Raw genomic sequence first — 56421 nt, 5'->3', positions numbered from 1 at the left:
GAGCTGCACGACGTCGTCGCGCACAACGTCTCGGTCATGGTGGTGCAGGCCGACGGCGCCGCCTACGTTCTGGACGCGGCCCCCGACCAGGCGAAGAAGGCCCTGGAGACCATCTCCTCCACCGGCCGGCAGGCCCTCGCCGAGATGCGCCGCCTGCTCGGCGTGCTGCGCACCGGCGAGCACCAGGAGGCCGGGGAGTACGTTCCGCAGCCCGACGTCCAGCAGATCGAGGAGCTGGTCGAGCAGTGCCGCACCTCCGGGCTGCCCGTCGACTTCAAGGTGGAGGGCAACCCGCGCCCGCTGCCCAGCGGCGTCGAGCTGACCGCGTACCGGATCGTGCAGGAAGCGCTCACCAACACCCGCAAGCACGGGGGGCCCAACGCGGGCGCGAGCGTGCGCCTCGTCTACTTCGACGACGGGCTCGGCCTGCTGGTCGAGGACGACGGCAAGGGCGCCCCCCACGAGCTGTACGAGGAGGGCGGCTTCGACGGCCAGGGCCACGGACTGATCGGCATGCGGGAACGCATCGGCATGGTCGGTGGCACCCTGGACGCGGGTCCGCGGCCCGGCGGGGGATTCCGCATCAGTGCGCTGCTGCCGCTGAAACCCGCACACTGACCTCCGCGCCCGTACGCAGGTACGGCGTTGACACCTGTCACACCCCCCAGCCGGATCGCCGGCCGGAGAACGGAAGAGGCCCCCATGACGATCCGCGTGATGCTCGTCGACGACCAGGTGCTGCTGCGCACCGGGTTCCGGATGGTGCTCGCGGCCCAGCCGGACATGGAGGTCGTCGCGGAGGCGGGCGACGGCGTCGAGGCCCTCCAGGTGCTGCGCTCGACCGCCGTGGACGTCGTCCTGATGGACGTCCGCATGCCCAAGCTCGACGGGGTGGAGGCCACCAGCCGGATCTGCGTGGACCCGAACGCGCCGAAGGTGCTGATCCTGACCACCTTCGACCTGGACGAGTACGCCTTCTCGGCGCTGAAGGCGGGCGCCTCCGGTTTCATGCTCAAGGACGTGCCGCCCGGTGAGCTGCTCGCGGCGATCCGCTCCGTGCACAGCGGTGACGCGGTGGTGGCCCCCTCGACCACGCGCCGGCTCCTCGACCGGTTCGCGCCGATGCTGCCGGCCACCGGCCAGGAGCCCCGGCACGCGGAGCTTCAGCGGCTCACCGAACGCGAGCGCGAGGTGATGGTGCTGGTCGCGCAGGGCCTGTCCAACGGGGAGATCGCGGCCCGGCTCGTGCTGTCCGAGGCGACCGTGAAGACGCACGTCGGCCGCATCCTGACCAAGCTCGGCCTGCGCGACCGGGTGCAGGTCGTGGTCCTGGCCTACGAGACCGGGCTGGTGCGGGCCGGCGGCGGACACGGCTGAGCACGCCCCGGCGCGGGTGCGGCGTCGGGAGGGTGCCGCGCATGCTCCTGTGGATCAATGGCCCTTACAGGGGCGGCGATCCGTCCAGTCGCTGCCCGCACACGAGCTACGCCGCCCGCTGCCCGGCACCGACCGTCCCGAGGACCGCCGACCGGATCGCCTGGCCGGGCTCACCCTGGAGCCCGACAACGAGGGCGCGCTGCGCACCCGCCTGCGGCAGGCGGGGGTGGGGCTGCGGCACGTCCGCCTCGGCCGAACGCCGCCCATTCCCGCCCGGGCGGCGCCGGGCTACCGGAGGAGGCCCTCCAGGAAGTCGCTGCCCAGCCGGGCCACCACCGTCACGTCCAGCTGGTGCAGGACGTACCGCCCGCGGCGGCGCGTGGTGATCAGGCCCGCCTTCTTCAGGACGCCCAGGTGCCGGGATATCTCCGGGGCCGTCATGCCGTGCGCCTGCGCCAGCTCGCTCGTGGTGTACGCGCTGCGGGCCAGGTGGCGGCAGATCCGCATCCGCACCGGGTGGGACAGCGCGGACATCCGCAGCGTGAGCTGCTCGACGGACGGCGGGGAGACCGGCTCGGCGGCGCCGACCGGGTAGTGCAGGACGGGCTGCCAGCCGTACCGGTGCAGGACCGACAGGTGCGGCCAGCCGAAGCTGGTGGGCAGGAGCAGCAGGCCGCCGTCCGCGGTGGCCGTACGGCCGTCGCCCAGTTTGTCGATCGTGATCACGCCGGCCGCCTCGTCCAGCGCCACCGCCGGGGACACCGCGGCCAGTGCCTCGGCCAGGCCCCGGCGCCGCAGCAGGTCCGTCTTGTGGCGGGCGTCGGCCGCGAGCTGGTGGCGCAGCCGGGACCAGGCGTCCGCGAAGAACGCCTCGTCGCAGTCGTGCAGGAACTGGCGCAGCCAGGCCCGGATCCGGGGCGGGTCGGCCAGCAGCCGCTCACTGAACCGCAGTTGCTGCGGCCCCCGCGCGGCCGCCAGGTCCAGGGCGCGCCGGCGCACCACGGCGTCCGAGAGCACGGAGGCGCCCTGGGCGCCGTAGGGCATGGCGCAGGTGAACTCCAGCGCCGCGTCCACGAACTGCTCGTCCGACAGCTTGTCCAGCAGGTCCAGGTCCTCGGCGAGGGTGGCGCCGGGCAGCGCGCTGCGGCCGGGGATGCCGGCGAACGGCAGGAACAGGTCCGAGAACGTCGTCCGCCACAGGAAGTCGGCCTCGCACATCCGGTCGGCCAGGTGCGAGTCGAGCCGGGCGGCGACACCGGTCACCCAGCCCTGGAGCCCCGGGTGGTGACCCGGCTCGGACAGCGCGTGCAGCGCCATGCACAGCTCGGCCAGGGGTGAGGGCACGACGGCGACCCTCTCCGGCCGCAGCCCCGCGATGTCGATGCGCACGCTCATGCCCCCATGGTGCACGCCGCCACCGACAACGCCGTCGCCGATTGACCGCCGCCGTCAATCGGCACGACGCCGCCGGGGTGGCCGGAGCAGTCTGGGACGACCGGGGCGGCCGCGGAGCCCGCTCACCGGCCCGTCAGCCTTCGTGCCCTGAAAGGCGATCCGCCATGAGCATCACGCAGCAGTACCTCCTCGACACCTACCGCGCCCAGCGGCTCGGCGAGCCCGCGCCGCCCGCGCCGGGCACCCACGACCGGCAGGCCGTGCGCGCGTGGCGCGACCGCCGGCGGTTCCGCCGGGTCCTGGCCGGCCGCCCGGCGCACGGCCGGGCACGGCGGGCCCTGCGCCGGTGGTGGGCCCCGCGGCCACGCCCCCTCGGCTGACCACCCGGCTCGGCCGCCGGGCGGCCGACCAGCGCGGCAGCCGGTCAGCCGGTCAGCCGGTCACCCGGTCAGCGGGGCAGCCGTGCGGCGAAGTCCGCGACCGCCGCCTTCACGTCGTCGGCCGTCCACTCCAGGCCCTCCGCCTCCACCCCGACCTCGGTGACGGCGATGCCCGGTCCGGTCTCGTCCCAGGGCCGGCCGAAGAGCAGGGTCCCCGTCTCCTCGCCCTGCCGGATCGCGATCTCCCCGACGACATCGGCGGCGTACGGCAGCCAGACCTGGAACTCGTGGGTGTGCGGCACCTCGGGGTGCACCCGCGCCCACGGCAGCCCGGCCGCCGCGAAGCCCTCGCGCAGCGCGGCGGCCACCACGCGCGCGTGCTTCACGTACTCCGGCAGCCGGGGCAGCTCCCGCTCCAGGCCGGCCAGTGCCGACAGGGCCGTGGGGAACTGCTGGAACACGTTGCCGCCGTACCGGTGCCGCCAGGCCCTGGCCTCCTCCACCAGCGTCCGGGGGCCGGCCAGCACGGCGCCGCCGTAGCCCTTGAGGGACTTGTAGAACGAGACGTACACGCTGTCCGCGACGCCCGCTATCTCGTCCAGCGGGCGGCCGAAGTGCACGGTGGACTCCCACAGGCGGGCCCCGTCGAAGTGCACCACCGCGTCGCGCTCCCGAGCCGCCCCGACCACCTCGGTGAGCTCCTCCCACGTGGGCAGCAGATATCCGGCGTCCCTGAGCGGCAGCTCCAGCATCAGCGCCCCGAACGGCTCCTCGAAGTCGCGCACCTCGTCGGCGGTCGGCTGCCGGGGCTCGCCGGTCAGCCGGACCGGGCGCAGACCGCCGACCCGGCTGAAGGCGTTCCGTTCGTGTACCTCGGGATGGCCGAGCCCGTGCAGGGCGACGACCGGGTTGCCGGTGCGGCCCGCCCAGCAGCGCAGCGCCACCTGCTGGGCCATGGTGCCGGTCGGGAAGAAGGCGGCGGCCTCGTGGCCCAGCAGGGCGGCCGTCCGCTCCTCCAGCGCCGTCACGATGCCGTTGCCGTACAGGTCCGACGGCTCGTCGAGGTCGTAGAGCTCCTCCGCTCCGTCCAGCAGGCCGATCCGTTCCCGGAGGGTGGCGCCGTAGCCGGGGCGGGCGAGCAGGCGCTTCGCGCTGCGATGGACGGCCACGCGCCGCTCACGCATGCGCCTGTGCTGCTCCTCCCGCCGTTCCGGTGGCTCCGTCTCCGCCTGTTCCGCGTTTTCCCCTGCGTCAGTCATGCCGGGATCATGCCGTGCCGGAACCCGCGGGGGCACCGGGGTTTCCGTCCGCACAGCGCACGTACCCGGAGAAGGCGGGCGCCGGGTGCCGGACGGGTGTGGAAACCCACAGCCTGTGGACAACCGGACGCCCGCGGAACCGATCGCGTTAACATGACGAGAAATCGTCCGGTACCCCGAGCGGACTGGAACGGGAAGGCCGCCGTCGCGTGAACACAACCCCACAGCCAGACCCCAAGGACCGCCCCGCGCGGCTCACCGTAGGCGTCGTCGGCGCCGGCCGGGTGGGCCCCGCGCTGGCCGCGGCCCTCCAGCTCGCCGGGCACCGCCCGGTGGCCGTCTCCGGGGTGTCCGAAGCCTCCAGACGGCGTGCCGCCGCCCTGCTCCCCGACGTGCCGCTCATGACGCCCGCCGAGGTCCTCCAGCACGCCGAACTGGTGCTGCTGACCGTCCCCGACGACGCGCTGCCCGGCCTGGTGACCGGGCTCGCCGAGACCGGCGCGGTACGCCCGGGCCAGCTGCTCGCGCACACCTCCGGGCGCTACGGCGCCAAGGTCCTGGACCCCGCCCTGCGCGCCGGCGCCCTGCCGCTCGCCCTGCACCCGGCGATGACCTTCACCGGCACCCCCGTCGACGTCCAGCGCCTGGCCGGCTGCTCCTTCGGCGTCACCGCGCCCGAGGAACTGCGGCTGGCCGCCGAGGCCCTGGTCATCGAGATGGGCGGCGAGCCGGAGTGGATCGCCGAGGACAAGCGCCCGCTGTACCACGCGGCGCTTGCGCTCGGCGCCAACCACCTGGTCACCCTGGTCGCCCAGTCCCTGGAGCTGCTGCGCACCGCCGGCGTCGAGGCCCCCGCCCGGATGCTCGGCCCGCTGCTGGGCGCCGCCCTCGACAACGCCCTGCGCTCCGGCGACGCGGCGCTGACCGGCCCCGTCGCGCGCGGCGACGCGGGCACGGTCGCCGCGCACATCGAGGAACTGCGCGCGCACGCCCCGCAGACCGTTGCCGGTTACGTGGCGATGGCCCGCGCGACGGCCGACCGCGCCCTGGACCACGGCCTGCTCAAGCCCGAACTCGCCGAGGACCTGCTCGGAGTACTCGCCGACGGAAGCGGCCGGGCCGCCGGGACCGACGGGACCAACGGCACCGAGGGAGACGCCCGATGACCACCACCCTGCTGCGCACCGCGGACGAGCTGCACGCGCGCGTACGGCACGGGCGCCGGGCCGTCGTGATGACCATGGGCGCCCTGCACGAGGGCCACGCCACCCTGATCCGCACGGCACGGCGCATCGCCGGCCCGGACGGCGAGGTGGTCGTCACCGTCTTCGTCAACCCGCTCCAGTTCGGCGCCGGGGAGGACCTGGACCGCTACCCGCGCACCCTGGACGCCGACCTGAAGATCGCCGAGCAGGCGGGGGCGGACGTCGTCTTCGCCCCGTCCGTCGAGGAGGTCTACCCGGGCGGGGAGCCCCAGGTCCGCGTCACGGCGGGCCCCATGGGCGCCCGCCTGGAGGGCGCCTCCCGCCCCGGCCACTTCGACGGCATGCTCACCGTCGTCGCCAAGCTGCTCCACCTCACCCGCCCCGACCTGGCCCTGTACGGCCAGAAGGACGCCCAGCAGCTCGCCCTGATCCGCCGCATGGTCCGCGACCTCAACTTCGGCGTGGAGATCGTCGGCGTGCCCACCGTGCGCGAGGACGACGGGCTGGCCCTCTCCAGCCGCAACCGCTATCTCTCGCCCCAGGAGCGCCGCACCGCCCTCGCGCTCTCCCAGGCCCTGTTCGCCGGCCTCGACCGGCACGCCGCCCAGGAGGCGCTGCGCGCGCGGGCCCGCGAAGTGCCCGCCACGCGCGCGCGTGCCGAGGCGCTCAGCGCCCTCGGCGAGTCCCGCGCGGCGGCCGACGCACACGCCGTCGCCACGTCCGCGCCGGGCGGCGCCACGGCCGTCCGCGCCGCCGCCCGCCTGGTCCTGGACGACGCAGCCCGCCTCGACCCGCCGCTGGAGCTGGACTACCTCGCCCTGGTCGACCCGTCCGACTTCACCGAGATCGGCGACGACCACACCGGCGAGGCCGTCCTCGCCGTCGCCGCCCGGGTCGGCGCGACCCGGCTGATCGACAACGTCCCCCTCACCTTCGGAGCCGCCTCGTGACCAGCACAGGCATACGACTGCACGCACCCGCGCCCGGCTGGGCCCTCACGGCGGACGTGGTGGTCGTCGGCTCCGGCGTCGCCGGTCTCACCGCCGCGCTGCGCTGCGAGGCCGCCGGCCTGAACACGGTCGTCGTCACCAAGGCCCGCCTCGACGACGGCTCCACCCGCTGGGCACAGGGCGGCGTCGCCGCCGCCCTCGGCGAGGGCGACACCCCCGAGCAGCACCTGGACGACACCCTGGTGGCCGGCGCGGGCCTGTGCGACCCGGAGGCCGTCCGCATCCTGGTCACCGAGGGCCCCGACGCCGTACGCCGGCTCATCGAGACCGGCGCGCACTTCGACGAGTCGTCCGAGGGCGGCCTCGCCCTCACCCGCGAGGGCGGCCACCACCGCCGCCGCATCGCCCACGCGGGCGGCGACGCCACGGGCGCGGAGATCTCCCGCGCCCTGGTCGAGGCGGTCCGCGCGCGCGGGATCCGGACGGTCGAGAACGCCCTCGTCCTCGACCTCCTCACGGACGCCGACGGCCGCACCGCCGGCGTCACCCTGCACGTCATGGGCGAGGGCCAGCACGACGGCGTCGGCGCGGTCCACGCGCCCGCCGTGGTCCTGGCGACCGGCGGCATGGGCCAGGTCTTCTCGGCGACGACGAACCCGTCCGTCTCCACGGGCGACGGCGTCGCCCTCGCCCTGCGCGCCGGCGCCGAGGTGAGCGACCTCGAATTCGTCCAGTTCCACCCCACGGTCCTGTTCCTCGGCCCGGACGCGGAGGGCCAGCAGCCCCTGGTCTCCGAGGCGGTACGCGGCGAGGGCGCCCACCTGGTGGACGCCGACGGCGTGCGCTTCATGCAGGGGCAGCACGAACTGGCCGAACTGGCGCCCCGGGACATCGTCGCCAAGGGCATCACGCGCCGCATGCAGGAGCGGGACGCCGAGCACATGTACCTCGACGCACGCCACTTCGGCGCGGAGATGTGGGAGCACCGCTTCCCGACGATCCTCGCCGCCTGCCGCGCGCACGGCATCGACCCGGTCACCGAGCCGATCCCGGTCGCCCCGGCCGCCCACTACGCCTCCGGCGGCGTCCGCACCGACGCCTCGGGCCGCACCACGGTCCCCGGGCTGTACGCGTGCGGCGAGGTCGCCTGCACGGGCGTGCACGGCGCCAACCGCCTGGCGTCCAACTCTCTCCTGGAGGGCCTCGTCTACGCCGAGCGCATCGCCGCCGACGTCGCGGCGAGCCACGCCGACGGCACGCTCCACGCGCGTGTGCCGGCGCCGCTGCCGCACGCGGCCCAGCCGACGCACCCCCTCCTCCCGCCGGAGGCCCGCTTCGCCGTCCAGCGGATCATGACCGAGGGCGCCGGCGTCCTGCGCTCCGCCGACTCCCTCACCCGAGCCGCCGACCAGCTCCACCACCTGCACACCGAGGCCCGCGACGCCCTGCGGGAGAACGGCAAGACGGCCGAGCCGGGCGTCGACACATGGGAGGCGACGAACCTCCTGTGCGTGGCCCGCGTCCTGGTGGCCGCGGCGGCACGGCGCGAGGAGACGCGGGGCTGCCACTGGCGCGAGGACCACGCGGACCGCGACGACGCGACGTGGGGCCGCCACATCGTCGTACGCCTGAACCCGGACCGAACGCTCGCCGTGCACACCACGGAGACGCCAGAATTCCCCCCGACCACCCCAAGCCCTCAGCCGGCGCAGCGCCCCCAGGAGCAGTGACCACAGTGAACACCCCCGACCTTCCCCTCGCCTCCGGCGGAGGCTGCGGCGACGGCTGCGCCTGCGGCGCGGACACCGACGCAGAGGCGTACCTGGAGTGCGGCCTCGACCCCGCGCTCGCCGCCCTGCTGCTCGACTCCGGCCTCGACCCCGTGGAGGTCGAGGACATCGCGAACGTCGCCCTCCAGGAGGACCTGGCCCACGGCGTGGACGTGACGACGGTCGCGACCATCCCCGAGGACGCGGTGGCCACCGCCGACTTCACCGCGCGCGAGGCGGGCGTCGTGGCGGGCCTCAGGGTCGCCGAGGCGGTCCTGTCGATCGTCGCGACGGACGAGTTCGAAGTGGAACGCCACGTGGCGGACGGCGACCGGGTGGAGCCCGGCCAGAAGCTCCTCACGGTCACCACCCGCACCCGCGACCTCCTCACCGCCGAACGCAGCGCGCTCAACCTCCTGTGCCGCCTGTCGGGCATCGCGACCGCCACGCGCGCGTGGGAGGACGCCCTCGAGGGCACCAAGACCCGGGTCCGGGACACCCGCAAGACGACCCCGGGCCTGCGCTCCCTGGAGAAGTTCGCGGTCCGCTGCGGCGGCGGCGTCAACCACCGCATGTCCCTGTCGGACGCGGCCCTGGTCAAGGACAACCACGTGGTCGCCGCGGGCGGCGTGGCGGCGGCCTTCCAGGCGGTCCGCGAGCGCTTCCCGGACGTCCCCATCGAGGTCGAGGTCGACACGCTGCACCAGCTCCGCGAGGTCCTGGACGCCGGCGCCGACCTGATCCTGCTGGACAACTTCACGCCGGGCGAGTGCGAGGAGGCGGTGGCCCTCGTCGACGGCCGCGCCGCCCTGGAGGCCTCCGGCCGCCTCACCCTCACCAACGCCAAGGCGTACGCCGACACGGGTGTCGACTACCTGGCCGTGGGCGCCCTCACCCACAGCTCTCCCATCCTGGACATCGGCCTCGACCTGCGGGAAGCGGAGTAGAGGCATGCTGCTGACGATCGACGTAGGCAACACGCACACCGTCCTGGGCCTCTTCGACGGCGAGGACATCGTCGAGCACTGGCGGATCTCCACGGACTCGCGCCGCACGGCCGACGAGCTGGCGGTCCTCCTCCAGGGCCTGATGGGCATGCACCCGCTCCTCGGCGACGAGCTGGGCGACGGCATCGACGGCATCGCCATCTGCGCGACCGTCCCCTCGGTCCTGCACGAACTGCGCGAGGTCACCCGCCGCTACTACGGCGACGTCCCCGCGGTCCTGGTCGAGCCCGGCGTCAAGACCGGCGTCCCGATCCTCACCGACCACCCCAAGGAGGTCGGCGCCGACCGCATCATCAACGCGGTCGCCGCGGTCGAGCTCTACGGCGGCCCGGCGATCGTCGTGGACTTCGGCACGGCGACGACGTTCGACGCGGTGAGCGCGCGCGGGGAGTACATCGGCGGGGTCATCGCCCCCGGCATCGAGATCTCCGTGGAGGCACTCGGCGTCAAGGGCGCCCAGCTCCGCAAGATCGAGGTGGCGCGTCCGCGCAGCGTGATCGGCAAGAACACGGTCGAGGCGATGCAGTCCGGGATCATCTACGGCTTCGCGGGCCAGGTCGACGGGGTCGTCAACCGCATGGCCCGCGAGCTGGCCACGGACCCGGACGACGTGACGGTCATCGCGACGGGTGGTCTGGCGCCGATGGTCCTGGGCGAGTCGTCGGTCATCGACGAACACGAGCCGTGGCTGACGCTGATGGGCCTCCGGCTGGTCTACGAACGCAACGTGTCCCGCATGTAGGGGGCGCGCCCGGTGCGGGTGCGGGTCGGTGGCCCGGCGCCGGTGCGGGGCGGGGGTGGGCCACGTGGCCCGGCGCCACCCGGGGGTGCCCGGCGTCGGCGCGAGGGGTGGGTCGGGTGGCCCGGCGCTGCCGGGGTGCCGCTGCGCCCACCCGTGCCGCCCCAGCGGCACGACTGCCCGCAGCTACGGCCGTATGGGCAGCGGCCCGCGGCTGCGGCGGCGTAGCGCGTCGGGGTGCGACGACGGCGGTCAGTCGCGTACGGCGGGAAGGGGTCGTGTCGGGGGGTGTCCGCCCGCAGCGGTTGGCGCGTCCGCGCCGGGTACTTCTGTGGCCGACCGATTCCGCGCCGTTCCGAGGACGGACACCCCCCGGCGCGGCCCCGACCCACCCACCACCGAAGGCGCTACGCGCACCCCCACCGAACCCCCACAGGCCGCCGCAGGCACCCCACACCACCGCCGGAGGCACCCGCACAGGCCGCCGCAGGCACCCCGCCCCACCGCCGGAGGCACCCGCAGGCACGACGCTCACCCGCCGGACGAGTGGCCCCCGGCGCCACACCCGCCCGCTATGCAAAATTTGTCTGATTAGCGCGTATCGTCGCCGCATGCCCACGCCATACGGATCCCGAGGCGGCATGGCGTTCGGCGCTCAGGAGCTGCGTGTGCTCCGGCGCGCCCTCGCCCTCGCCCTGAACCCCAGCCCCGCCTCGGCCGAGGACGTCCAGGACTGCCTCCGCCTCGCGGAGTCGCTCGACGAGGCGATGGAGGAGAGCGTCCGGCTGCGCGACTTCCTGCTGGCCGACCTCGCCCGGTACCGCGCCGCCCTCCCCGGCAGCATCGCCGGCTACCTCACCCTCCTCGACGAGGCCCTGAGCGCCGGCCACCGCCCGACCGCGGACGACCTCGCCGCCCTGCGGGCCCTGCGCGGCAACCCCACCGCCGCCGCCCTCCTGTCCCGCTGCGCACCCCCGGCGGCCACCGTCACCGCCACCGTCCCCGCCGCACGCACCCGCCTCCTCGCCCTCCCCGGCGGCCGCTGCGCGGGCGGCGGCCAGGACCCGGCCGCCCGTCCCGGCGCGAAGCCCCCGCAGAAGCCGGCCCCCAGCCCCGCCCCGGCCACCCCGGCCAACCCGAAACGCCCCGTTCCCACCCCCGGCGAGGTCTTCCCCCGCCGGAAGCCGGCCCCGCCCCCCGCCGGCTCCCGGCACCACCTCGCCGCCGGCTGACACGCCCTGGCTACCCTGGATCCATGGACTACGTCTCCGCGCTCCTCCCCCCGGCCGTCATGGCGGCCTTCTTCATCGGCGTCGTCAGGGTGATCGTGAAGACCCAGGGCGGGGCCAGCAAGACCAAGGAGGACGCGGCCGTCGACGCCGCCCTCGCACGGGCGGAGGGCGCCCACCAGCCGGCCGCGCACCCGAAGGCCTGACCCCGCCACCGGCACCGCCGCACCACCACCACCGCCGCCCCACCGCCCGCACCCCGCGTACGGCTCTCCGCGCACCCGCGCCGACGAGCCGTACGCCCTTTTTGCCCCCTCTCGCCCACGAAAGCGGGCGAAAGCGCACGTCCGTCACGCCATCGGCCTGATTCCCCACTATTGTCGTGAGGGTGCCTCGCCCATTGGGAGAACTCGAAGACGCGGTCATGACGCGGGTGTGGAAGTGGAACCGCCCGGTGACCGTTCGAGAAGTCCTGGAAGATCTCCAACAGGAACGGTCGATCGCGTACACCACCGTCATGACCGTCCTGGACAATCTCCATCAGAAGGGCTGGGTGCGCCGCGAGTCGGAAGGCCGGGCCTATCGATATGAGGCGGTCTCCACCCGCGCCGCCTACGCAGCCGCGCTGATGAACGAAGCGTGGTCGCAGAGCGACAACCCCGCGGCCGCTCTCATCGCCTTCTTCGGCATGATGAGCGAGGAACAGCGCCAGGCACTCAGGGACGCCATCCGCATCGTGCAGGGCCCGGAAACACCCGCGCCGGGCCCCGGCTCCGTGACGGACACCGGCGAGCGATAGCGTCCCCACATGTCAATTGCCATCACCGTCCGGCGGGCCCGCACCAGCGATGTCCCGGCCGTACGCCGGCTCCTCGACGAGTACGTCCACGACCGCATCCTGCTCGACAAAGCGATGGTGACGCTTTACGAGAGCATCCAGGAGTTCTGGGTCGCGGAACGGGACGACAACGCCGAGGTGGTCGGCTGTGGCGCCCTGCACGTGATGTGGGAAGACCTCGCGGAAGTCCGGACTCTCGCGGTGAAGCCGGGCCTGAAGGGCGCCGGTGTCGGTCATCAGTTGCTGGAGAAGTTGCTGGAGACCGCACGCCGGCTGGGTGTTCGCCGCGTTTTCTGTCTCACCTTCGAAGTGGACTTCTTCACCAAGCACGGCTTCGTGGAGATCGGAGAGACACCCGTGGACACGGATGTCTACGCCGAGCTGCTGCGTTCCTATGACGAGGGCGTAGCGGAGTTCCTGGGTCTCGAACGGGTGAAACCGAACACCCTGGGCAACAGCCGGATGCTTCTGCATCTGTGATCGACCGCCGAGAGCCGCCAAGAGACGACCCGTCGGGAACCGCAACCGCATCCGCAACCCGTCGCCAGGTTTATTCCACCGGTGGACCGCGCGCGGGTTCCCTATGTCCGAAACGCGCATCTTTCCGGGCCGGAGGCGGGTCGCGGGTTCGCACCGGGGGTTTGTGTTTTTCCGGCAAAAGCGGTTTGCTTTCCGGCGTACTGCAGTACTGCATATAACAAGGGGCGGCGATACGGCGGACGCCGGCGGAGCTCCGGCCCTCACGTTATCTATGAAAGGAAATCCGGTGGCACAGAAGGTTCAGGTCCTTCTTGTCGATGACCTCGACGGCGGCGAGGCGGACGAGACGGTGACGTTCGCGCTGGACGGCAAGACGTACGAGATCGATCTCACCACCGCCAATGCGGACAAGCTCCGTGGTCTTCTCGAGCCTTACGTGAAGGGCGGCCGTCGGACCGGGGGCCGCGCTTCGGGCGGCCGCGGCAAGACGCGCACTTCTTCGGGCGGCAGCCAGGACACCGCGGCGATCCGCGCCTGGGCGAAGGCGAACGGTCACGACGTCAACGACCGCGGCCGGGTCCCCGCTGCGATTCGGCAGGCGTACGAAGAGGCCAACGGCTGATCAGGGGCCACGTCACCGACCCGGCCCGCACACTCCCGGTCAGCGCGCTCTCGGCCCGCATGCCCTCAGCGCGGCGCCCGGGAGAGCCGGAGCCGGTGGCACTGCGTCGCGAGCGTGTGCACCAGCCGTGCGAGATCGGGGGCGGTCCCGGCGCCCCCCAGGGCCGACAGTGTCGGCAGCGAGGCCCCGACCTCGCTGCCCGTCCCGGGGGGCCGCAGCCAGACGGCGGCCCCCTGCGAAGCGTCGCGGCCCGACGGCGGCAACGACGACGGACCGGCCGGCCCGGACTCCGGGGGCAGGGGCGCGTCCATGAGACCGCCCGCGCCGACCGCCCGCAGGTCGAGCGCCAGGGAGCCCCACTCCAGCCAGTCCAGCAGCCCGGGCAGTTCGTCAGCGCCGCCCGCGGCCACGAGCAGCAGCATCCGCTCGCCCCGGAGCGCCACCGGAAAGCCGCGTGTCTGGCGCCGCAACGCCGCGTGACCGGCCTCGGCCGGTACGTCGAGGACGTCGAAGCGGACACCCACGCGAAGCCGTACGGGGGTCCCGGCCGCCGTCGGCCAGCCGAGCCCGCTCTCGTACCACGACCGCACCCGCTCCCACGCACCGCTCGCTTCGAGCGGCCGACGGGGGAACGGCACCGTGGAGGTCGTGGGCAGGACGCCAGCCATGCCAAGTGCAACCGTCGAAAAGACGCCCGGGTTACGCTGGGTGGCCACATGGTTGCGGTCGGTTCCGGAAATGGGGGCGCGCGGGGGTGTGGGGAGGCGCAAGGTTGTTCGCCCGTAGCGGAGGGAACCGGTGCGCGCGGCATGGAGTGTCAGTCCCAGCGGGTAAGACATCCCTAGTGGGAGGGGGCGACACGCAGATCGGGCCGTCTCACGTTCGCCATCGGCGTACTGGCGAGCGGGGTAAGTGCCTGGCCTGCGGGAACATCGTCTCGCACCATCGGGTTGTGGCAGATGTCGGCGTCAGGGGTCAGGAGGCCATCGACGGTGTCGGCAGTTGGAATGAGCGGTCCCCGCTTGCGGGACTAAGCTGCGGAAGGACAGGGAGGGGAAGTTCCCCCCACTGCCTGACCGCTCTGAGGAGCGATTAACGATGTTCGAGAGGTTCACCGACCGCGCGCGGCGGGTTGTCGTCCTGGCTCAGGAAGAAGCCCGGATGCTCAACCACAACTACATCGGCACCGAGCACATCCTCCTGGGCCTGATCCACGAGGGTGAGGGTGTCGCCGCCAAGGCCCTTGAGAGCCTCGGGATTTCGCTCGAGGCGGTCCGCCAGCAGGTGGAGGAGATCATCGGGCAGGGCCAGCAGGCCCCGTCGGGTCACATTCCCTTCACCCCCCGTGCCAAGAAGGTCCTGGAGCTGTCGCTCCGCGAGGCCCTTCAGCTGGGTCACAACTACATCGGCACGGAGCACATCCTGCTCGGCCTGATCCGTGAGGGCGAGGGCGTCGCCGCCCAGGTCCTGGTCAAGCTGGGCGCAGATCTGAACCGGGTGCGGCAGCAGGTCATCCAGCTGCTCTCCGGTTACCAGGGCAAGGAGACCGCCGCCGCCGGCGGGCCTGCCGAGGGCACCCCCTCGACGTCCCTGGTCCTCGACCAGTTCGGCCGGAACCTCACCCAGGCCGCTCGTGAGTCCAAGCTCGACCCGGTCATCGGGCGCGAGAAGGAGATCGAGCGGGTCATGCAGGTGCTGTCCCGCCGTACCAAGAACAACCCGGTCCTGATCGGTGAGCCCGGTGTCGGCAAGACCGCCGTCGTCGAGGGCCTCGCGCAGGCCATCGTCAAGGGCGAGGTGCCCGAGACCCTCAAGGACAAGCACCTCTACACCCTGGACCTCGGCGCGCTGGTCGCCGGCTCCCGCTACCGCGGTGACTTCGAGGAGCGCCTGAAGAAGGTGCTCAAGGAGATCCGCACCCGCGGCGACATCATCCTGTTCATCGACGAGCTGCACACGCTGGTCGGTGCGGGTGCCGCCGAGGGCGCCATCGACGCCGCTTCGATCCTGAAGCCGATGCTGGCCCGCGGTGAGCTGCAGACCATCGGTGCGACCACGCTGGACGAGTACCGCAAGCACCTGGAGAAGGACGCGGCCCTCGAGCGCCGCTTCCAGCCGATCCAGGTCGCGGAGCCGTCGCTGCCGCACACGATCGAGATCCTCAAGGGTCTGCGCGACCGCTACGAGGCGCACCACCGCGTCTCCATCACGGACGAGGCGCTGGTCCAGGCCGCCACCCTGGCCGACCGGTACATCTCCGACCGCTTCCTGCCGGACAAGGCGATCGACCTGATCGACGAGGCCGGTTCCCGGATGCGCATCCGCCGGATGACCGCGCCGCCGGACCTCCGCGAGTTCGACGAGAAGATCGCCGGCGTCCGCCGCGACAAGGAGTCCGCGATCGACTCGCAGGACTTCGAGAAGGCCGCCTCCCTGCGCGACAAGGAGAAGCAGCTCCTGGCCGCCAAGGCCAAGCGGGAGAAGGAGTGGAAGGCCGGCGACATGGACGTCGTCGCCGAGGTCGACGGCGAGCTGATCGCCGAGGTCCTCGCGACCGCCACCGGCATCCCGGTCTTCAAGCTCACGGAGGAGGAGTCGTCCCGCCTGCTGCGCATGGAGGACGAGCTCCACAAGCGGGTCATCGGCCAGAAGGACGCCGTCAAGGCGCTCTCGAAGGCGATCCGCCGTACGCGTGCCGGTCTGAAGGACCCGAAGCGTCCGGGTGGCTCGTTCATCTTCGCCGGCCCGTCCGGTGTCGGTAAGACCGAGCTGTCCAAGGCGCTCGCCGAGTTCCTCTTCGGTGACGAGGACGCGCTGATCTCCCTCGACATGTCGGAGTTCAGCGAGAAGCACACGGTCTCCCGCCTCTTCGGTTCGCCCCCCGGTTACGTGGGCTACGAGGAGGGCGGTCAGCTGACGGAGAAGGTGCGCCGCAAGCCGTTCTCGGTCGTCCTCTTCGACGAGGTCGAGAAGGCCCACCCGGACATCTTCAACTCGCTGCTGCAGATCCTGGAGGACGGTCGCCTGACCGACTCCCAGGGCCGGGTCGTGGACTTCAAGAACACGGTCATCATCATGACGACCAACCTCGGCACCCGGGACATCTCCAAGGGTTTCAACCTGGGCTTCGCCGCCGCGGGCGACACGAAGACCAACTACGAGCGCATGAAGAACAAGGTGTCGGACGAGCTCAAGCAGCACTTCCGCCCCGAGTTCCTCAACCGCGTCGACGACGTGGTCGTCTTCCCGCAGCTGACCCAGGACGACATCCTCGCGATCGTCGACCTGATGATCGGCAAGGTGGACGAGCGCCTGAAGGACCGGGACATGGGCATCGAGCTCTCCCAGTCCGCCAAGGAGCTGCTGTCCAGGAAGGGCTACGACCCCGTGCTGGGCGCCCGGCCGCTGCGCCGGACCATCCAGCGCGAGATCGAGGACTCGCTGTCGGAGAAGATCCTCTTCGGCGAGCTGCGTCCCGGTCACATCGTGGTCGTGGACACCGAGGGCGAGGGCGAGGCCAAGACCTTCACCTTCCGGGGTGAGGAGAAGTCGGCCCTCCCCGACGTCCCGCCGATCGAGCAGGCGGCCGGTGGCGCCGGTCCGAACCTGAGCAAGGAGGCGTAGCCCTCCGGGGTTGAGCCTGTGAAGGGGCCGCTCCGGGACTTCGGTCCCGGAGCGGCCCCTTCGCCGTGTCAGCGGTCGCCCACGGTCACCTCGGCGCCGGGGAACAGGGCCGTGAAGGCGGCGGTGTCCGGACGGGGCCCGGGGACGCCCCGGACGTCGACGACACGGACGCCGGGCAGACGCGAGGGCAGCGCGGAGAGGTCCTCGCCGCCGCGGAGCTCGGCCAGGCGCAGCTCGGTGATCCCGGGAAGGACCGGCATGGGCCCCAGTCCGTCCGGGAAGAGCCGGGCGTTCAGCTGGAGCCGGGTCAGCAGCGGCAGCCGGGCGATCTCCGCCCAGTCGTCCGCGGTGAGCGGCGCCGTGGGGGACAGGCTGAGCACCTTCAGGCCGGCCCAGTGGGACAGGCCGCGCAGCCCGGTCCCCTCCGTCGTGCCGCGGCCCAGGAAGAGGAACTCCAGGGGAGCGGCGGCGGGCAGGACGTCCGTCAGACGCGTGCCGGTCAGTGCGTGCGTCAACGACAGCAGACGGAGCGAGTCCAGCCGCCGCAGGCCGTCCACGTCGGCGACCCGGCCGACGACGAGCTGCTGGAGCGGCAGCCCCGCGAGCCGTCCGAACCCGTGCGCGGACGCGCAGTCGATCACCACCAGGCGCCGCAGCGAGGGGAAGGCCGTGAGCGGACCCAGGTCGCCCGCTTCCGGGTTGTAGAGCAGGCGCAGCGTCTCGACGCCGTCCGGGCCCGTCACCGCGGCGGTGACGTCCGCGAGGCCGTGCCGGCCCCGGAACTCCCAGCGGTGCCACGGGCGCAGGCCCGCGGCGGCCGCGCGCTGGGCGTCGGTGGCGCAGGTCAGCGTGAGGTCCGTCCGGACCAGGTGGTCCAGTACCTCGACCGCGTACTCCCGCGCATCGAACCGCTCCCACGTGCCCACCAGCTGCCGCCGCACGTCGAGCGAGGGATGCTCCCGGAACCGGCGCAGCACCGCCAGAGCGCCGGCCGGCTCGTGCGTGGCCAGGAGCGAGGCCGCGACCGTCACCCCGTGCGCCTCCGTGTCCGTCAGGTCCTCCGGCCCCGGCAGCAGCTCCAGGACCAGCGGGCCCGCCTCCGCCAGCGCCTTCGCCTCCTCCTTCGTCCCCGGGGGGATCAGCGCTCCCGCCCGTGTCTCCACCTCCGCCCGTACCGCCGGGTCCAGCGCGGTGGCGTGTTCCAGACAGGCCAGGGCGAGCAGCGTCAGCCGCGGGGTGTCCTCCGCCAGCAGCCGCCGCAGCAGGACCGCCCGCTCGCCGGGCCGGGCGTGGGCCACCGCCATGCGGATGACGTCCTCCCACTGCGTGTCGTGGGCGTGGCCGGCCAGGACGTCGAGATGGCCCTCCTCCACCGCGTACCGGGCGCCCAGGTAGTCCTGGAAGGTGCGGTGGACGAAGTCCAGCACGCCTTCTCCGGGCCGGCGGAGCAGTCCGCTGCGCAGGAGCAGGGTCCGCAGGACCGTCGCCGCGTCGCCCTGTCCCGCCGCCGAGGCGACCGACGGCAGGCAGCGCTCCACGATGCCCTCGGCCGTCTCCACCTCCATCTCCGTGCGCCCGCTCAACACGAGGGCGTACGCCAGCCGTTGGAGCAGCTCCAACTGGGCCTCCTCGCCCAGCTCCAGCGCATCCATGCCCCGCTCCCGGTCCCGGCGGGCGAGCAGCATGGTCAGGGCGGCGTCGTACAACTCCTTGCGGCCGGTGGGGAGATAGCCGCGCCGCTCACGGTGCAGGGCGCAGATCAGGCCGCACATCAGCGGGTTGGTGGCGAGGCGGGCCAGATCGCGCTTCGTGCGCAGGGCGTCGAGCAGCTTCGCCTCGTACTCGGGCGCCTGCGCCGCGGCGTGCCAGCGCCGGACGAAGGTGGCCACGTCGGTCTGCCGCATCGGGGTCAGCGCCAGTTCCCGGAAGCCCTCCGCGGTCAGCCAGTCGGGGCGTACGGCGGTGGGGCGGGAGGTGAGCAGCCAGCGGTTGCCGGGGAAGGCGCGGACCAGGGCGAGGAGCCAGTCGCGGGCGCGGTGCCGGTCGGCGGCGGGGATCTCGTCCAGGCCGTCGACGAGGAGGAGGCCCCTTCCGGCCGTGAGGACGCGCTCCGCCCATCCCTCGGGCGGGGTGAGCGGGCAGCCCACGGCGGTGAGGAGGGCCGCGGGGGAGGGCAGGGCACCCGCGCGGATCAGGGTGCGCAGGGGAAGGACGTACGGCACCCGGTCGCCGGCGTGCGCGGCGGTCACCGCCAGCCACTGCACCAGCGTCGTCTTGCCGGAGCCCGCGTCGCCGCGCAGCAGCACGCGGTCGTGGGCCGTGAGGGCGTCCTCGGCGGGGAGACGCACGGCCACGGGGCCTCCGGCGTGCTCCCCCGGCAGGGCGGTGGGCCGCTCCTCCTCCGTGGTCGCCTCCAGGCTCAGGTAGGCGACTTCGAGGGGCCAGCGGTCGGGGGAGTCGCGCAGGTCGAGGCCGTAGATGGTGAGGTGGTTGTGCCGCTCGGCGACGTACGGCAGGTAGCGGCGCTCGAACGCGGTGTCCCGGGCGTCCGGGCGCGGGGTGCGGGCGATCAGCTCGTCGACCTTGGCGATCAGTTCCGTCTGCGCGCGGGTCTGCTCCACCAGCGTCCGTGCGACGAACGTCGAGCGCCGGGTGAAGAACTCCAGGATGTGCAGGCAGGCCCACTCCGTGGCGGAGTCGAGGAAGTAGCGGGCGTCGGCGGACAGGCCGTCACCGGCCCCGGGAGCGTTCCGCCGCAGCCGGGCGGCCAGGTCGCGGTGCCCGAGCCGGACCGCCTGGACGTCGTCCATGTCCAGGTCGCCGAGGGCGAGCAGCCGGGCGGCCAGGGTGTGGGCGACGGCCGTCTCCTCGTCGCGCGGGAAGGGAGGCTCGCCGGGGGAGTCCAGGGCCGCACCGACCAGCCGCCCGGCGAGCGCCCGTACCTCCGTCTCCCCGAGGTGGCGCTGCTCGCCCCGGAAGGACACCAGGCGGGTCAGCCGGACGGGCCTGTCGACCATCCCGGCGCCCGGCCCGTCCGTCACGAACAGTTTCTTCACCAGCGGGGCGACCAGACTGGACGCCAACTTCCCGCCGAGCACCGCCGGTTCCATGCGCCACCCCCGTGGTCGGTCGACGGGAGGAGCCTATCGAGGGTCAGGACAACTGGCCGTCGTAGTCGGGCAGCTTGAACGCCTTCTCGGCGTGGCCGCCCGACAGGTCGGTGGGGGTGTTGCCGATGTTGGCGATGATCGTGTAGCCCTTCGACTCGATGTGGGCGCGCTGCGCGGTCTTGTACTCGGCGACGTTGCGGAACAGGTCGAGGAAGCCGCGCACGTAGAGGCCGGAGGACTCGTAGCCGGCGTGGTCGAGGTTCCACTCGGTGGGCGCCCCGATGATGCCCGGCCGGGCGGTCACGAAGAAGAGGGCGACACCGTGCTCCTGGGCGTACCGGGCGGCCTCCAGGACCGGACGGTTGGCGGGCTGCGGGTAGCTGAAGCCGAAGTCGGTCTCCAGGGAGGTGTTGTCGATGTCGAGGACGATCGCCTGCTTCTCGCCGGGCGCGGCGCCGGCGATCCGCTCCTTCAGATACGGCAGGGCCTGGTCCATCACGGCCCGGCAGTCCCGCTGCCAGGTGGCGTAGTCGGCGGCCGCGGCGGCCGTACCGGTGGTCGTGGCGGGGGCCGCGTCGGCCGGTGTGACGGCCACGGTGAGTGCGGCCGCGGTGACGGCGGCGGTGCCGAGGGCGCGCTTCCAGGTACGCCCGGACCGTCTCACGCGGCCGGCTCGCCCTGCCTGTCCGGTCTGTCCGTTCTGTTCGGTCATGGGGGGTGGGGTCCTCTCATGCCTGCGCGGATGCCTGACGGCACAAAATTGACGCGTGCATGTTCGCCCGGACAAGTGGCGGGAGGGCAACGATTGGGTTACCGGCGAGTAGTGGCACGTGGCGGGCCCGATCGGTGTGGTCTCGGCCACGATCAGGGGCGACTGAACGGCCTTGCGTGCGGGGTCCGTCAGCCGGAAACGGAGTAGCCCGGGTCACATCCAGCGGCCCCTGGATCATGGTCGCCGGTGATGTGCCGCACAGGCGATTTGCCCGGTACTACGAGGAATAGTGGAAGCCGCAAGAACTACGAAAACGGACAGATCCCCCTGAAGTGATGGCCTGATTGCAGGGCTCTGAGCTGGTTTTGTCTGAAATGGGGGCTCTGTCAAGGCTCGGGAAGTTTTGCGTGGAAGTACTACATAGGGTCGTAGGTCACACCTTTGTGCGGTTACGGCCCGGCGGGTTACCAATGTGGAGCCCGCCCGGTGAGTGCCTGTGCATCCGCCGAGGGGCGTTCCTGTGTTCCCGTCCCCATGAGGTTCGAATGTTCTCGCGTGTCACGTCCCGCTCTTCCCGTACGACCACCGTCCGCACCCGCGCCGCCGTGATGGCTGCCGGCCTCGGAGCCTCGGTCGCGCTGGGAGCAGGGGTCGCGGCCGCCAGCAGCACCACGGCGGCCTCCGGTACCTCCACTGTCGCGAACGCCGTCGAGGCCCAGGCCGCGGCGCAGGCCAAGGCGGCGAAGGCCGAGAAGGCCGCCGCGAGCGCCAAGAAGGTCGCGGCCAAGAAGAAGGCGGCTTCCTGGGTGGACCCGGTCGAGAAGTACGCGCTCAGTGCCAAGTTCGCCCAGAACGGTGGCATGTGGGCCCACAAGCACAGCGGCCAGGACTTCGCCGTGCCGATCGGCACCAACGTCATGGCCGCCCACGGCGGCACCGTCGTCAAGGCCGGCGGCAACGGCGCCGGTGACGGCCCCGCCTACGGCAACGCCATCGTCATCAAGCACGGCAACGGCACGTACTCCCAGTACGCCCACCTGTCGCGGATCGACGTGCAGATCGGCCAGGTCGTGAAGACCGGCCAGCACATCGCCAAGTCCGGCAACACCGGCAACTCCAGCGGCCCCCACCTGCACTTCGAGATCCGCACGACCCCGAACTACGGCTCCGCCGTCGACCCGGTCGCCTTCCTGCGCGCGCAGGGCGTGAGCGTCTGAGTATGACGCGACGCGACCGGCAGGTCAGGGCCGTCCGGTCCTGACCGGCCGAACGTGGCCGGTCAGGAGCCCTCGGCTCCCCGGTGCGCCTGGGTTATCAGGTCGGTGGCGACCTCGAGCACGGCCTCGCGCCTCTTCTCGGGGTCGCCCTCCATGTCCTGGAGGACGAACATCCCGGCGTGCAGCGTGAACATCGCACTGACACAGCGGACCTGGTCGACCAGGTCCGCTTCCGGGTCTATGAGGATGTCCCGCAGTCCCAGCATGCGGGTCTTGAACATCTCCCCGATGCGCAGCTCCCGGATCGCCGCCTGGTTCTCCTGCATGAAGCGGAAGAGCGGTGCCGCACCCGCCAGCGCGTCGCTGTAGCGGCGGACGATCTCCTGCTTGGTCTCCAGGGTGTGCGGCTGGAGCCGGCCCCACTCGATCAGGTCCTCGATCGGCCGCGAGAGGTCCTCGAAGATGCTGACGAGGATCTCTTCCTTGGTCTTGAAGTGGTAGTACAGCGCCGCCTTGGTGACGTCCAGGCGCTCGGCGATCTCGCGGAGCGAGGTCTTCTCGTACCCCTGCTCGGCGAAGAGTTCGAGCGCCACGTCCTGGATGCGCTGGCGGGTGTCCCCGCGGCGCCGCTGCTGCTTGGTGCTGTCCATCGTGCCGCCCATCCTCCTACGCACCTCCTGCTCCGCGCACGTTCCGGAAAACTTACTTGACGACCGGCTAGTTACGCGTCTACCTTCCCGAGTGTAGTCAACTTGCCGGGCGGCAAGTAAGTAGCGGATGCACAGCGGGTAGCTGGGGGAGTGGCAGCGATGGCGGACACACCGACGGACAAGGCCGTCGACACCGACGGCGGGAAACAGCCGAAGAGCGTGCGGGTGGTCCTGCTCGCACTCATGATCGCGATGATGCTCGCGATGCTCGACAACATGATCATCGGCACGGCGATGCCGACGATCGTCGGCGAGCTGGGCGGTCTGGAACACCTGTCCTGGGTGGTCACCGGATATACCCTCGCCACCGCCGCGTCCACCCCGCTGTGGGGCAAGATCGGCGACATGTACGGGCGCAAGGGCTCGTTCATGACCTCCATCGTGATCTTCCTGGCCGGCTCGGCGCTCAGCGGCATGGCCCAGGACATGGGCCAGCTCATCGGCTTCCGCGCCGTCCAGGGGCTCGGCGCCGGCGGTCTGATGGTCGGTGTCATGGCGATCATCGGCGACCTGATCCCGCCGCGCGAGCGCGGCAAGTACCAGGGCATGATGGCCGGCGTCATGGCGCTGGCGATGATCGGCGGACCGCTGGTCGGCGGCACCATCACCGACCACTGGGGCTGGCGCTGGGCCTTCTACATCAACCTGCCGCTCGGCGCGGTCGCGCTGGTCGCCATCAGCGCCGTCCTGCACCTGCCGAGGAAGCGCAGCGACGCGCGCATCGACTATCTGGGCGCCGCTCTGCTGACCATCGGCATCACCGCCATCGTGCTGGTGACCACCTGGGGCGGCACGGAGTACGCCTGGACGTCCGCGCGCATCATGGAGCTGATCGGCATCGGGGTCGCCGCGCTGGTCGGGTTCGTGTTCTGGCAGACCAGGGCCGCCGAGCCGGTCGTGCCGCTGCACATCTTCCGCAGCCGCAACTTCACGCTGATGTCCCTCATCGGCTTCATCACCGGCTTCGTGATGTTCGGCGCCACCCTCTTCCTGCCGCTGTACCAGCAGGCGGTGCAGGGCGCCTCCGCCACCAACTCGGGGCTGCTCCTGCTGCCGATGCTGGGCGCGATGCTCGTCACCTCGATGGTCGCCGGGCGGGTGACCACCAGCACCGGCCGCTACAAGATCTTCCCCGTGGTCGGCGGCGCGCTGATGACCGTCGGACTGTTCCTGCTGTCGCTGATGGACACCGGCACCAGCCGCTTCACCTCCGGCCTGTACATGGCCGTCGTCGGTCTCGGCATGGGCTGCCTGATGCAGATCACCATGCTGGTGGCGCAGAACAGCGTGGAGATGAAGGACATGGGCGTCGCGTCCTCGTCCACCACCCTCTTCCGCACCCTCGGCTCGTCCTTCGGCGTCGCGATCATGGGTGCCCTGTTCAACCACCGCGTCCAGGACGTCATGGCCGAGAAGGCCGGGGCGCTGGGCTCCAAGGTGACCGAGCAGTCGGCACAGCTGGACGCGGCGAGCCTGGCCAAGCTGCCGGACGCGGCGCGCGAGGCCTACCAGCACGCGGTGTCCTCCGGCACGCACGGAGCGTTCCTGCTGGGCGCGGCGGTGGCCGTGTTCGCGCTGGTCGCGGCCGTGTTCGTCAAGGAGGTCCCGCTGAAGGGGACGGGACCGAAGGCGGCGGACGGCCCGGCCGGCGGCGACGCCGACGCAGCGACGGCCAAGACGCCGGTGACCGAGTCGGTCTGATCCGTCCGATCCTGCTGCCGAAGGCCCCCGGGCTGTCCGCCGGGGGCCTTCGGCATGCCCGCGCCCGGGCGGGCAGCGGCCGATGTCAGTGCCGCGTGCAGACGCCCTGCGACGACCGGTCCGGCAGCATCGGATAGCTCCCGGTGTTCGTCGGCGCGTGTTCCGGCAGCCACAGCACCGCCACCGCACCCTCGGCCGGTATGTGCTCGGGCGCCCCGGCGGGCCGGACGTTGCGGAAGGTGAGCCGGGCGCCGAGCACCCGGGCCTGCCCGGCCGCGATGGTCAGCCCCAGCCCGTGGCCGCGGCCGGCCCGGTCCGCGCTGCCGGTGCGGAAGCGGCTCGGGCCGTCGGCGAGCAGGTCCTCGGGGAAGCCGGGGCCGTGGTCGCGGACCCGGATCACCCGGCCCTCGACGCTGACCTCGATGGGCGGCCTGCCGTGCCGGGCGGCGTTGGCGAGCAGGTTGAACAGGACGCGCTCCAGGCGGCGCGGGTCGGTGGTGACCTCCGACTCGTGCACCACCAGCACCCGCACGCCCGGGTCCTTGGCCGCCACCCGGCGGCTGACGAAGTCGCCCAGCATGATGTCCTGCAGCTCGGCGCGCTCCGAGGCGCCGTCCAGCCGGGCCACCTCCAGCACGTCCTCCACCAGCGTGCGCATGGCCTTCGCCCGGTCCAGCACCAGCTCCGTGGGCCGGCCCGGCGGCAGCAGCTCGGCGGCGGTCAGCAGCCCGGTCACCGGGGTGCGCAGCTCGTGCGCGATGTCCGCGGTGACCCGGCGCTCGGCCTCCAGCCGCTGCTGGAGGGCGTCCGCCATCGCGTCCACCGCGCTCGCGAGGTCGTCGGTCTCGTCCCGGACGACGCCGCCGATGGCGTCCCGGACACGGACGTCCGGCTCGCCCTTGGCGACCTGGTTCGCGGCGGTCGCGGCCTTGCGCAGCCGGCGCGACAGCTGCCCCCCGATGAGCACGCCGAGCGCGCTGCCGCCGAGGACGACCGCGATGGAGCCGATGACCAGGGCCTGGTCGAGGTCCTTGAGGATGTCGGCACTGCGGTCGGTGAAGCCGGAGTGCAGGGACATGACGTGCCCGTCCTTGAGCGGCACGGCGGCCCAGATGTCCGTCACCCCGTTCTCCTGCTCGGAGACGTAGGTCGCTCTGCGTCCGTCCTCGACCTTCTTCCGCAGCCCGGCCGGCAGCTCGGGGTCGTCGATCTGGGCGTTCGGGAAGTTCAGGCGGCCGGAGAGCTCGTAGTTGCGCTGGGCGATCAGGACGCGGTCGTCCGCGAGGTCGCGCGCGTTGTCCAGCATCGACACCCGGGCCGCGTTGTGCACGACCAGGCTCAGGGCGACCGCCACCAGTGCGCCGACCAGGGCGATGGCCGCGCTGAGCTTCCACCGCAGCCCCGTACGGATGCCCGCGCGCCTCAGGGGCGAGGCGGCCAGGCGTCGGATGAACCCCCGCATGTCCCCGCTCAGGCCTTCAACTTGTAGCCGAAGCCGCGGACCGTCTCGATACGGTCCTGGCCGATCTTCGTGCGCAGCCGCTGCACATGGACGTCGACGACGCGGGTGTCACCGCCCCAGCCGTAGTCCCAGACGCGCTCCAGGAGCTTGTCGCGCGAGAGCACCGTGCCCGGCGCGGAGGAGAACTCGAGCAGCAGCCGCATCTCGGTCGGGGTGAGCGCCACCGGGTGCCCGGCCCGCCGCACCTCCATGCCGTCGGTGTCGACCACCAGCTCGCCGAAGGTGAGCACGCCGCCGGTGTCCGCGCCGGCCCCCGCGTCGGTCCGGTCGCCGCCGCCGGCGTGGCCGAAGCGGCGCAGCACCGCACGGATGCGGGCCACCAGGACGGCTCCGTCGAACGGCTTGGTGACGTAGTCGTCGGCGCCCGCCTCCAGACCCAGCACGACGTCGATGGAGTCCGCCCGCGCCGACAGCATGATCACGGGCACGGTGGACGCGTCCCGGATCCGGCGGCACAGGCTGACGCCGTCGAGGCCGGGGAGCATGACGTCGAGCAGCGCGATGTCCGGGCGGTCGGCGCGGAACGCCTCCAGGCCCGACAGCCCGTCGGGCATCGCGGTGACCGCGAAGCCGTCCCGCTCCAGGGCGAGCTGCGTGGCCTCGCGGATGACGTCGTCGTCCTCGACGAACAGGACGTGGGTCTGGTCTGCCATCCCGGTGCTCTCAGTCCTCGTTGTCATGGTCGGTTCCGGCGCGGTCACGGTCGCCGGACGCATGTGCGGTCACTAGGCAGACGCGGAGATCGCGCAGCGCGTTCATTTGTCCATCGGTCCGAGCGGTCCGATCGGTTCACCCGCCGTGCGCGTCAGCTGTCCGGCACGGGAGTCGGCGCGGCCCCGACGGCGTTGCTGTAGTCGTTGTGCGCGCGGTAGGCCTCGGTGAAGCGGCCCGCGGACCAGCGGTACGTGATCACGGTCTCGCCGGACGGGCTCGACACCGGGTCGCCCTTCTCGTACACCTGCTTGCTCACCACCAGGTCGCCTCGGTCGATCTCCGCGTAGACCGGAGGCTCCTCGGCCTGGAACACATTCTGGTACCCGCCGTCCTTCTCCCGGTACACGTAACTTCCCACGCCCACCCCGTCACCGCAGGTCAGCACGTTGACTACGACGTCCTCGGCCGTTCCCGAGGTCAGCTCCCCGTACGACACGTCGACGGGGTACTCGTCGGCGACGCACGGCTTCAGCTCGCGCTTGACCTCCGCGGAGACCTTGGGGTCGGCCTTGACGAGCCGGACCGCGTCCACCCGGTCGGGGACCTTGGACGGGGAGACCACGGGTGTCGGGGAGGCGGCGGCGCCGCCGACCGCGTCCGCGTGGGCCGGTCCCTCGTCGCGCGCGCCGGTGCCGCCGGCGGCACAGCCGGAGAGGGAAACGCCGACGGCGACGAACACGGCCACCGCCGCACTCGTCGCCTGCACGCTCTTCCGGGTGTCCCCGGGTGTCCGACCGTCGGTCAGGCCGCGCAACGCTCCCGCTCCTCACGCTCCAGCGCCCGTGCGTCCAGATCGCGGGCGACCAGCTCCTCGCGGAGCCGGGCGAGCGCTCGGTGCAGCGTGCTCTTGACCGTTCCGGCCGACATGCCGAGGGCGGCGGCCGTCTCCTCCGTTGACATCTGCTCCCAGTGTCGCAGCACCACGACGCTGCGCTGCTTCGGGGCGAGCACCTTCATGACGTCCATCAGCAGGGCGCGGTCCGCGTGCTGCTCGGTGGAGTCGTCCACGCAGGACTCCGGGAGCTGCTCGGTCGGCACCTCCTCCAGCTTCCGCGCCCGCCACCACTCGGTGCGGGTGTTGATCATCACCCGGCGCAGATAGGCGTCCGCCAGCCGCTTGTCCTCGATGGTCTCCCAGCGGCCGTACGTCCGTGCCAGCGCGGTCTGGAGCAGGTCCTGGGCGTCGACGGGGTCGGGGACCAGGCGTCGGGCGCTGCGCAGCAGCGCGTCCTGCCGGGTGCGGACGTACTCCTCGAACTCGAGCACCTCGCCCTGCGCCATGGTCAACCGCCTTCCGATCCCCGTTTACCGGCGGCTGGTCACCCGCCGGTCCACTGCCTGTGGTTCCTCGTCGTCCCGTGTCCCCCGGGCACGGATACGAAGGTAGGGAAGCGTTGTCACGGCGCTGTGCGAAGCAGCCTGCGGCTAACCCTCGGCTGTCCGTCGGTTGTGTAACGGACCGGGGAACGAGGCGCCGCAGTAGGCGACTTGAGTACGTTAAAGAGGGATTTGTCCGGTGGTGCCGTTGTGACGGAAGCCCGTACGGACGACGGCCGCGGTGACCTGTCCGCTGTGACCCCGCTGTGCGTCAGCTCAGCGGCAGCCGGTACATCCCGTCCGCCAGCGGCTCCACCAGTCCGTCGGCGACCAGGCCGTCCAGGGCGCGGGCGCGCTGGACCGGCTCGTGCCACACCCGGTCCAGCGCCGCCTGCGGCACCGGCCGGTGCGCCTCGCGCAGCACCGCGAGCAGCCGGCCGCGCACCTGCCGGTCGGTGCCCGCGTACGTCTGTCCGCGGCGCGGCGGCCCGTCGTGCTCGGGCTTGCCGGCGAGCCGCCAGGCACACTGCGCGGCGATCGGGCAGCGATGGCACGACTCGTTGCGTGCCGTGCACACCAGCGCGCCCAGTTCCATGGACGCGGCGGCCCAGCGGGCGGCGCTCGCCTCGTCCTCCGGCAGCAGCGCGCGCGCCAGCTTGCGCTCGGCGGCGGTGGTGGCGTTCGGCGGGTACTGCACGCCGGTGACCGCCCGGGCGAAGACCCTGCGGACGTTGGTGTCCAGCACGGCGTGCCGCTGGCCGTAGGCGAAGGAGGCGACCGCCGCGGCCGTGTACTCGCCGATGCCGGGCAGCGCCAGCAGCTGTGCGTGGTCCGCCGGTACGTCCCCGCCGTGCCGTTCCGTTATGGCGGCGGCGGCGCCGTGCAGGCGCAGGGCGCGGCGCGGGTAGCCGAGCCGGCCCCAGGCGCGGACGGCCTCGCCGGGGGCCTCCGCGGCGAGGTCCGCGGGGCGCGGCCAGCGGGCCATCCACTGCTCGTACACGGGCAGGACCCGGCTGACCGGCGTCTGCTGGAGCATGAACTCACTGACCATCACGCCCCACGCGCCGGCCTCCGGGCGCCGCCACGGCAGGTCGCGGGCGTGCTCGTCGAACCAGTCGATGACGGGGGAGTGCAGCGCTTCGCCGGACACGGCCGGGGCGGCGGTCGCGGACACGGACGGGGTGGCGAGGGCCGAGGGGACGGCGGCGGGGTCGGTCGGGCCGGTGTGCGAGGGCTTCGTGGGCGCAGTCATGACCCTCCGATCCTGCCACGGGAGGAGGGCCCGGCGGGCGCACCGCCACCGACGGCGGTCGCGGCACCTGACGATCGGCAGGGGCGCCGCCCCGCCCGCCGCTTGTAGCGTCGGACGCATGGAACGCCCTCGCCGGTCCCCTCACCCCGAGCCAGACAACCGCGGGACGGGCACCGAAAGCCGTACCGACGCCGGCGGCCGCCCGCGTGTCGGCAGCCGCGCACCGTCGGTGCGTCCGATCGGCAGAGGCGTCCTGCTCTGGGCGGTCCTCGCCGCCCCGGCGGTCACGGCGGACCGGCTCGGGCTGAACGAGCCGCGGCCCCTGTGGCAGCAGACGGCCGGTCTGGTCGTGCTCGCCGCGGCCGCCGTGGTCGCCCGCCGCCGTCCCCTCGCCGCGTTCGCCCTGGCCGCGGGCCTGGGCCTGGCCGCCGCGCCCGCCCTGTTCAGCCTCTCCTACGGCCCCGCGCTCGGCGTCTTCGCCCTGCTCCTCGGCCTGCGCGCGGCCCGGGCACGCCCCGCGGTGGCCGCCTTCGCCGCGGTGGGCGTCGCCGGCACGGCGCGGATCGCGCTGGCCGGCGCGGACCCGGCCCCGGAGTGGCTGGTCATGACCGGCACGCTGCTCTTCGGCTGCGTCTTCCCCTGGCTCGGCGGACGCTACTGGCGGCAGAGCCGCGCGCTCGCCGAGGCCGGCTGGCTCAGGGCGGCCCGGCTGGAGGACGAGCAGCGGCACGCCGAGGAGCGGGCCCGGCTGCGGGAGCGGGCCAGGATCGCCCAGGACATGCACGACTCCCTCGGCCACGAACTGAGCCTGATCGCCCTGCGCGCCGGCGCTCTCCAGGTCGCCCCCGGGCTCGCCGCCGACCACCGTGCCGCGGCGGCCGACCTGCGGCTGGCCGCCGCCGACGCGACGGACCGGCTGCACCGGATCATCGGCGTACTGCGCGAGGCCGACGAGCCGGCCCCGCTGACCCCGGCGGGCGAGAGCGTCGAGGACCTCGTCGCCCGGGCCGCCGAGTCGGGGCTCGCGGTGCGCTGGGAGCCGTCGGACGCCGCACCGGTACCGGACCCCGCCGGGATGGCCGGGCGGCTGCTGCACCGCGTGGTGCGCGAGGCGCTGACCAACGCGGCCCGGCACGCCCCGGGCGCCCCCGTCGTCGTCGCGGTCACCGGGCAGGCGCACGGCACGACGGTGACCGTCACCAACGGCCCGGCCACCGAGGCGGCTTCGCCCTCGGCGGGCGGTTCCGGCCTGCTGGGGCTGCGCGCCGCCGTGACCTCGGTCGGCGGCGACCTCGACGCGGGCCCGCACGGGGAGGGGTTCCGGGTCCGGGCGTACGTCCCCGCGCAGGACACCGCCGCCCCGCCCGTCCCACGCCTGCCCGCCACGCCCGCCTCCCCCTTCGCCCGGGCCCGCCGCCGCGTCGCCCTAGGGCTGGGCGCCGCCGCCGGTGCCGGGGTCGTCCTGGTCGGCGCGGCCTTCGGCTGGTACGCGTACACGGAGACGCACTCGGTGCTCAGCCCCGGCGCGTACGCCGAGTTGTCCCTGGGGACACCGCTCGCGCAGGTCGCGGACGTGCTGCCGGACCGCGCGGTGCACGACCCGCCGTCCGACCGGGCGCCCGCGCCACCCGAGGACGCCGACTGCCGCTACTACCGGGCGAGCGGCGAACTCCTGGTCTCCGTCGACCACTTCCGGCTCTGTTTCGACGACGAGGGCCTCCTCGTCGCCAAGGACGTCGTCCCCCGCGTCGGGCTGCCCGGCGAGGGCCGCGAGGAATACGAGGAGTTCGTACGGTGATCCGGGTCCTGCTGGCCGACGACGAGGCGATGGTGCGGGCCGGGGTGCGCGCGATCCTGGCGAGCGGCGGCGAGAGCGAGGTCGTCGCGGAGGCCGGCGACGGCCGAGAGGCGGTCGAACTGGCCCGCGCCCACCGCCCCGACGTCGCCCTGCTGGACATCCGCATGCCCCGCCTCGACGGCCTCGCGGCGGCTGCGGAGATCGTGCGCACCGTCCCCGGCACCGCCGTCGCCATGCTGACCACCTTCTCCGAACAGGCCTACGTGGCCCGGGCGCTGGCCGCCGGGGCCACCGGCTTCCTGCTCAAGTCCGGTGACCCGTACGAACTGATGGCGGGCGTACGGGCCGTGGCGGAAGGCGCCGCGTTCCTGTCGCCGAAGGTGGCCCGGTACGTCATCGAGGACCTCGGCAGGGGCGGCGGCCGGCTCGCCCGCGAGGAACACGCACGCACCCGTGTGGCGCGGCTGAGCCCACGCGAACGCGAGGTGCTCGGTCTCGTGGGCGCCGGCCTGTCCAACCCGGAGATCGCCGCCCGGCTCCACCTCGTCGAGGGCACCGTGAAGGCGTACGTGAGCGCGGTCCTGGACCGGCTGGAGGTACGCAACCGGGTGCAGGCGGCGATCGTGGCGTACGAGGCGGGACTCGTCGAACCGGACGCGTGAGGTCTCACCGCCGCCGGTCCGTGCCGGCGTACGCCGCCGCGGGCGCGGTGGCCGCCCCCGGCCCGGCGAGCCACCGGGCGGCGGGCGCCGACGAGGCGCGCAGGGCGTCGGCCAGCCGGGTCGCCGGGCGCGTGCCCAGCCGTACGGCGACGACGGCGACGACGGCACCCAGCAGCAGCCCGGCGGCGACGTCGTGCGGATAGTGGACGCCGACGAAAACCCGGGAGAAGGCCATCAGGAGGGCCAGGGGCGCCGTCAGCAGGACCAGCGCACGCCGGACGAGGGCCAGGGCGACGGCCGCGGCACCCGCGATGGTGGCGTGATTGCTGGGGAAGGACCAGTCGCCGCTCACCGGGCACTCGGCCAGCGACGTCACGGCCCCGGTGACCGCCCGGCACGGACGCTCCTCGGTGATGCCGGACTTGAGCAGCTCACTGCACACGTACGCCACAGCCGTGGCCAGGGGTGCAAGGACCGCGATCGCGAACGCCCGCGAGCTGCCGCCACGCGCCCTCCACCAGGCGGTGACGAACAGCGCGGCGAACACCAGGAGTCCGGCCTCTGTCCACACCTCCGCCGTGTGCTGTACCCACGGAGGGGTGTCGTGGGCGAAGCCGGTGATGTCACGGTAGAGCGCGTCGTCATCGAAGGTCATGGTCACGGACCGTAGGCGATCGGGCGGTACGGTCACACCCTGCGATCGACACGTGCGGCACCTGACGATCGGCAGGGGTGCCGGGGGCATCTCCGGAATGATGATCCGGAAAAGTTGCGGGCTCAAGCGGCGGGTGGGACAAGGGAATGCGCTGATCTCTCGTACAGTTTGCGCCGTGGGATCTCTGCGCAATCCGGTCGGGCCGCTTCCCTCCTCCATCTACTGGCGACGGAGGGCCGTACTGCTGTCCGTGTTCGCCCTGTTGGCGCTGCTGGTCACGTGGATCGTGGTCGCCGGCGGCGGGGGCGGCGGAAAGGGCCACGAGGACGGCGCCGACGGCAAGCACCCCGCGCCGTCGATCACCCCCGGCCCCTCGGGTTCCGGGCCGGCGATCAGTCAGGCGCCGGGCGGCCGGGACGAGTCGGGCGGCGGTGACTCCAGCGGCTCGGGATCGGGTTCCGGTGAGGGTGACGGTTCCGGCGACGGGTCCGGGGGCGGTTCCGGTGAGGCCGGCGGGGACGGTTCCGGCGGTTCGGGTTCCGGTGGTCCGGGTTCCGGTGGTCCGGCGACCGGGGTCGGTGCGGGCGACGCGCTGCCGGCGGGGTCGAGCCTGCCCGACTGCACGGCGAACGCGGTCAAGCTGAGCGTGCGCAGCGTCCGCAACTCCTATTCGCCCGGGCAGACGCCCACCTTCGAAGTGACCGCCCGGAACACCTCCGGCAGCGACTGCAAGATCGACCTCGGCCCGAAGCACGCCGTGCTGACGATCACTCCGGCGAGCGGTGACGACGCGTACTGGTCCTCCGACGACTGCCCCAAGGGCTCGGGGAGTCTCACGTACCGGGTGGCCGCCGGCAGCGGCATCACCGCCACCGTGAAGTGGGACCGCAAGCCGAGCGCCCCCGAGTGCGGGACGCCCCCGGCGGGTTCGGCCGGGGCGGGGACGTACCTGGTGGAGGCGAAGGCCGCCGGGTTCGGAGAGGTGCGGACGTCGTTCGTGCTGAAGGACGACTGACGCGGACGGTCAGACGTACCGCTCCAGGATCGACGACTCCGCCAGGCGCGACAGGCCCTCCCGCACGCTGCGGGCCCGGGCCTCGCCGACGCCGTCGACGGTCTGCAGGTCGTCCACACTGGCGGCGAGCAGCTTCTGCAGTCCGCCGAAGTGCTCCACCAGCCGGTCGATGATCGCGCCGGGCAGCCGCGGCACTTTCGCCAGCAGCCGGAAGCCGCGCGGCGACACCGCCGAGTCCAGCGTCTCCGGAGACCCGGTGTAGCCCAACGCGCGGGCCACCGTGGACAGTTCGAGCAGCTCGGCGTGGCTCAGCTTGTCCAGCTCGATGAGTGCCTCGTCCACCGTGCGGGAGCGCTTGGCGGTCGGCTCGGGCACGTAGTCGCGCACGACCAGTTCACGCTCGGGCTCCACGCCGGCGATCAACTCGTCCAGCTGGAGCGCCAGCAGACGCCCGTCCGTGCCCAGCTCCACCACGTACTCGGCGATCTCGGTCGCGATGCGGCGCACCATCTCCAGCCGCTGGGACACCGCCGAGACGTCCCGGACGGTGACCAGGTCCTCGATCTCCAGCGCCGACAGCGTGCCCGCGACCTCGTCGAGCCGCAGCTTGTACCGCTCCAGCGTGGCCAGTGCCTGATTGGCCCGCGACAGGATCGCGGCGGAATCCTCCAGAACCCGCCGCTGCCCGTCCACGTACAAGGCGATCAGCCGCATGGACTGCGAGACGGAGACGACGGGGAAGCCGACCTGCTTGCTGACCCGGTCCGCCGTACGGTGCCGGGTGCCCGTCTCCTCCGTGGGGATCGTCGGATCCGGGAGGAGCTGCACGCCCGCCCGCAGGATCTTCGACAGGTCCGAGGACAGCACGATGCCGCCGTCGAGCTTGCACAGCTCGCGCAGCCGGGTCGCGGTGAACTCGACGTCCAGCACGAAGCCACCGGTGCACATCGACTCGACGGTCTTGTCGGAGCCGAGCACGATCAGGCCGCCGGTGTTGCCGCGAAGGACCCGTTCGAGGCCGTCACGCAGGGGCGTGCCGGGCGCCACGGCGCTCAGTGAGGCGCGCATCAGGCCATCGGCACCGGCACTCCCACCGGACTTTCCGGGAGCTGCTGCCCGGTCGTTGGCTGCCACTGCACTCCTCCGGTCGCAGGTTCTTCTGGCGCTGCCGTGTCGCACACTCGGACGTACGGACGGGCGAGACCAGGGCAAAGTCTACCGGCGGTCCTCCTCCTCCCGTGGGGCCTCTCGCCGACGGGAGCGCGGAAGGACCCGCAGGGCGTCCCCCATGTCCGCGACTTCCAGGACCTTCATGCCGTCAGGGACCCTGCCCGGATCGGTCGGTACCAGGGCATGCGTGAATCCCAGCCGGTGCGCCTCGGCGAGCCTGCGCTGCACGCCCGTGACCCGTCTCACCTCGCCGGCGAGGCCCACTTCGCCGATCGCGACGAGGTTCTTGGGGAGCGGGGTGTCGCTGGCGGCCGACGCGAGGGCGAGCGCGATGGCGAGGTCGGCGGCCGGCTCGGAGAGCTTCACCCCACCGACCGTCGCACTGTAAATGTCCCTTTTGCCCAGTGCGCTGATCCGGCCCCGCTGCTCCAGCACGGCCAGCATCATCGACACCCGGGACGTCTCCAGACCGGACGTGGTGCGCCGAGGCGAGGGGATCTGCGAGTCGACGGTGAGCGCCTGCACCTCGGCCACCAGAGGCCGGCGCCCCTCCAGGGTGACGGTCAGACAGGTGCCGGGCACGGGCTCGGCACGGCGGGTGAGGAACAGCCCGCTGGGGTCGGCGAGGCCGGTGATGCCCTCGTCGTGCAGCTCGAAGCAGCCGACCTCGTCCGTCGTGCCGTACCGGTTCTTGACGCCACGCACCAGCCTCAGCCGGGCGTGCCGGTCGCCCTCGAAGTGCAGGACGACGTCCACGAGGTGTTCCAGCAGCCGGGGGCCGGCGATGGCGCCGTCCTTGGTGACGTGGCCCACCAGGAGCGTGGACATGCCGCGCTCCTTGGAGGCGCGGATGAGCGCGCCCGCCACCTCCCGCACCTGCGCCATGCCGCCGGGGGCGCCGTCGATCTCGGGGGAGGCCACCGTCTGCACGGAGTCGAGGATCAACAGTGACGGCTTGACCGCGTCCAGGTGCCCCAGCACGGCCGCGAGGTCGGTCTCGGCGGTGAGGTACAGATGGTCGTCGATGGCCTTGATCCGGTCGGCGCGCAGCCGCACCTGGCTCGCCGACTCCTCACCCGTGACGTACAGGGTCTTGTGCTCCTCGCTGGCCGACTTGGCCGCGACGTCGAGCAGCAGCGTGGACTTGCCGACGCCGGGCTCGCCCGCGACGAGCACCACGGCACCGGGCACCAGTCCGCCGCCGAGCACCCGGTCCAGCTCGGGCACGCCGGTCGGGCGGGCGGTCGCCTGACGGCCGTCGACCTGGCCGATGGGCAGCGCGGAGGTGGTGACGCGCCCCGGCGTCGTCGTACGGACCGCGGGCGCGCCGTACTCCTCGACCGTCCCCCATGCCTGGCACTCGGGGCAGCGGCCGAGCCACTTGGCCGTCTGCCAGCCGCACTCGGTGCAGCGGTAGGACGGCCGGTCCTTGGTGGTCTTCGTACGGGCAGCCATGTACGAACGGTAACCGGCCCCACTGACAACGCGCCGCGGCCCGGTCTTCCCCGTGCAGCGGGCGTGGGTGTGCCCGGGGTGGGGCACGTGCCCCGGCGTTTCGTTCAGCACCCGGCGCGGCGCGTGGGCCGGCGCCCGGGGTGCCCGGCACGGGGCCGGATCGGGTGGCCCGGCGCTGCCGGGGTGCCGCTGCGCCCACCCGTGCCGCCCCAGCGGCACGACTGCCCGCAGCTGGGGCGGGATGCGGCGGCCCGCAGCTGAGCGGCCGTGTGGGGCAGCGCAGCTGCAGGCATCTGGGACGGCGAGACGGCGGTCAGTCGCGTACGGCGGGAAGGGGACGTGTCGGGGGGTGTCCGCCCGCAGCGGTTGGCGCGTCCGCGCCGGGTCCTTCTGTGGCCGACCGATTCCGCGCCGTTCCGAGGACGGACACCCCCCGGCGCGGCCCCGACCCACCCACAACCGCACGCGCTACGCGCACCCCCACCACACCCGCACAGGCCGCCGCAGGCACCCCGCACCACCGCCGGAGGCACCCGCACAGGCCGCCGCAGGCACCCCGCGCCACCACCGCAGGCACCCGCACGGGCCGCCGCAGGCACGACCCCCCACCCCCCACCGCCGGAGGCACCCGCAGGCCCCCCGAACGGGCCACCCCCACCCTGCCCCGGCCACGGAACAACAGGCTCCTGTCCTCTTATGAGGGATCGTTTCACCCGTACGGATTAAAAGTGTCCAACGCGCCAGTTCGCGCCACCCATAGCCGCCTACGGTCGCCGGGTGATGAGGAGCAGTCCGGAGACCACGACCCGCACGACCGGCACCCACCGGGCACACCGGGAGCACCGGGAGGCGCGTGACCGCGCGGCGGCGCGCACGCTGGCGCAGCGGCCGCCCACGCGCTACGAGGCATACCTGGACGGCCTGTTCACCTACTGCCTGTCCGTCCTGTGCGACCACGACACCGCGACCGCCGCCCTCGGCGACGTCCTCGCACTCGCCGAGCGCCGCGAGCGCCGTGACCACCGCGGCAACCGCGGCCCCGAGCCCGCGGACCGCAGGGCCTGGCTCTACGCGCTGGCCCGCTGGGCCTGCCTGCGCAAGCTGACCGAGGCCAAGCAGAAACGTCCGGGCAGCCACGCCGCGGGCCGCCCCACGGCGGACCGCACGGGCCCCGACCGCCGGCGCCCGGCGCAGCCGCCCGCGCCCCCGCAGCCGTCCCGCGAGGAGCAGGAGCGCCGCCGCCGCGAACTGGCCCTGCTGGCCTGGCCGGAGGCCGCCGGCACCACCCCGGAGCAGCGCGAGGCACTCGAACTCGCCGTGCGCCACCACCTCGCCGCCCACGAGGTCGCCGCCGTGCTCGGCATGGACCTCGCCGCCGCCCGGGAACTGCTCGCCGCGGCCGCCTGCGAGGTCGAGCGCACCCGCGCGGCCCTCGCGGTCGTCGAGACCGGCGCCTGCCCGGGCGTGTCCCGCCTCACCGGCGAGAACCGTTTCGTGCTCAGCGCCGCCCTGCGCCGCGAACTGGTCCGGCACGTCGACGACTGTCCGCGCTGCCGCCGCGCGGCCGAGCGCGCGATTCCCGGCCGCTGGCCCGGCACCACCGTCACCCCCGCCGAACTGCCGGTGCTGGAGGCCCCGCGCGCGGAGCTGCACGTCGCCATGGCACACGGCCCGCGCGCGCGGGGCGCGGCACCCCGTTTCGACCGGCGCGGCTTCCCGATGGACCCCAAGGACCGCGCGGCCCGCCGGGACCGCCTGCGCGCCCGAGCCGTCACGACCACGGTCGTCGCCACCGTCGTCGCGGCCCCCGTGCTGGCCCTGTGGGCGGCCTACCGCGGCACCCCGGTCGGCGAGGGCGAGGACGGCCGCTCGGCCAGCGCCAGCGAGGCCCAGGGCCCGGACGGCCTGAACGGCGAGTCCGCGGACGGCTACGAGAACGCCGGCAACGCGAGCAGCACACCCGGCCCCCGCTTCGGCAAGGACGGCAAGGCCGACGTCTCCGTCGAGGTCGTCAGCGTCTCCGGAGCGGGCGCGCGGGGCGCCGGCCGCCTCGACGTGACGGCGGGGAACCACGGCGACACCACGCTGGTCACGCTGGCCGCGACCGGCGACGCACCGGTGCGCTGGTCCGCCTCCACCAGCGCCCCCTGGCTCTACCTGAGCCAGTCGTCGGGAACGCTCCGCCCCGGCGAGGTGCTGACGATCAAGGTGTACGTCGACCATCTGCGCGAGCCGTCCGGCCCCTGGAGCGCCAAGGTGGCCGTCTCGCCCGCGGGCGCCGTCGTCTCCATCCACGGCTACGGCACCGCGCCGAGCCCGTCCCGCCCGGACCCGCGCCCCAGCACGCCGGACGACCAGTCGTCCCCGTCCGGCCCGGGCCCGGACCCGTCGACCCCGGCACCGCCCGACCCCACGCCGACCGTCGACCCGACGCCCACGTCACCCGGCCCGGACCCGACCCCCACCGAACCGGCCCCGACCGGCGGCACGGGCGGCTCGACACCCCCGCCCGACGACGGCGGCGCCGCGAGCCCGGCCGCTTCCTGACCGCCGTCTCAGCGAGGCGCGGGATCCGCCGGATGCGGCGCCACCAACGGCAGCTGCGAGGCCAGCCGTGCCTCGCACAGCTCCACCAGCCGGTCGTAGCCCGCCTTGCCCATCAGCTCGATCAGCTCCGGCCGGTAGCTGACGTACACCGGGTCGCCCGCGCCGTGCGCCGAGGTCGCTGACGTGCACCACCAGTGCAGATCGTGCCCGCCCGGCCCCCAGCCGCGCCGGTCGTACTCACCGATCGACACCTGGAGGACGCGGGTGTCGTCGGGCCGGTCGATCCACTCGTACGTCCGCCGCACCGGCAGCTGCCAGCAGACGTCCGGCTTGGTCTCCAGCGGCTCCCTGCCCTCGCGCAGCGCGAGGATGTGCAGCGAGCAGCCCGCGCCGCCGGCGAAGCCGGGCCGGTTCTGGAAGATGCACGAGCCCTCGAAGGGGCGGGTCTGCCGGGAGCCCTCGTCGTCCTCGGAGACCCAGCCGTTCCGGGTGCCCTCGGCGTGGTGCTGCCAGATGTCCGGCGTGAGCCTCGCCACGTGCCCGGCGACCCGCTGCTCGTCGTCCTCGTCGGAGAAGTGGGCGCCCAGCGAGCAGCACCCGTCGTCCGCGCGGCCCGCCTGGATGCCCTGGCAGCCGCTGCCGAAGATGCAGTTCCAGCGGGAGGTCAGCCAGGTCAGATCGCAGCGGAAGACCTGCTCCTCGTCCGCCGGATCCGGGAACTCCACCCACGCGCGCGCGAAGTCGAGACCCTTCTCGTCGTCGGAGGCAGGACCCGGCGCGGCGCCCGGCTCGGGACCTGTCGGAGAGACCCCGATGACCCCGGCCGACTCGCTCAGCCCGACCTTCTTGTCCTGCTTGTCCTTCTTGGGCGACTTTCCGTCCTTCGCCTTTTTCGTCTTTGGCACGGCTCCAGGGTAAGTCGCCCGGACCGGACGACGGCACTACTGCCGGCGGGGCGGGCAGTAGCGTTCCCTTCATGAGACTCGGTGTCCTCGACGTGGGTTCGAACACGGTGCATCTGCTGGTGGTGGACGCACACCCCGGCGCACGCCCGCTGCCCGCGCACTCGCACAAGGCGGAGCTGCGCCTCGCCCAACTCCTCGACGGCGACGGCGCCATCGGTCCCGAGGGCGTGGACCGGCTGATCACGGTCGTCCACGAGGCGCTCCAGGCCGCCGAGGACAAGGGCGTCGAGAACCTCCTGCCCTTCGCCACCTCCGCCGTGCGCGAGGCCCGCAACGCCGACGACGTCCTCGCGCGCATCCGCGAGGAGACCGGCGTCGAGCTCACCGTGCTCAGCGGCGCCGAGGAGGCCCGGCTCACCTTCCTCGCCGTCCGCCGCTGGTTCGGCTGGTCGGCGGGCAAGCTGCTGGTCCTGGACATCGGCGGCGGCTCCCTGGAGATCGCCTACGGCATCGACGAGGAGCCGGACGCCGCGGTGTCGCTGCCGCTCGGCGCGGGCCGGCTGACCGCCGCCCGGCTGCCCGGTGACCCGCCCGACCCGGAGGACGTCCGGGCGCTGCGCCGCCATGTCCGTACGGAGATCGCCCGCACGGTCGGCGAGTTCAGCCGCTTCGGCGCCCCGGACCACGTGGTCGCCACCTCCAAGACCTTCCGGCAGCTCGCCCGCATAGCGGGCGCCGCCCGCTCGGCGGAGGGCCTCTACGTCCAGCGCGAGCTGAAACGGGCCTCGCTGGAGGCCTGGGTGCCCCGCCTGGGCGCCATGACCGCCGCCGAGCGCGCCGAGCTCCCCGGCGTCTCCGAGGGCCGCGCGAACCAGCTCCTGGCCGGCGCCCTGGTCGCCGAGGCCGCGATGGACCTCTTCCACGTGGAGAGCCTGGAGATCTGCCCGTGGGCCCTCAGGGAGGGCGTGATCCTCCGCCGCCTGGACCACATGGGCCAGGGCTGACACGTGCCGAAGGGCCGCGGGCCCGTACCGGCGTACGACGCCGCCGCGGGGCGCGACGAACGAAGCCGCCCGGCTCCGAAGCCGCCCCCGCGCCTATGGCACTCGCCACAACGGCGACCACGCCCCCCGCACCCTCCGACCGCCACCCCGTAACCTGGCCCCCGTGGCAGAACCAAGGGACGTAGTCCGCATCCCGGATGCGAAGGTCGCCCTGTCGACGGCTTCCGTCTACCCGGAGTCGACGGCGACGGCCTTCGAGATCGCCGCGCGCCTCGGGTACGACGGCGTCGAGGTCATGGTGTGGACCGATCCGGTCAGCCAGGACATCGAGGCCCTGCGCCGGCTCAGCGACTACCACCGGATGCCGATCCTGGCCGTGCACGCGCCCTGCCTGCTCATCACCCAGCGGGTCTGGTCCACCGACCCCTGGACCAAGCTCCAGCGCGCCCGGGCCGCCGCCGAGAAGCTGGGTGCGAGCACCGTCGTCGTGCACCCGCCGTTCCGCTGGCAGCGCCAGTACGCCCGGGACTTCGTCAGCGGCATCTGGCGGATGGCGAACGAGACGGACGTGCGGTTCGCGGTCGAGAACATGTACCCCTGGCGCTACCGGGACCGCGAGATGCTCGCCTACGCGCCCGACTGGGACGTGACGAAGGAGGACTACCGTCACTTCACGATCGATCTCAGTCACACCGCCACGGCCCGCACCGACACCCTCGACATGATCGGCCGCATGGGCGACCGCCTCGGCCACGTCCACCTCGCCGACGGCAAGGGCTCCGCCAAGGACGAGCACCTCGTGCCCGGCCGCGGCGACCAGCCCTGTGCCGAGGTGCTGGAGGGCCTCGCGCACACCGGTTTCGACGGCCATGTCGTCATCGAGGTCAACACCCGGCGCGCCATGTCCAGCGCCGAACGTGAGGCCGACCTCGCCGAGGCGCTGGCCTTCACGCGCCTGCACCTGGCGTCGGCCGCCTCGGCGGCGAGGTCGCCGCGGCCGTGAGCGACGCCACCGAGGGGGCCCCGGGCGCCTCCGACACCCCCGCAGCCCCCGCCCGCCGCCGCGGACGCCCGCCGCGCACCGAGTCCGCCGGGACCCGCGACCGCATCCTCGCCGCGGCCCGCGAGGAGTTCTCCGAGCGGGGCTACGAGAAGACCTCCGTACGCGGCATCGCCAAGGCGGCGGGCGTGGACTCCGCGCTGGTGCACCACTACTTCGGCACCAAGGAGCAGGTCTTCGAGGCGGCGATCGAGGTCGCCTTCGCGCCCGCCCTCAAGGCCCCCGAGGCGATCGGCGACGGCCCGCTCGAAGGGGTCGGCGAGCGCCTGACCCGGTTCATCCTGGGCCTCTGGGAGAACCCCGGCACCCGTGCGCCGCTGCTGGCCATCGTCCGCTCGGCCGTGAACAACGAGACCGCCGCCGCCGTCTTCCGCCGGCTGATCGCCGCCCAGCTGCTGCGCCGCATCGCCGACCAGCTGGACCTGCCGGACGCGGAGCTGCGCGCCGAGCTGGCGGCGGCGCAGCTGGTGGGGTGCGCGATGCTCCGGTACGTGATCAAGGTGGAGCCGCTGGCGTCGGCGGACCCCGAGCGGATCATCGCGCGGCTGGCACCGGTCGTCCAGGGCCATCTCACCGGCCCCTGAAGCCCCGGCGGCGAGACAGTCATCCCGCATTCCGGACACCTTGTCCCGGTCCCTGGATGACCGGCGTACGCTCGTCGAGAGTCAGAAAACTGTCAGCGTTTCCTGGCAGAACTCTCCGAAGGAGCGAGCGACGATGCCCGAGCTGAGGTCCCGCACAGTCACCCACGGCCGCAACATGGCGGGCGCCCGCGCCCTTATGCGTGCCTCCGGTGTACCCGGTGCGGACATCGGGCGGAAGCCGATCGTCGCGATCGCCAACAGCTTCACGGAGTTCGTGCCGGGCCACACGCACCTCGCCCCGGTCGGCCGGATCGTCAGCGAGGCGGTCGTCGCGGCCGGCGGCATCCCGCGCGAGTTCAACACGATCGCCGTCGACGACGGCATCGCCATGGGCCACGGCGGCATGCTCTACTCCCTGCCCTCCCGCGACCTGATCGCGGACAGCGTGGAGTACATGGTCGAGGCCCACTGCGCCGACGCCCTGATCTGCATCTCCAACTGCGACAAGATCACCCCGGGCATGCTCAACGCCGCCCTGCGGCTGAACATCCCGACGGTCTTCGTCTCCGGCGGTCCGATGGAGTCCGGCCGCGCGACCCTGGTCGACGGCACGGTCCGCACGCTCGACCTGGTCGACGCGATGTCCGACGCCGTGAACGACAAGATCTCCGACGAGGACATGCTCCGCATCGAGGAGAACGCCTGTCCGACCTGCGGCTCCTGTTCCGGCATGTTCACCGCCAACTCGATGAACTGCCTGACCGAGGCCATCGGCCTGTCCCTGCCCGGCAACGGCTCGGTCCTCGCCACCCACACCGCGCGCAAGCAGCTCTACGTCGACGCCGCGCGCACCGTGATGGACCTGGTCCACCGCTACTACGAGCAGGACGACGAGTCCGCCCTGCCGCGCAACATCGCCACCTTCCAGGCGTTCGAGAACGCCATGGCCCTCGACATCGCGATGGGCGGCTCCACCAACACGATCCTGCACCTGCTGGCCGCCGCCCAGGAGGCCGGCGTCCCCTTCGGCCTGGAGCAGATCGACGCCGTCTCCCGCCGGGTGCCGTGCCTGGCCAAGGTCGCGCCGAACGTCGCCAAGGACCGCACGTACTACATGGAGGACGTGCACCGCGCCGGCGGCATCCCCGCCCTCCTCGGCGAGCTGCACCGCGCGGGCCTGCTGAACGAGGACGTCCACTCCGTGCACAGCCCGTCCCTGGCCCACTGGCTCAAGACCTGGGACGTGCGCGGCGGCTCCCCGTCGCCCGAGGCCCTCGAACTGTGGCACGCGGCGCCCGGCTGCGTCCGCTCCGCCGAGGCCTTCTCCCAGTCCGAGCGCTGGGAGGCGCTGGACACCGACGCCGAGGGCGGCTGCATCCGCTCGTCCGAGCACGCCTATTCCAAGGACGGCGGCCTCGCGGTCCTCAAGGGCAACCTCGCCGTCGACGGCTGCGTCGTGAAGACCGCCGGCGTCGACGAGTCCATCTGGACCTTCGAGGGCCCCGCGGTCGTCTGCGAGTCGCAGGAGGACGCCGTCCAGAAGATCCTCACCCAGCAGGTCAAGGAGGGCGACGTCGTCGTCATCCGCTACGAGGGCCCCAAGGGCGGCCCCGGCATGCAGGAGATGCTCTACCCGACCTCGTACCTGAAGGGCCGCGGCCTGGGCAAGGCGTGCGCGCTGGTCACCGACGGCCGGTTCTCCGGCGGCACGTCCGGCCTGTCCATCGGTCACGCCTCCCCGGAGGCGGCCTCGGGCGGCACCATCGCCCTCGTCGAGGACGGCGACCGCATCCGCATCGACATCCCGGGCCGCTCCATCGAGCTGCTGGTCGACGACGCCGAGCTGGCCCGCCGCGAGCAGGCCCTGAACGGCGTGTACGCCCCGAAGAACCGCGAACGCAAGGTCTCCGCGGCGCTGAAGGCGTACGCAGCGATGGCGACGAGCGCCGACAAGGGCGCCGTGCGGGACGTGAGCAAGCTGGGCTGACCGGCCCCGAGGGGGCCCGGCTACCAGGCGGCCGGGTCCCGCCCGTCCACGCCGAACACGGTCCCGTCCGGCGCACCGGCGTAGACGTGCCCGCCCGCGAGCACCGGTACGTGCAGTGTGGCGGGCACCCGGTCGGAGTCGGCGGCGAGCCGCGGCCGGGTCTGCCCGAGGAGCTTTCCCGTGCGGGCGTCGACCCCGAGGAGCCGCCCGTCGGGAGCGGTGACGTACACGTGCCGTCCGTCGGAGGCGGGCGCCGAGCCCCGGCTCACCCCGGTCTCCAGCCGCCACCGCTGCTTCCCGGCCGCCATGTCGACGGCGACCAGCGAGCCGCCCTCGCCCATGAGGTACACGGTGTTCCCGCGCACCCCCGCCTGCGCCTGCGCGACCGGCAGGTCCAGCCGCACCCGGCGGACCTGCCGGGTGCCGGGCGTGTAACGCACGACGGCGGTCGCGTCGCCGTGGACCTCGCCGTCGGCCAGGAAGTACACCGAGCCCTCCGCCGTGCCCACCGGCGTCAGACTCCCCTCCAGACCGGCGTCCCACCGCACCTCGCCCGTGGCCGGGTCGACCGCGGTCGTCCGGGTGCCGGTACCGTCCGCGGACACGCTCGCCGCGTACGCCGTCGGGTCCCCGGCGAAGGCGGAGAAGTACGGCACGTCCTGCCCGGGGATCCGGCGGGACCAGGCGGTCTCGCCGGAGGCGCCGTCCACACCGGTGACCCGCCCGTCGGCGGCGGTGAGCAGAAGCATGCCGCCCGCGCACCGCAGCCCGTTGTACTCGGGCATCCCCTGGTGCCACGCCACCTCGCCGGTGGCGGGGTCGAGCGCCTCGAGGTCACCGATCAGGCCGACCTCGGGCTGCACGAGACCGCCCGCCAGGACCGGCGGTTCGCTCCGCGTCGCCTCCGTGACGTCGTGGCGCCACAGGGTGTGGCCGTCGGCCGGATCGAGGGCGAAGACCAGCCCGGGCCGCCCGCACATCAGCTTGCCCGCGCCGTACGAGCACTGCGGCACACCGCTCCGCGGAGCCGCCTCCGTCTCCCACGCGCCGAAGCCCGATGCGTCCTGCGCGACAGCGGTCTGCCGCGCCGGATCGGAGCCGCCGGACCACTGGAGCGAGGCGAGCCCGCCGAGCACGGCGAGGCAGAGCACCCCGGCGACCAGCACCGTCCGCCGGCCGAGGCGGCGTGCGGGCCGCGCGGCGGGCTCGTCCGCCCGGGGCTCCGGCGTGCCCGTCCCCGGCGTGCCCGTCCCCGGGGTGTCCGTCTCCGGTCCGTCCGCCTCCTCGGTCCGCGGCGCCCGCAGGAAGGCCTGCGTGTCGTACGACGCCGCCACCGACCGCAGCTCCCGCATCAGCTCGTCCGGTGTGGGCCGCTCCTCCGGCTCTTTGGCCAGGCACCGCAGCACCAGCGGCGCCAGCGTCTCCGGCACGCCCGTCAGGTCGGGCTCGTCGTGCACGACCTGGTAGGCGACGACGTACGGGCTGTCCGAGTCGAAGGGCCCGCGCCCGGTCGCCGCGTGCACCATCAGCGAGCCGAGGGCGAACACGTCGGCCGCGGGGCCCACCTCCCGGGGCCGGCGGAACTGCTCGGGCGCCATGAACGGCGGCGTGCCGATCAACTTCCCGGTCTCGGTCCGCAGTTCGCTGTCCGTCGGCCGGGAGATGCCGAAGTCGATGACCTTCGGACCGTCCTCGGCGAGCAGCACGTTGCTCGGTTTCAGGTCCCGGTGCACGACTCCGACCCGGTGGATGTCCCGCAGTGCCTCGGCGAGCCCGGCCATCAGCCGGCGCAACTGCGCGGGGTCCATGGGCCCGTTCCGCTTCACCTGCTCCGAGAGGGTCGGCCCGGGGATGAACAGGGTGGCCATCCAGGGCCGCCCGGCCTCTGGGTCGGCGTCGACGACCGGCGCGGTGAAGGCACCGCTCACCCGCCGCGCCGCGGCCACCTCCTGCCGGAACCTCCCCCGGAACTCGGGGTCTTCGGCATAGCGGGCGTGGACGACCTTCACCGCCAGCTTCATCCCGGAGGTGCTGCGGGCCACGTGCACGACGCCCATGCCGCCCGATCCCAGACAGGACTCCAGACGGTAGTGACCGGCATATTCCGGACGTTCCGCTTCCGCGCCCGCTCCGTCGTACTCCCGTGGCGCCATGGGACCACCCCCGTGCTGTTCCTCTGCGCGCGCGACGCTCGGAGCCTAGTCGATGACTCGTACGGGGCCGAGGCGGCTTGCTAGCCTCCGCGTGCGAGTCGCGAACTCGTGTGTGGCGGCCTGTTCCGGACAGCTCGTCACAGCGGAATCGACGGGACCCCACGGCACACGCGGGGTCCCACGGGGGAGAACACATGACTGTCGACCATGTCGGCCAGCTGGAACACACCGACGGCGGCACGGAAGCCGTCACGACGACGGCGACCGCGGCGGCCGTCTCGTCCTACCCGGTCGCCCCGGGCGTCCGTCTCAACGTCCGCAGCGGCCCCGGCACCGGCTACGGCATCGTGCGGGTCCTGTCGGAGGGAGCCCGCGTCGCGATCCACTGCCAGACGCCGGGGACGACGGTGACGGGCCCGTACGGCACCAGCGGCATCTGGGACAACATCGGCAACGGATACGTCTCCGACACGTACGTGCGCACCGGCAGCGACGGCTACGTCGCGTCCCGCTGCTCCTGAGCCCACCCGGGGGCCCGCGGCACGTCCGGCGCCATAATCGTTCCGTGAGCGCAGAGAACGGCACGAACGGCATCCCGGACACCCCCGCGGGCCCTCGCCCCGAACCCCTCAGGTTCTTCGGCACGACCTGGGTGAACCACGACCACGGCTACGCCGCCCGCCGGGCCGGCCTGGCCGTCGGCTCCCTCGCCGTGGCGGCTGCCGCCTGCTTCGTCCTGCGCATCGCCTACGAGGGCCTCCAGATCGCCGACATCGGCGGCTTCGTGTCGCTGCTGATGGTCGTGATGTTCGCGGTCTGCAGCGCCCTGGCCTTCCGGCACACCTGGTCCGGCTTCAGCAGCCGCCCCGACCCCGACCGCCAGTCCTCCCTGCGCGGCCTGCTCACCATCGGCTTCGTCGGCACGCTCCTCGCCTACTTCTTCCGCACCTTCACCGAGGCCCCGGGCGAGGCACTCCACCGCACCGAGTACGACGCGGCCCGCGAGGAGTACGAGAAGCGCACCACCCGCCGCTCCCGCAACCCGTCGAAGAAGCGCCGCCGCTCCTAGCCCGCGCCATGGTCCCCTCCGGGTGCCACACGCCGGCTGCGGTTGGCCCGGGTCACCGGGGCGCCACGTCGGCCGCCCCGAGGACATCGCCAAGGCCGGCAACGCCTCGTACGTCACGGGTGTCGACAGCGGCGGTCACCTGCTCGGCCGAGAGACGTCCCGGCCACGGACCGCCACGATCCGCGGCCCGACCGCGGCGCGGGTGACCGTGCGCCCCAAGACGAGACCCTCCGCGGAACGGGCCGCCGGCCTGCCGACTCCACGCACCGGGCCCGGCCGGCACGCTCCCCACGGAAAGCCCCCCGCGCCCCGCGGTCACCCGGCCACCATGGCCGTATGACGACACCGAGGGCCGACTCGCCGGCCGGCCACTCCGCCCGCGCCCACTCCTTCAACGCGGCAGCGGCCCAGTACGCCGCCAACCGCCCCTCCTACCCGCCCGCCCTCTTCGAGGCGATCGAGGAGCTGTCCGGCCGACCCCTGGCCGGCTCCCGCGTCGCGGACATCGGCGCCGGTACGGGCATCGCCACCGCCCGCCTGCGCGAACGCGGCGCCGACGTCATCGCCGTCGAGCCCGGTGAGGGCATGGCGGCCCAGTTCCGCCGGGGCCTTCCCGATGTGCCGATGATCCGCGGCAACGGCAACGCCCTCCCCCTCGCCGACCACCGCCTCGACCTCCTCACCTACGCCCAGGCCTGGCACTGGACCGACCCCGTCCGGTCGGTCCCGGAGGCGCTGCGCGTGCTGCGTCCGGGCGGGGCGCTGGCCCTGTGGTGGAACACCGACGCCCTCGACGTGCCGTGGACGGCCGAGGCGGCCGCACGCACGGAGCGGCGGTTCGGCCTGAACGTCTCCGCCGAGAAACGGGACGTCAACGCCCGCGTCGCCGACCCCTCCGGCCGCCTGGCCTTCACCCGCCGCACGATCCGCTGGAGCCGTCGCGTCCCGCTGGACACACACCTGGCCAACCTCGCCAGCCACTCGGTCTTCCTGATCCACGGCGAGGAACGCAGCGCGGCCTTCCTGGCCGAGGAGCGGGAGCACCTCCTGGCCGTCTTCCCGGACGGGATCGTCGAGGAGACGTACGACGTGATCCTGCTGCTCGCCAGGACTCCCGCGACTGCTTGACGCGACGGGAGGGCGGGAGCAGTATTCATCACATGATGAATTACTCGCCCCACCCTCCCGGCGACCGGACGACAGCCGTCGACGCCGCCGCCCCCGACGGGGGAACCACCCCCGCCACCCCCGCCGTCCACGCCGAGAACCTCACCGTCGCGCGCGGCTCCCGCACCGTCCTGCGCGGCCTCGGCTTCACCGTCCCGCGCGGCCAGATCACCGGCCTCCTCGGCCCCTCCGGCTGCGGCAAGTCCACCCTCATGCGGGCGATCGCCGGCACCCAGGCCAAGGTCACCGGCACCCTGGACGTCCTCGGCCGCCCCGCCGGCCACCCCAACCTGCGCACCCGCATCGGCTACGTCACCCAGGCCCCGTCCGTCTTCGACGACCTCACCGTCCGCCAGAACCTCGACTACTTCGCCGCGATCCTCGACCCCGGCCGCGCCTCCTCCGACCGCCGCCGCGAGACCGTCACCCGGGCCATCGCCGACGTCGACCTCACCACCCACACCGACGCCCTGGCCGGCAACCTCTCCGGCGGCCAGCGCAGCCGCGTCTCCCTCGCCGTCGCCCTTCTCGGCGCCCCGGAACTCCTGGTCCTCGACGAACCGACGGTCGGCCTCGACCCCGTACTCCGCCGCGACCTGTGGACCCTGTTCCACTCGCTCGCCGCCGACCGCGGCGCCACCCTCCTCGTCTCCTCGCACGTCATGGACGAGGCCGAGCGCTGCCACCGCCTCCTCCTGATGCGCGAGGGCACGCTCCTCGCCGACGACACCCCCGACGCCCTGCGCACCCGCACGGACGCCGAGACGGTCGAGGAGGCCTTCCTGCACCTGGTGGACGAGGCCACGGCGGCAGCCCGCACGAAGGAGACCACGCGATGACCACCACCACTCCCAGCACCCGCACCACAGGGACCACCCTCCACCCCGCCCCCGCCGGCGCCCTCAACCTCTCCCGCACCACCGCCACCGCGGCCCGCGTCCTGCGCCAACTCGCCCACGACCCGCGCACGATCGCGCTGCTGCTCCTGATCCCCTGCCTGATGCTGTTCCTGCTGCGCTACGTCTTCGACGGCAGCCCGCGCACCTTCGACAACATCGGCGCCTCCCTGCTCGGGATCTTCCCGCTGATCACGATGTTCCTGGTCACGTCCATCGCGACCCTGCGCGAGCGCACCTCGGGCACCCTCGAACGGCTCCTCGCCATGCCCTTGGGCAAGGGCGACCTCATCGCCGGCTACGCCCTCGCCTTCGGCGCCCTCGCGATCGTCCAGTCGGCCCTGGCGACGGGCCTGGCGGTCTGGTTCCTCGGCCTCGACGTGACCGGCAGCCCCTGGCTCCTTCTCCTGGTCGCCCTGCTCGACGCCCTCCTGGGCACCGCACTCGGCCTCTTCGTCTCGGCCTTCGCGGCCTCGGAATTCCAGGCGGTCCAGTTCATGCCGGCAGTGATCTTCCCCCAGCTCCTCCTCTGCGGCCTCTTCACCCCGCGCGACCGCATGCACCCCGCCCTGGAGGCCGTCTCCGACGTCCTGCCGATGTCCTACGCGGTCGACGGCATGAACGAGGTCCTGCGCCACACCGACATGACGGCCACCTTCGTACGGGACGCCCTGATCGTGGCGGGCTGCGCCCTCCTGGTCCTGGCCCTGGGCGCGGCGACTTTGAAGCGCCGCACGGCATAGTCAGCCCGTCCGGCGTGTGGATCCGAGGCCGTCCAGGCCGAAAGCGGGGGCCTGGGGGGCGGCAGCCCCGGCGTCCCGCGGACTGGACGCCACACCCCAGCCGCCCCCGCGAGTGCGAGGATGACGACGACGGACGACACACCCCAGACAGGGCACCGGAGGGCACCGAAACCCATGACCCAGAAAGTCGCAGTCCTCGGCACCGGCAAGATCGGCGAAGCCCTGCTCAGCGGAATGATCGGAGCCGGCTGGGCACCCGCCGACCTCCTGGTCACCGCCCGCCGCCCGGAACGGGCCGACGAACTCCGCACCCGCTACGGAGTCACCCCGGTCACCAACGCCGAGGCCGCCAAGACGGCCGACACCCTGATCCTCACGGTCAAGCCGCAGGACATGGGCACCCTCCTCGACGAACTCGCCCCGCACATCCCCGCCGACCGCCTGGTCATCAGCGGCGCCGCGGGCATCCCGACCTCCTTCTTCGAGGACCGCCTCGCCGCCGGCACCCCGGTGGTCCGCGTCATGACGAACACCCCCGCCCTCGTGGACGAGGCCATGTCCGTCATCTCCGCCGGCACCCACGCCACCGCCGCCCACCTCGCGCACGCCGAGGAGATCTTCGGCGCCGTCGGCAAGACCCTCCGCGTCCCCGAGAACCAGCAGGACGCCTGCACCGCCCTCTCCGGCTCGGGCCCGGCCTACTTCTTCTACCTGGTCGAGGCCATGACCGACGCCGGCATCCTCCTGGGCCTGCCCCGGGACAAGGCCCACGACCTGATCGTCCAGTCCGCGATCGGCGCCGCGAAGATGCTCCGCGACAGCGGCGAACACCCGGTCAAGCTCCGCGAGAACGTCACGTCCCCCGCCGGCACCACCATCAACGCCATCCGCGAACTCGAGAACCACGGCGTCCGGGCGGCCCTGATCGCCGCCCTGGAAGCCGCCCGCGACCGCAGCCGCGAACTGGCCTCCGGCACCAAGGACTGACCCTCCACCGACCGGACGCCCGGCCCGGCGGCGCTCCCCAAGCTCCCGAATCGCCTTGACGCTGCGTGAACACGGAGATTGAATCCGTGCACATGTCAAGATCGTGAAGGAAGAGGGAGCATTCCGTGACGCTGGGGTGGGGACGAACCGACGGGGACGGACGGGACCGGAGACGAAGGCGGAGGGCCGGCACCGCAGCCGCCACGCTCGCCATGGCGGCAGCCGCTCTGTCGTTGCCCGCGACGACGGCCCATGCGCTGCCCGCCGCTCCGGACGGCCCGCCGTCGTCCCACCCGAACGAACGGGCCAAGGCGGCGCTGAACCGGGCGTCCCGGCACGGCGAGGGCCCCGAAGCCGACACCACGGCGCCGCTGCCTCCCCGGATCAGGCTGGCCGCTCCGTACACGTCGTGCACGACCGTGTGCCAGGCGGCCGGCGCACCGGGCGTGCCGGCGACGTTCACGTTCGCGCCGAACCCGGCCGACACGGACATCGTCGCCTACCGGTACCACCTCTCCTCGGAGGCCACCTGGTCGTCGGTGACCGGTGAGACCGCCACGGTCACCCACGTCCCTCAGCAGGGCGGGCTCTACCGTCTCGAAGTGCAGGCCATCGACGAGGTCGGCCGGGCCGGCGCCGCCGCCCAGGCGGAGTTCCTGGTCGCACGAGGTGAGACCCCCCTCGGCCGCTGGCGCTTCGACGAGGCGAGTGGTCCGGCGCGCGACTCCGCAACCGCCGAGGGCACGACGCGCAACGACGCGACGCTCTCGGGCGGCGCGACCCGCGACGACCGCGGGCGGCGTGGCGTGCAGACCCACGACGACTACGAAGTACCGCTGCCGGAACCGGTCACGGACCGAGGGCTGACCCTAGACGGCAGCGGCGGGTACGCGGCGACGAGCGGTCCGGTGCTGGACACCCGCGGCTCCTACACCCTCTCGGCCTGGGTGCGTCCCGACACGCTGGATGCCACCGACCGGACGGTGCTGGCTCAGGACGGCGGCTTCCGTCTGTCCTACGACGCGACCCGGAGCACCTGGACGTTCCGGCCGTCCCTGCCCGCCGGTGCCGACCACCTGACTCTGGCGGCCGACCGCCAGGCGACACCCGGCGTGTGGACCCATCTCGCCGCTGTCTACGACGCATCCGCCGACCGGACCCGGCTGTACGTCAACGGCCGACTGCGCGCCACGGGCACCGCGCCCGGCGTGGGCGCGGCCGACGGACCGCTGCAGTTCGGCCGGTCACTGCTGGACGGCTCGCCCGAGGAGTACGGCGACTATTTCGACGGCTCCCTCGACGAGGTCGCGGTCTGGCGTAGACCCCTCACCGACAGCGAAATCGCCGCCGAGGCCCGGATCCCCAACGGCGGACGCAACGCCGTGGAACTGGTGGCCGACTGGTCCGCCGACGGGGAGAGCGGCACCGCACTCACCGACACGGTGTCGGGTTACGGCCCCCGGTTGACGCTGTCCGGCGGCGCGGCCCTGGACGGCCGCACGCTCACGCTGGACGGCGTGAACGCCGCGGCGGTGGCGGACGGGCCACTGGTGGACGGCACCGGCTCGTTCACGGTGAGCACGGACGTCACGCTGGACGGCTCCGCGGTCGCGTCCTGGCCCAAGGGCCGTGTCGGTCACGTCCTCGGCTGGCGCGCGGCCGACGGCTCCACCTTGGGGCTGTGGTACGAAGCCAGAGGCATGGTGACGACCTGGGATCCGGACGCCCTCGAGGAGAAGCTGGTTCCCGTAGGGTCCTGGCGCTTCGGCCGCCTGGACGCCGACGGCACGTACGTCGCGAGCACCTCCGACGAACCTGCCCGCACGGACGAACCCGTACGGCTGACCGGTGTATACGACGCACAGGCGGGGACCATAGCGCTCTACATCGGAACCAACCCGAACGGCACCCCGCGCCTCATCCCCGACCCCGTCGGCTCGGGTCCGTTCACCGTGGGAGCCGTCACGGACGGCACCGCCTGGACGAACCACGTGCCGGCCCGCGTCAAGGACGTCCGGGTCTGGTCCGGCGCCGTGGCCTCGCCCCAGCAACTGTCCGAAGTGCTCGGGGCCTGACCGACTGCCCGGCCGGCGCCTCGGCGCGCCGGCCGGGCACCCACCGGCCCGGCCGTGTCACTCCGCCGCGGCCACCACGTCCCCCGTGGTCACCACCCGCGCGAACCCGCCCCCGTGCAGCGACACCGCCGACGCGCGCGCCAGCTCGTCCGCGCTCTGCCGCCAGCCGAAGGGCCCCTCCAGGCCGAAGGTGTACGTCGCGTCGAACGCGACCAGCACGTCGTACCCGAGGTTCCCGCCCATCCGGGCCGTCGTCTCGACGCACATGTTCGTCTGGATCCCGGCCAGCACCACCTGGTCGATCCCCTGCTCCCGGAGCCACGCCCCCAGGTCCGGCGTCCCGAGGAAGGCCGAGTTCACGGTCTTCGTGATCAACAGCTCGGCCCCGCTCCCCTTCCCGCGCCGCCTCTCCACGTACTCCTTGAAGTCGTTGCCCTCGTACCCCGTCCGCAACGGCGACCCCGGCTTGGCCGAATCGTGCCGCACGAAGACGACCGGCCGCCCGGTCGACTGCCATACGTCGATGAGGGCGGCGATGTTGTCGTCCGCCGCCGGGTTGTTGCGCGTCCCCCAGAAGTCGAGCTCCTCGAAGCCCTTCTGCACGTCCACGACCACCAGCGCTGCGTTCTCTGCGATGTCCATGCCCACGATCGTGCCGCCGGACGGCCACGCTCCCCAGAGGTACAGAAGTCAGCGATCGATGGTTTACTGCCACCCATGGCAGTGCAGGCCATCGTCCAGGCCCCTTACCGCGTCGCCCTCGTCGCCTTCCCCGGCATCCGGGCCTTCGACGTCTCCGTCATCACCGAGGTCTGGGGCACCGACCGCACCGACCGCGGCGCCCCCGCCTTCGACCTGCGCCGAGTCGCCGCCGACGGCACCACCGCAGTCCCGATGCGCGGCGGCCTCGCCCTCCACCCCGACCGGCCCCTCGACTGGCTGGACCACGCCGACCTCGTCGTGGTCCCCGGCCTCGACGACCACCTCACCCCGGCCCCCGCCCCGGTCCTCGACGCCCTCCGCCGCACCCACGCCCGCGGCACCACCGTCGCCGCCCTGTGCGGCGGCGCGTTCACCCTCGCCCAGGCGGGCCTGCTCGACGGCCGCCGCGCCATCACCCACTGGCGGCTGATCGACCTCCTGCGCACCCACCACCCCCGCGTCACCGTCGTCCCCGACGCCCTGTTCATCGAGGACGACAACCTCTGGACCGCGGCCGGCACCGCGGCCGGCATCGACCTCTGCCTCCACCTGGTCCGCCTGGCCCACGGCGCCGAGGCCGCCGCCACCATCGCCCGCTCGATGGTCACCGCCCCCTTCCGCACCGGCACCCAGGCCCAGTTCATCGAGCACCCCACCCCACGCACCGACCGGGACGCCGACGCCCTCGCCGCCGTCCGCGAGCACGCCCTGCGCCACCTCCACGAACCCCTGACCGTCGCCGACCTGGCCACCCGCGCCGGCATGTCCCCCCGCTCCTTCGCCCGCCACTTCACCGCGGCCACCGGCACCACCCCGCTGCGCTGGCTCCTCGACCAGCGCATCGCCGCCGCCCAGAAACTCCTGGAGCGCACCGACCTCCCCATGCCCGAGATCGCCCGCCGGGCCGGCTTCGGCAGCGAGGTCACGATGCGCCAGCACTTCGCATCGCGCCTCGCCACCAGCCCCCGCGCCTACCGGGCCGCGTTCACCACGGTGTCCGCCATGGGAGGCAACAGCCCGATCGCGCGATAAGCGGCATCCACGGTCGGCCGGGCCATCGCCCGCGCCTTCTCCGCGCCGTCCCGCAGCACGCCCTCCACGTATCCGGGATCCGCGCACAGCTCCTGGTGCCGCTTCCGCAACGGCCGCAACACCTCCACCACGGCCTCCGCGACGTCCTTCTTCAGCGCGCCGTACGAGTCGTACGCCTCCGCCAGCTCCGCCGGCTCCCCGCCCGTGCACGCGGCGAGGATCTCCAGCAGGTTCGCGAGCCCCGGCCGCGCCTCCCGGTCATACACGACCTCACGCCCGCTGTCGGTCACGGCCCGCACGACCTTCTTCCGCACCACGTCCGGCTCGTCCAGCACATAGACGATCCCCGGCCCGACGTCGTCGCTCTTCCCCATCTTCGACGCCGGCTCCTGAAGGTTCATCACCCGAGCCGCCACCGCCGGATTCGTGGCCCTGGGCACCACGAACGTGTGCCCGTACCGCTGGTTGAACCGCACCGCGAGATCCCGGGCCAGCTCCACGTGCTGCGTCTGGTCGTGCCCGACCGGCACCTCGTCCGTCCCGTAGGCCAGGATGTCGGCCGCCATCAGCACGGGATAGGTCAGCAGCGACAGCCGCACACTCCCGCCCCGCTCCCTCTCCCGCGCGGCCTTCTCCTTGTACTGGATCATCCGGCGCATCTCACCGTCCGTGGCCACGCACTCCAGTACGTACGACAGCCGTGCGTGTTCGTCCACATGACTCTGGACGAACACGGTGCACAACTCCGGATCCAGCCCCGCCGCCAGCAGCAGCGACGCCGCCTGCCTGCTCAGCCGGCGCACCCGTGCCGGATCGTGGTCGACGGTCAGCGCGTGCAGATCGACGACGCAGAACAGCGCGTCGGACCGATGCTGATCCTCCGCGGCCCATTGCCGCATGGCTCCCAGGTAGTTCCCCAGCGTCAGATGCCCGGTCGGCTTGACCCCACTGAAGACCCGCGTCATTTCTCCACCTCCTGGTCAGGGCCGCCGCCACCCGCCGGCCGCCCCTCCTGGAGGGAGATACGAGAACGGCCGCCGAAGCGGCGGCCGTCGAGTGCGTACGTGAGCGCGGCCGCCGTCAGGCGGCCCACCAGAACTGGTTGCACGTACGCGTCATCACGCCGCCCACGCTACGCGTCGGGCAGCCGCCTCGCCATGGAGTTGACACGGCATGCCCCCATCCGTACTGTTCTCCGAGTTGTCCGACGTGAGCGCCGACTCCGGTCGGTCCCCGGACAGCGATTCCGCAAGTACCAACCACTCCTCGACGAACAGTCGCGCTGTCGGCGTCGTCGTGTCATTGGCACGCGTATTCGCGGAATGAGGAATCCACGTTCGAAAGAACGCGGCCCCCGATTAGCTCGGGAGTCGGGAATCCGCTAGAGTCTCACTCGTCGGAACGGCCCAACAGCCGGGAAGACAACCCCCTCTGACGGGGAATCAGAGCCCGAAAGGATCTGATAGAGTCGGAACCGCCGGAAAGGGAAACGCGAAAGCGAGAACCTGGAAAGCACCGAGGAAATCGGATCGAAAAACGGTCTGATAGAGTCGGAAACGCAAGACCGAAGGGAAGCGCCCGGAGGAAAGCCCGAGAGGGTGAGTACAAAGGAAGCGTCCGTTCCTT

General features: G+C 73.0%; 51 protein-coding genes and 1 pseudogene (1 of these 52 only partly in view). 33 read left to right on the top strand and 19 right to left on the bottom strand.

The window, feature by feature from the left end; translation table 11 throughout:
- The 3 genes and pseudogenes from ACIRG6_RS16600 to ACIRG6_RS16590 all read left to right on the top strand — a co-directional run.
- Nucleotides 1-618: the 3' portion of a sensor histidine kinase gene (locus ACIRG6_RS16600; protein WP_318213799.1), read on the top strand. Its footprint begins 585 nt before the window's first position; 618 of the gene's 1203 nt are visible here — the last part of the coding sequence; its start codon lies off the left edge, out of view; the stop codon is at nucleotides 616-618.
- A gap of 84 nt (nucleotides 619-702) precedes the next feature.
- Nucleotides 703-1377, top strand: a complete 675-nt coding sequence (locus tag ACIRG6_RS16595; protein ID WP_239765236.1) for a response regulator — start codon at nucleotides 703-705, stop codon at nucleotides 1375-1377.
- 131 nt (nucleotides 1378-1508) lie between these two features.
- Nucleotides 1509-1627 (top strand): annotated as a pseudogene (locus tag ACIRG6_RS16590) (ATP-binding protein); the annotation flags it as partial.
- 38 nt (nucleotides 1628-1665) lie between these two features.
- Here ACIRG6_RS16590 and ACIRG6_RS16585 read toward each other — a convergent pair.
- Nucleotides 1666-2772, bottom strand: a complete 1107-nt coding sequence (locus ACIRG6_RS16585) for a DUF5937 family protein (RefSeq protein ID WP_364680190.1) — start codon at nucleotides 2770-2772, stop codon at nucleotides 1666-1668.
- A 164-nt stretch (nucleotides 2773-2936) separates the two neighbouring features.
- On the opposite strand from ACIRG6_RS16585, the gene ACIRG6_RS16580 reads away from it, so the two are divergent.
- Nucleotides 2937-3152, top strand: coding sequence for a hypothetical protein (locus ACIRG6_RS16580; protein ID WP_403323215.1), 216 nt, complete (start codon nucleotides 2937-2939; stop codon nucleotides 3150-3152).
- A 68-nt stretch (nucleotides 3153-3220) separates the two neighbouring features.
- On the opposite strand, the gene ACIRG6_RS16575 is transcribed toward ACIRG6_RS16580, so the two are convergent.
- Nucleotides 3221-4411, bottom strand: a complete 1191-nt coding sequence (locus ACIRG6_RS16575) for a threonine aldolase family protein (protein ID WP_364680196.1) — start codon at nucleotides 4409-4411, stop codon at nucleotides 3221-3223.
- A gap of 209 nt (nucleotides 4412-4620) precedes the next feature.
- Here ACIRG6_RS16575 and ACIRG6_RS16570 point away from each other — a divergent pair, with 209 nt between their 5' ends.
- The 10 genes from ACIRG6_RS16570 (at nucleotide 4621) to ACIRG6_RS16525 (ending at nucleotide 13250) form a co-directional block, all read left to right on the top strand.
- The gene (locus tag ACIRG6_RS16570; RefSeq protein ID WP_364820712.1) at nucleotides 4621-5577 is read left to right on the top strand and encodes a Rossmann-like and DUF2520 domain-containing protein; all 957 of its coding nucleotides are present in this window, start codon (nucleotides 4621-4623) and stop codon (nucleotides 5575-5577) included.
- Complete coding sequence (gene panC, locus ACIRG6_RS16565; protein ID WP_318213804.1) at nucleotides 5574-6566, top strand: pantoate--beta-alanine ligase; 993 nt, start codon at nucleotides 5574-5576, stop codon at nucleotides 6564-6566. Before ACIRG6_RS16570 ends, panC begins: the two co-directional genes overlap by 4 nt.
- Nucleotides 6563-8296 carry an L-aspartate oxidase gene (locus ACIRG6_RS16560; RefSeq protein ID WP_364680203.1) on the top strand — a complete coding sequence of 578 codons (1734 nt, stop codon included), beginning with the start codon at nucleotides 6563-6565 and terminating at the stop codon, nucleotides 8294-8296. The genes panC and ACIRG6_RS16560 overlap by 4 nt, the downstream gene beginning before the upstream one ends.
- Nucleotides 8297-8301: 5 nt before the next feature.
- Nucleotides 8302-9282 carry a carboxylating nicotinate-nucleotide diphosphorylase gene (nadC, locus tag ACIRG6_RS16555; RefSeq protein WP_189230325.1) on the top strand — a complete coding sequence of 327 codons (981 nt, stop codon included), beginning with the start codon at nucleotides 8302-8304 and terminating at the stop codon, nucleotides 9280-9282.
- Nucleotides 9283-9286: 4 nt separating this feature from the next.
- On the top strand, nucleotides 9287-10084 hold the full coding sequence (locus ACIRG6_RS16550) for a type III pantothenate kinase (protein ID WP_189229900.1): 798 nt from the start codon (nucleotides 9287-9289) through the stop codon (nucleotides 10082-10084).
- Between the two features lie 608 nt (nucleotides 10085-10692).
- Nucleotides 10693-11313 carry a hypothetical protein gene (locus ACIRG6_RS16545; RefSeq protein WP_350721128.1) on the top strand — a complete coding sequence of 207 codons (621 nt, stop codon included), beginning with the start codon at nucleotides 10693-10695 and terminating at the stop codon, nucleotides 11311-11313.
- A 23-nt stretch (nucleotides 11314-11336) separates the two neighbouring features.
- Entirely contained in the window at nucleotides 11337-11516 is a 180-nt protein-coding gene (locus ACIRG6_RS16540) for a hypothetical protein (RefSeq protein WP_239765245.1), read from the top strand.
- Between the two features lie 194 nt (nucleotides 11517-11710).
- Nucleotides 11711-12109 carry a BlaI/MecI/CopY family transcriptional regulator gene (locus ACIRG6_RS16535; protein WP_364684873.1) on the top strand — a complete coding sequence of 133 codons (399 nt, stop codon included), beginning with the start codon at nucleotides 11711-11713 and terminating at the stop codon, nucleotides 12107-12109.
- Nucleotides 12110-12118: 9 nt separating this feature from the next.
- On the top strand, nucleotides 12119-12628 hold the full coding sequence (locus ACIRG6_RS16530; RefSeq protein WP_225638610.1) for an amino-acid N-acetyltransferase: 510 nt from the start codon (nucleotides 12119-12121) through the stop codon (nucleotides 12626-12628).
- A gap of 286 nt (nucleotides 12629-12914) precedes the next feature.
- Complete coding sequence (locus ACIRG6_RS16525) at nucleotides 12915-13250, top strand: histone-like nucleoid-structuring protein Lsr2 (RefSeq protein ID WP_403323207.1); 336 nt, start codon at nucleotides 12915-12917, stop codon at nucleotides 13248-13250.
- 65 nt (nucleotides 13251-13315) lie between these two features.
- Here the strand turns inward: ACIRG6_RS16525 and ACIRG6_RS16520 are convergent, their stop codons facing one another.
- Nucleotides 13316-13918: an SCO3374 family protein gene (locus ACIRG6_RS16520; RefSeq protein WP_364684870.1), complete on the bottom strand. Its 603-nt coding sequence runs from the start codon at nucleotides 13916-13918 to the stop codon at nucleotides 13316-13318.
- Between the two features lie 430 nt (nucleotides 13919-14348).
- Between ACIRG6_RS16520 and ACIRG6_RS16515 the strand changes: the two genes are divergently transcribed.
- The gene (locus ACIRG6_RS16515) at nucleotides 14349-16874 is read left to right on the top strand and encodes an ATP-dependent Clp protease ATP-binding subunit (RefSeq protein ID WP_225638613.1); all 2526 of its coding nucleotides are present in this window, start codon (nucleotides 14349-14351) and stop codon (nucleotides 16872-16874) included.
- A gap of 68 nt (nucleotides 16875-16942) precedes the next feature.
- Here ACIRG6_RS16515 and ACIRG6_RS16510 read toward each other — a convergent pair whose 3' ends face one another.
- Nucleotides 16943-19984: an NACHT domain-containing protein gene (locus ACIRG6_RS16510; RefSeq protein ID WP_403323202.1), complete on the bottom strand. Its 3042-nt coding sequence runs from the start codon at nucleotides 19982-19984 to the stop codon at nucleotides 16943-16945.
- A 43-nt stretch (nucleotides 19985-20027) separates the two neighbouring features.
- Complete coding sequence (locus tag ACIRG6_RS16505) at nucleotides 20028-20696, bottom strand: HAD family acid phosphatase (RefSeq protein WP_364684865.1); 669 nt, start codon at nucleotides 20694-20696, stop codon at nucleotides 20028-20030.
- A gap of 545 nt (nucleotides 20697-21241) precedes the next feature.
- Here ACIRG6_RS16505 and ACIRG6_RS16500 point away from each other — a divergent pair.
- Complete coding sequence (locus ACIRG6_RS16500) at nucleotides 21242-21913, top strand: M23 family metallopeptidase (protein WP_364684863.1); 672 nt, start codon at nucleotides 21242-21244, stop codon at nucleotides 21911-21913.
- Nucleotides 21914-21975: 62 nt separating this feature from the next.
- Here ACIRG6_RS16500 and ACIRG6_RS16495 read toward each other — a convergent pair whose 3' ends face one another.
- Nucleotides 21976-22575: a TetR/AcrR family transcriptional regulator gene (locus ACIRG6_RS16495; protein ID WP_350721116.1), complete on the bottom strand. Its 600-nt coding sequence runs from the start codon at nucleotides 22573-22575 to the stop codon at nucleotides 21976-21978.
- 147 nt (nucleotides 22576-22722) lie between these two features.
- Here ACIRG6_RS16495 and ACIRG6_RS16490 point away from each other — a divergent pair, with 147 nt between their 5' ends.
- Nucleotides 22723-24324 carry an MDR family MFS transporter gene (locus ACIRG6_RS16490; RefSeq protein WP_364684861.1) on the top strand — a complete coding sequence of 534 codons (1602 nt, stop codon included), beginning with the start codon at nucleotides 22723-22725 and terminating at the stop codon, nucleotides 24322-24324.
- An 85-nt stretch (nucleotides 24325-24409) separates the two neighbouring features.
- Here ACIRG6_RS16490 and cseC read toward each other — a convergent pair whose 3' ends face one another.
- The 5 genes from cseC to ACIRG6_RS16465 form a co-directional block, all read right to left on the bottom strand.
- The gene (gene cseC, locus ACIRG6_RS16485; protein ID WP_364684859.1) at nucleotides 24410-25786 is read right to left on the bottom strand and encodes a two-component system sensor histidine kinase CseC; all 1377 of its coding nucleotides are present in this window, start codon (nucleotides 25784-25786) and stop codon (nucleotides 24410-24412) included.
- An 8-nt stretch (nucleotides 25787-25794) separates the two neighbouring features.
- Complete coding sequence (gene cseB / locus ACIRG6_RS16480; RefSeq protein ID WP_225638621.1) at nucleotides 25795-26499, bottom strand: two-component system response regulator CseB; 705 nt, start codon at nucleotides 26497-26499, stop codon at nucleotides 25795-25797.
- Nucleotides 26500-26651: 152 nt separating this feature from the next.
- Nucleotides 26652-27314: a hypothetical protein gene (locus ACIRG6_RS16475; protein WP_364684857.1), complete on the bottom strand. Its 663-nt coding sequence runs from the start codon at nucleotides 27312-27314 to the stop codon at nucleotides 26652-26654.
- Entirely contained in the window at nucleotides 27302-27841 is a 540-nt protein-coding gene (locus ACIRG6_RS16470) for a SigE family RNA polymerase sigma factor (RefSeq protein ID WP_161166322.1), read from the bottom strand. The genes ACIRG6_RS16475 and ACIRG6_RS16470 overlap by 13 nt, the downstream gene beginning before the upstream one ends.
- A gap of 307 nt (nucleotides 27842-28148) precedes the next feature.
- A complete protein-coding gene (locus tag ACIRG6_RS16465) occupies nucleotides 28149-29129 on the bottom strand; it encodes an HhH-GPD family protein (protein WP_364684855.1) in 981 nt (326 codons plus the stop codon).
- 118 nt (nucleotides 29130-29247) lie between these two features.
- Between ACIRG6_RS16465 and ACIRG6_RS16460 the strand changes: the two genes are divergently transcribed.
- Complete coding sequence (locus ACIRG6_RS16460) at nucleotides 29248-30927, top strand: sensor histidine kinase (RefSeq protein ID WP_403323194.1); 1680 nt, start codon at nucleotides 29248-29250, stop codon at nucleotides 30925-30927.
- Nucleotides 30924-31589: a response regulator transcription factor gene (locus ACIRG6_RS16455; RefSeq protein ID WP_350721104.1), complete on the top strand. Its 666-nt coding sequence runs from the start codon at nucleotides 30924-30926 to the stop codon at nucleotides 31587-31589. Before ACIRG6_RS16460 ends, ACIRG6_RS16455 begins: the two co-directional genes overlap by 4 nt.
- Nucleotides 31590-31593: 4 nt before the next feature.
- Here ACIRG6_RS16455 and ACIRG6_RS16450 read toward each other — a convergent pair whose 3' ends face one another.
- Nucleotides 31594-32244 (bottom strand): phosphatase PAP2 family protein, encoded by a 651-nt coding sequence (locus ACIRG6_RS16450; protein WP_403323191.1) that lies wholly within the window; start codon nucleotides 32242-32244, stop codon nucleotides 31594-31596.
- Nucleotides 32245-32419: 175 nt separating this feature from the next.
- Between ACIRG6_RS16450 and ACIRG6_RS16445 the strand changes: the two genes are divergently transcribed.
- The gene (locus ACIRG6_RS16445; protein ID WP_364684847.1) at nucleotides 32420-33259 is read left to right on the top strand and encodes a hypothetical protein; all 840 of its coding nucleotides are present in this window, start codon (nucleotides 32420-32422) and stop codon (nucleotides 33257-33259) included.
- 9 nt (nucleotides 33260-33268) lie between these two features.
- On the opposite strand, the gene disA is transcribed toward ACIRG6_RS16445, so the two are convergent.
- Complete coding sequence (gene disA, locus ACIRG6_RS16440; RefSeq protein WP_189229877.1) at nucleotides 33269-34393, bottom strand: DNA integrity scanning diadenylate cyclase DisA; 1125 nt, start codon at nucleotides 34391-34393, stop codon at nucleotides 33269-33271.
- 81 nt (nucleotides 34394-34474) lie between these two features.
- Complete coding sequence (gene radA / locus ACIRG6_RS16435) at nucleotides 34475-35884, bottom strand: DNA repair protein RadA (protein WP_161166834.1); 1410 nt, start codon at nucleotides 35882-35884, stop codon at nucleotides 34475-34477.
- 777 nt (nucleotides 35885-36661) lie between these two features.
- On the opposite strand from radA, the gene ACIRG6_RS16430 reads away from it, so the two are divergent.
- On the top strand, nucleotides 36662-38431 hold the full coding sequence (locus tag ACIRG6_RS16430; protein ID WP_450152409.1) for a BACON domain-containing protein: 1770 nt from the start codon (nucleotides 36662-36664) through the stop codon (nucleotides 38429-38431).
- 8 nt (nucleotides 38432-38439) lie between these two features.
- Here ACIRG6_RS16430 and ACIRG6_RS16425 read toward each other — a convergent pair whose 3' ends face one another.
- A complete protein-coding gene (locus tag ACIRG6_RS16425) occupies nucleotides 38440-39246 on the bottom strand; it encodes a hypothetical protein (RefSeq protein ID WP_403323648.1) in 807 nt (268 codons plus the stop codon).
- 161 nt (nucleotides 39247-39407) lie between these two features.
- Here ACIRG6_RS16425 and ACIRG6_RS16420 point away from each other — a divergent pair, with 161 nt between their 5' ends.
- From ACIRG6_RS16420 to ilvD, 4 genes are all read left to right on the top strand, one after another.
- On the top strand, nucleotides 39408-40340 hold the full coding sequence (locus tag ACIRG6_RS16420) for a Ppx/GppA phosphatase family protein (RefSeq protein WP_364684840.1): 933 nt from the start codon (nucleotides 39408-39410) through the stop codon (nucleotides 40338-40340).
- A 163-nt stretch (nucleotides 40341-40503) separates the two neighbouring features.
- On the top strand, nucleotides 40504-41343 hold the full coding sequence (locus ACIRG6_RS16415) for a sugar phosphate isomerase/epimerase family protein (RefSeq protein ID WP_350721094.1): 840 nt from the start codon (nucleotides 40504-40506) through the stop codon (nucleotides 41341-41343).
- A complete protein-coding gene (locus ACIRG6_RS16410; RefSeq protein WP_318213825.1) occupies nucleotides 41340-41984 on the top strand; it encodes a TetR/AcrR family transcriptional regulator in 645 nt (214 codons plus the stop codon). The genes ACIRG6_RS16415 and ACIRG6_RS16410 overlap by 4 nt, the downstream gene beginning before the upstream one ends.
- Nucleotides 41985-42117: 133 nt before the next feature.
- Nucleotides 42118-43971: a dihydroxy-acid dehydratase gene (gene ilvD, locus ACIRG6_RS16405; RefSeq protein WP_403323185.1), complete on the top strand. Its 1854-nt coding sequence runs from the start codon at nucleotides 42118-42120 to the stop codon at nucleotides 43969-43971.
- 20 nt (nucleotides 43972-43991) lie between these two features.
- On the opposite strand, the gene ACIRG6_RS16400 is transcribed toward ilvD, so the two are convergent.
- Nucleotides 43992-46124, bottom strand: a complete 2133-nt coding sequence (locus tag ACIRG6_RS16400) for a serine/threonine-protein kinase (RefSeq protein ID WP_403323183.1) — start codon at nucleotides 46122-46124, stop codon at nucleotides 43992-43994.
- A 194-nt stretch (nucleotides 46125-46318) separates the two neighbouring features.
- On the opposite strand from ACIRG6_RS16400, the gene ACIRG6_RS16395 reads away from it, so the two are divergent.
- From ACIRG6_RS16395 to ACIRG6_RS16365, 7 genes are all read left to right on the top strand, one after another.
- Nucleotides 46319-46645, top strand: a complete 327-nt coding sequence (locus tag ACIRG6_RS16395) for an SH3 domain-containing protein (protein WP_364684835.1) — start codon at nucleotides 46319-46321, stop codon at nucleotides 46643-46645.
- Nucleotides 46646-46689: 44 nt separating this feature from the next.
- Complete coding sequence (locus tag ACIRG6_RS16390) at nucleotides 46690-47193, top strand: EamA/RhaT family transporter (RefSeq protein ID WP_364684833.1); 504 nt, start codon at nucleotides 46690-46692, stop codon at nucleotides 47191-47193.
- Nucleotides 47194-47529: 336 nt separating this feature from the next.
- A complete protein-coding gene (locus ACIRG6_RS16385) occupies nucleotides 47530-48321 on the top strand; it encodes a class I SAM-dependent methyltransferase (protein WP_403323180.1) in 792 nt (263 codons plus the stop codon).
- 32 nt (nucleotides 48322-48353) lie between these two features.
- Entirely contained in the window at nucleotides 48354-49199 is an 846-nt protein-coding gene (locus ACIRG6_RS16380; protein WP_403323177.1) for an ABC transporter ATP-binding protein, read from the top strand.
- Nucleotides 49196-49999, top strand: a complete 804-nt coding sequence (locus ACIRG6_RS16375) for an ABC transporter permease (RefSeq protein WP_364684827.1) — start codon at nucleotides 49196-49198, stop codon at nucleotides 49997-49999. Before ACIRG6_RS16380 ends, ACIRG6_RS16375 begins: the two co-directional genes overlap by 4 nt.
- A gap of 174 nt (nucleotides 50000-50173) precedes the next feature.
- Complete coding sequence (gene proC / locus ACIRG6_RS16370) at nucleotides 50174-50986, top strand: pyrroline-5-carboxylate reductase (RefSeq protein WP_239765274.1); 813 nt, start codon at nucleotides 50174-50176, stop codon at nucleotides 50984-50986.
- 212 nt (nucleotides 50987-51198) lie between these two features.
- Nucleotides 51199-53061 carry a LamG domain-containing protein gene (locus ACIRG6_RS16365; protein WP_403323173.1) on the top strand — a complete coding sequence of 621 codons (1863 nt, stop codon included), beginning with the start codon at nucleotides 51199-51201 and terminating at the stop codon, nucleotides 53059-53061.
- Nucleotides 53062-53118: 57 nt separating this feature from the next.
- On the opposite strand, the gene ACIRG6_RS16360 is transcribed toward ACIRG6_RS16365, so the two are convergent.
- Complete coding sequence (locus ACIRG6_RS16360; protein ID WP_364684821.1) at nucleotides 53119-53703, bottom strand: cysteine hydrolase family protein; 585 nt, start codon at nucleotides 53701-53703, stop codon at nucleotides 53119-53121.
- 75 nt (nucleotides 53704-53778) lie between these two features.
- Between ACIRG6_RS16360 and ACIRG6_RS16355 the strand changes: the two genes are divergently transcribed.
- Nucleotides 53779-54795: a GlxA family transcriptional regulator gene (locus ACIRG6_RS16355; protein ID WP_403323170.1), complete on the top strand. Its 1017-nt coding sequence runs from the start codon at nucleotides 53779-53781 to the stop codon at nucleotides 54793-54795.
- Here ACIRG6_RS16355 and trpS read toward each other — a convergent pair.
- Both trpS and ACIRG6_RS16345 read right to left on the bottom strand, forming a co-directional pair.
- Entirely contained in the window at nucleotides 54735-55760 is a 1026-nt protein-coding gene (trpS, locus tag ACIRG6_RS16350; protein ID WP_403323167.1) for a tryptophan--tRNA ligase, read from the bottom strand. The two genes, ACIRG6_RS16355 and trpS, sit on opposite strands and share 61 nt — an antisense overlap.
- Nucleotides 55757-55903 (bottom strand): hypothetical protein, encoded by a 147-nt coding sequence (locus tag ACIRG6_RS16345; protein WP_364684815.1) that lies wholly within the window; start codon nucleotides 55901-55903, stop codon nucleotides 55757-55759. Before ACIRG6_RS16345 ends, trpS begins: the two co-directional genes overlap by 4 nt.
- Nucleotides 55904-56421: the final 518 nt, after the last annotated feature.

This window comes from Streptomyces flaveolus (assembly GCF_044765825.1).
Taxonomy (GTDB): Bacteria; Actinomycetota; Actinomycetes; order Streptomycetales; family Streptomycetaceae; genus Streptomyces; species Streptomyces flaveolus.
The sequence above is the reverse complement of the archived record's forward strand: the minus strand, read 5'-3'. Positions and strand labels throughout refer to the sequence as shown.

Bases quoted from the DNA above. Each gene is read 5' to 3' on its own strand.
- ACIRG6_RS16460 (WP_403323194.1), top strand. From the start codon at position 29,248: ATGGAACGCCCTCGCCGGTCCCCTCACCCCGAGCCAGACAACCGCGGG.
- ACIRG6_RS16500 (WP_364684863.1), top strand. From the start codon at position 21,242: ATGTTCTCGCGTGTCACGTCCCGCTCTTCCCGTACGACCACCGTCCGC.
- ACIRG6_RS16420 (WP_364684840.1), top strand. From the start codon at position 39,408: ATGAGACTCGGTGTCCTCGACGTGGGTTCGAACACGGTGCATCTGCTG.
- ACIRG6_RS16450 (WP_403323191.1), bottom strand. From the start codon at position 32,244: ATGACCTTCGATGACGACGCGCTCTACCGTGACATCACCGGCTTCGCC.
- ACIRG6_RS16375 (WP_364684827.1), top strand. From the start codon at position 49,196: ATGACCACCACCACTCCCAGCACCCGCACCACAGGGACCACCCTCCAC.
- panC (WP_318213804.1), top strand. From the start codon at position 5,574: ATGACCACCACCCTGCTGCGCACCGCGGACGAGCTGCACGCGCGCGTA.
- ACIRG6_RS16495 (WP_350721116.1), bottom strand. From the start codon at position 22,575: ATGGGCGGCACGATGGACAGCACCAAGCAGCAGCGGCGCCGCGGGGAC.
- ilvD (WP_403323185.1), top strand. From the start codon at position 42,118: ATGCCCGAGCTGAGGTCCCGCACAGTCACCCACGGCCGCAACATGGCG.
- ACIRG6_RS16365 (WP_403323173.1), top strand. From the start codon at position 51,199: ATGGCGGCAGCCGCTCTGTCGTTGCCCGCGACGACGGCCCATGCGCTG.
- ACIRG6_RS16595 (WP_239765236.1), top strand. From the start codon at position 703: ATGACGATCCGCGTGATGCTCGTCGACGACCAGGTGCTGCTGCGCACC.
- ACIRG6_RS16470 (WP_161166322.1), bottom strand. From the start codon at position 27,841: ATGGCGCAGGGCGAGGTGCTCGAGTTCGAGGAGTACGTCCGCACCCGG.
- ACIRG6_RS16505 (WP_364684865.1), bottom strand. From the start codon at position 20,696: ATGACCGAACAGAACGGACAGACCGGACAGGCAGGGCGAGCCGGCCGC.
- ACIRG6_RS16380 (WP_403323177.1), top strand. From the start codon at position 48,354: ATGATGAATTACTCGCCCCACCCTCCCGGCGACCGGACGACAGCCGTC.
- ACIRG6_RS16550 (WP_189229900.1), top strand. From the start codon at position 9,287: ATGCTGCTGACGATCGACGTAGGCAACACGCACACCGTCCTGGGCCTC.
- radA (WP_161166834.1), bottom strand. From the start codon at position 35,884: ATGGCTGCCCGTACGAAGACCACCAAGGACCGGCCGTCCTACCGCTGC.
- ACIRG6_RS16540 (WP_239765245.1), top strand. From the start codon at position 11,337: ATGGACTACGTCTCCGCGCTCCTCCCCCCGGCCGTCATGGCGGCCTTC.
- ACIRG6_RS16515 (WP_225638613.1), top strand. From the start codon at position 14,349: ATGTTCGAGAGGTTCACCGACCGCGCGCGGCGGGTTGTCGTCCTGGCT.
- ACIRG6_RS16530 (WP_225638610.1), top strand. From the start codon at position 12,119: ATGTCAATTGCCATCACCGTCCGGCGGGCCCGCACCAGCGATGTCCCG.
- cseC (WP_364684859.1), bottom strand. From the start codon at position 25,786: ATGCGGGGGTTCATCCGACGCCTGGCCGCCTCGCCCCTGAGGCGCGCG.
- cseB (WP_225638621.1), bottom strand. From the start codon at position 26,499: ATGGCAGACCAGACCCACGTCCTGTTCGTCGAGGACGACGACGTCATC.
- ACIRG6_RS16585 (WP_364680190.1), bottom strand. From the start codon at position 2,772: ATGAGCGTGCGCATCGACATCGCGGGGCTGCGGCCGGAGAGGGTCGCC.
- proC (WP_239765274.1), top strand. From the start codon at position 50,174: ATGACCCAGAAAGTCGCAGTCCTCGGCACCGGCAAGATCGGCGAAGCC.
- ACIRG6_RS16520 (WP_364684870.1), bottom strand. From the start codon at position 13,918: ATGGCTGGCGTCCTGCCCACGACCTCCACGGTGCCGTTCCCCCGTCGG.
- ACIRG6_RS16490 (WP_364684861.1), top strand. From the start codon at position 22,723: ATGGCGGACACACCGACGGACAAGGCCGTCGACACCGACGGCGGGAAA.
- ACIRG6_RS16580 (WP_403323215.1), top strand. From the start codon at position 2,937: ATGAGCATCACGCAGCAGTACCTCCTCGACACCTACCGCGCCCAGCGG.
- ACIRG6_RS16545 (WP_350721128.1), top strand. From the start codon at position 10,693: ATGCCCACGCCATACGGATCCCGAGGCGGCATGGCGTTCGGCGCTCAG.
- ACIRG6_RS16355 (WP_403323170.1), top strand. From the start codon at position 53,779: ATGGCAGTGCAGGCCATCGTCCAGGCCCCTTACCGCGTCGCCCTCGTC.
- ACIRG6_RS16385 (WP_403323180.1), top strand. From the start codon at position 47,530: ATGACGACACCGAGGGCCGACTCGCCGGCCGGCCACTCCGCCCGCGCC.
- ACIRG6_RS16400 (WP_403323183.1), bottom strand. From the start codon at position 46,124: ATGGCGCCACGGGAGTACGACGGAGCGGGCGCGGAAGCGGAACGTCCG.
- ACIRG6_RS16360 (WP_364684821.1), bottom strand. From the start codon at position 53,703: ATGGACATCGCAGAGAACGCAGCGCTGGTGGTCGTGGACGTGCAGAAG.
- ACIRG6_RS16465 (WP_364684855.1), bottom strand. From the start codon at position 29,129: ATGACTGCGCCCACGAAGCCCTCGCACACCGGCCCGACCGACCCCGCC.
- ACIRG6_RS16395 (WP_364684835.1), top strand. From the start codon at position 46,319: ATGACTGTCGACCATGTCGGCCAGCTGGAACACACCGACGGCGGCACG.
- ACIRG6_RS16575 (WP_364680196.1), bottom strand. From the start codon at position 4,411: ATGACTGACGCAGGGGAAAACGCGGAACAGGCGGAGACGGAGCCACCG.
- trpS (WP_403323167.1), bottom strand. From the start codon at position 55,760: ATGACGCGGGTCTTCAGTGGGGTCAAGCCGACCGGGCATCTGACGCTG.
- ACIRG6_RS16510 (WP_403323202.1), bottom strand. From the start codon at position 19,984: ATGGAACCGGCGGTGCTCGGCGGGAAGTTGGCGTCCAGTCTGGTCGCC.